Below are 56,521 nucleotides of genomic sequence, written 5' to 3'. Positions count from 1 at the left end.
ATGTCCGCCACGAAATCGTCCACAACCGCTATGTCGTGGAATCGCTGAAGGCCAAGGGCGCGATTTTCGTCGAATCGCTCGATCAGGTTCCCGACGGCGTTCCGGTGGTATTCAGCGCCCACGGCGTGCCCAAGGCAGTACCCGCGAAGGCCGAGGCGCGCGGGCTCGACTATATCGACGCGACCTGCCCGCTCGTCTCGAAGGTTCATCGCCAGGCCGAACGCGCGAACGAGAGCGGCCGCCACATCATCTTCATCGGCCACGCCGGCCATCCCGAGGTCATCGGAACGCTCGGCCAATTGCCCGAGGGTGCGATGACCCTGGTCGAATCGGTCGACGATGTCGCCGCGCTGGCGCCGCCCGATCCCGACATGCTGTCCTTCCTGACCCAGACGACGCTGTCGGTCGACGACACGCGCGACATCGTCGCGGCGCTCCAGCATCGTTTCCCGTCGATCGCCGGGCCGCGCGGCGAGGATATCTGCTATGCGACCTCGAACCGGCAGGACGCGGTGAAGGCGATCGCCCGCCGCTGCGACCGAATGATCGTGATCGGCGCCCCCAACAGCTCGAACAGCCTGCGTCTCGTCGAGGTCGCCGAGCGGCTGGGCACCCCGGCGCATCTCGTCCAACGCGGCAGCGACATCGATCCGGCCTGGCTGACGGACATCGCCACGCTCGGCATCACCGCGGGCGCCAGCGCGCCCGAAACGCTGGTCCGCGAAGTCATCGACGCCGTCGCCGCGCACCGCCCGATTGTGGAGGATGTCGTGGTAACCGCCGAAGAAAACATGGTCTTCAAACTCCCGCGCGGGCTCGAGCCGGTGGCCGACTGATGGCGGTCTATACGCACGTCGATCCCGACGACCTCGCGACCCTTGTTTCCCGCTACGATATCGGCACCGTCCGGTCGTGCAAGGGCATCGCCGAAGGGGTCGAGAACAGCAACTACCTGCTCGAAACCAGCGGCGGCCAGTTCATCCTGACGCTCTATGAAAAGCGGGTGCGGGTGGATGACCTGCCCTTCTTCGTCGATCTGCTCGATCATCTCGCGAGCCGCGATTGCCCGGTTCCGGCGATGATCCACGACCGCGAAGGCATCGCGATCCAGGAAATCGCTGGCCGCGCCGCCTGCATCATCCAGTTTCTGTCGGGCATATCGCCGAGCCACCCGACGCCGGATCAGTGCACGGCGGTCGGCGCGGCGCTCGGCGCGATACACCGCGCCGCCGCCGATTTTCCGGGTGGGCGCGAAAACAGCATGGGCCACCGCCACTGGCGTGCGATCGCCGATGCGACCGGCGATCTCGACGCGGTGATTTCTGGACTGCAGGATATCGTCGAGGCGGAGCTCGCCTTCCTCGACGCGAACTGGCCCGGGGAGCTTCCCGCGCACGTCATCCACGCCGACCTCTTCCCCGACAATGTGCTGATGCTCGGCGAGACGGTGACGGGGCTCATCGACTTCTATTTCGCGGCAAGCGACTTTCGCGCCTATGACCTTGCGGTCACCCATGCATCATGGACCTTTTCCGACGACGGCAGCCATTGCGATCCCGTCCGCGCGCGGGCGCTGATGCGTGGCTATGCACGCGAGGTCGCGCTGAGCGAAGCGGAAATCGCCGCGCTGCCGCTGCTCGCGCGCGGCGCATCTTTGCGCTTCCTGCTCACGCGCGCGCACGACTGGGTACACACCCCGGCCGACGCGCTTGTCACGCGCAAGGATCCGGTGCCCTTTCTCAATCGCTTGCGCCGTTATCAGGCGGGCGATGCCGCCAGCCTGTTCACCGCCGCATGACGACCGGCAAGACGGTGATCGTCGCCACCGACGGCGCGTGCAAGGGCAATCCCGGCCCGGGGGGCTGGGGCGCGGTGCTACGTTGGGGCGATGTGGTCAAGACGCTGGCGGGCGGCGAGCGCGACACGACGAACAACCGCATGGAATTGATGGCCGCGATCGAAGCGCTCGCCGCGCTCAAGCGGCGCTGCCATGTCGAACTGTCGACCGACAGCATCTATGTCCGCGACGGCATCACCAAATGGGTGCACGGCTGGCAGCGCAACGGCTGGAAGACCGCGGCGAAGAAGCCGGTCGCCAACGCCGATCTGTGGCAGCGGCTGGTCGCCGAGGCAGCGCGGCACGACATCGAGTGGCTGTGGGTCAAGGGCCACGCCGGGCATGGCGACAATGAACTGGCCGACAAGCTGGCGAGCGACGCCGCGCTGGAAGTGGCGCGGGCGCGCTAAACGCCCGCGCCCTCGCTATTATTCGGCTTCGCGGACTTCCGCGCCCGGCCCGTTCTTGAGGATCGACTCGATGGCATTTTTCGCCGAAGCCTTGCTGGTGTAGCCTTCGGTCCAGAAGATGGGTTCGCTATTATATTTGAAATAGGCGACAAATTCGCCCTTCTTGTTCTTCTTGATTTCGAAATAATGGGCCATGCCATCCTCCACAGGTCAGGCCGCGACGGGGGTGACGCGGCTAAGCCCATGGTAATCCACCGATCTCACCGCGCAAGCGGCTAGATGCGGCTCAGGCGAGCCGCGATGGGGCATAGGGCGCCGGGTCGACACGCCCTATCGCACCCTCCGGCGCGGGGGCGCCGAGCTCTGCTGCGAGCAGCGCGGAGATCGCCGGCGAGGTCTGGATCCCGAACCCGCCCTGCCCCGCGCACCAGACGAAGCCGGGAACGCACGCATCGGCGCCGAAGACAGGCAGGCGGTCGGGCGCAAAGCTGCGCAGTCCCGCCCATTTCCTCTCGACCGCCGCGACCGGCCAGTCGACGACCTGCCGCAGCCGTTCGATCGCGAGCGCGACGTCCAGTTCCTCGGGCGCCGCGTCGCAGGGCGGCGACGGCGTCTCGTCGTGCGGGCTGAGCCAGATCCGCCCTTCGCTTTCCCCTTTGAAATAGAAATTTCCGCCGATGTCGATCACCAGCGGCAGGCTGGCGGGCACCGGATAATCGAGCCGAAGCTGGATGACGGTTCGCCGATAAGGCTGGATGCCCAGCGGCGCGGCGCCGCAGGCTTCGGCTACCCGGTCGGCCCAGGCTCCGGCGGCATTGACGATCAGGTTCGCACGGACGGTTTCGTCCCCGAGGCGAACCTCCCACCCTGCGCCCGTGCTGCGTGCGCTATCAAGCCGCGCTCGCGTCGCGAGCCCTGCGCCCGCGCGCTTCGCCGCGCGCAGATAGGCGGCGTGAAGCCCGCCGACGTCGATATCGCTGCAAGACGCCTCGAAGGCTGCCTCGCTCCATTCGGGGCGGATTCCGGGAACGAGGCGTGCAATCCCGGTCGCGGACATCCGTTCCATCGGCACGCCGCCGGCCGCAAAGCCCGCAACGAACGCATCGACCGCAGCCGCATCCCCGCGGCGCGCGAGGTTGACGGCAGTCCGCGGCGACAGAAAACCGCGCGCCGAAAATTCGCTTGGGGGATTCTGCAAGTCATCGAACGACGCGATCGACAGCGGCTGGACGCCGGGTCCGCCATAGGTTTCCTGCCAGAAGGCCGCCGAACGGCCGGTCGCATGATAGCCGGGAGCATCCTCCGCCTCGATCATCAATATCCGGCGATAGGGCGCCAGCGCGGCGGCGAGGCTGGCACCGGCGATGCCCGCGCCGACGATCAGCACGTCGGTCGAGGAGGGCAGCGCATCGGTCATCGCCGCCGCATATCGGCTGTGCGCCGGAATGCAACCCGTGCGGGGACATGGTTACTCTTTGGTAAGCCATGATGTGTAGGGGAAAACCGATGCAAAGCGGCTTCGTTTCCCTATGCCTGATGGCGCTTCTCGGCGTGCTGATGATCGCCGCGGCGGTCAGCGACCTACGCTCGCGCACCATCTCGAACGGCCTGAATGCGGCGATGGCCTTGCTCGCCGTCCCCTTCTGGATCGCCGCGGGATGGGCGCTATGGCCCGATATTCCGCTTCAGTTGGCGGCTGCGTTCGGCGTCTTCCTGCTTTTTGCCGGACTGTTCGCTATCGGCGCGATGGGCGGCGGCGACGTGAAGATGATCGGCGCGGTGATGCTGTGGATTCCGCTGCCGCTGTTCGTTCCGATGCTGACCATCATGGCGATCGGCGGGGGCATCCTGTCGGCCGTCATGCTGATCCAGTCGAAAATAAGGCCTTCGGACAAGGTGATAGAGGTTCCTTATGGCGTGGCGATCGCGATCGCCGGTCTTTGGGCGCTTCACCAACAATATCTTAACCACTTTCAGTCTATCGCATCGAGTTGAGGGCAAGCGCCACCATCTCTGGTTCGGCGTAGGAGGCGAAAATCGTGGATACACGAAAGATTATGCTGATCGTCGGCGCGCTGGTCATTGCGATCGGGGCTGCGTTCGGGGTCAATCAGATGATGCGCGGCGCGTCGACGCCGACGGCACGCGCGGCGGCTGCACCGGAAATCAACGGACCCATGATCCTTGTCGCGACCCGGCAGCTGCCGGCCGGCACGATCATCGGCCCCGACAGCTTCCGCTTTCAGCCCTGGCCGAAGGAACTGGTCGAAAAGGCCTATTTCCTGAAGGAAAAGACCGACGTCCAGACTCTGGTCGGCACCGTCGTGCGCTATCCGATCACCGCGGGGCAGCCGCTGACGCAGGGCGCGCTCGTCCATCCCGATGATCGCGGCTTCCTCGCCGCGGCGCTTGGGCCGGGCATGCGCGCGGTGACGGTCAAGGTTTCGCAGGAACAGGGCGTCGCCGGCTTCGTCTTTCCGGGCGACCGCGTCGACGTGGTTCTGGCGCAGGAGCTCAAGATCAAGGAAGGCAGCGCCTATCCCGACGACGAACTCTATACGGCAGAGACGATCGTCCGCAACGTTCGCGTCCTGGCGACCGACCAGCGCTACGATGCCGAGGATGAAACCGGCAAGACGCCGGTCCGCACCTTCGGCTCAGTAACGCTCGAGGCGACGCCCGATATCGCGGAGAAGATCGCCGTCGCGCAGAATATGGGCAAGCTGTCGCTCGCGCTCCGTCCGCTCGCCGAAAACAGCGGCGATCTGGAAGCCGCGATCGCGTCGGGCGAAGTCAATGTTCCGGCCGGCGGCGGCACCGCCGCCGAAAAGAAGATGCTCGCCGAGGCCGCCGCACGGCCGACCGCGAACAAGAGCTCAGCCACCACGGGCGGCGACGTCTCCCGCTTCTGGGTTCCGGTAAGCGGCCGCGTATCGGCCCCGCGCCAGCAGCCGCAGCAGCAATCCTTCAGTGGCGGCGGATCGCCCGTGACCATGGGCGCCCCCGCGGCACCGAGGGGCCCGGTGGTCCGCGTGACGCGCGGCGACAAGATGACCGAAGTTCCGGTTGGGGGTAAGTAAGATGACCAGCAAAACCCGTTTCAAGGCGGCCGCGCTCGCCCGCACTCTGGCGATCGGCCTGGTCGCGGCGACCCTGATCTCCGCCCCGGCGCAGCAGGCTTCGGCCCAGGCAACGCAGAATGCCAGCAGCAGCATCGACCTGTCGGTCGGCCGCGGCCGCCTGGTCAGCCTGTCGGCGCCGATGACCGACGTCTTCGTCGCCGACGACAAGGTCGCCGACGTCCAGGTCCGCTCGGGTCGCCAGCTCTACGTCTTCGGCAAGGCGCCGGGCGAGACGAGCATCTATGCGACCGACGCCAGCGGCCGGGTCGTCTATTCGACCGTCGCCCGTGTCGGCAACAATATCGAGACGATCGACCAGATGCTGACGCTGGCGATGCCCGATGCGAAAATCACCTCGAACACGATGAACGGCTTCGTGCTGCTCACCGGCACGGTCGCGTCGCCCGACGACGCCGCCGAGGCCGAGCGGCTGGTCCAGGCCTTCGTCGGCGACCAGACCAAGGTACTGTCGCGCCTGCGCACCGCGACGCCGCTGCAGGTCAATCTGCAGGTCCGCATCGCCGAAGTGAACCGCTCGCTGGTCAAGGAGATCAGCGGCAACATCCTGACGCGGGACAAGAGCAGCGGTTTCCTGGGCGGGGTGTTCCGCGGCCGCAATCCCGGCACGATCACCTATAACCCCGATGGTACCAAGACCGTTGAGTTCAGCACCCCGGCCGGAACCAGCAGCCTGGCCGGCGCCGGCCGCCTGTTCGGGCTGGACCTGATCGCCTCGCTCGACCTCGGCGAGCGTTCGGGCCTGGTCGCGACGCTGGCGCAGCCGAACCTCACCGCGATGTCGGGTGAGACCGCCGACTTCCTCGCGGGCGGCGAATTTCCGATCCCGATCCCCGGCAATTTCGCCGGCACGACGATCGAATATCGCAAATATGGCGTCAGCCTCGCCTATACGCCGACGGTGCTGTCGAACGGCCGCATCAGCCTGCGTGTTCGCCCCGAAGTGTCGGAACTGTCGACCGAAGGCGCGATCGAGATGCAGGGCTTCCAGATCCCGGCGCTCACCATCCGCCGTACCGAAACGACGGTCGAACTGGGTTCGGGTGAAAGCTTCATGATCGCCGGCCTGATGAACAATCGTTCGATCGGCGCGATCGACAAGATTCCCGGTCTCGGCGACGTGCCGATCCTCGGTACGCTGTTCAAATCGGACAGCTTCAAGCGCGGCGAGACCGAACTCGTTATCGTCGTGACGCCCTATCTGGTTCAGCCGGTGTCGGCGAACGAAATCAAGCTGCCGACCGACGCCTATCAGGATGCCAACGATCTTCAGCGCCTGCTGCTCAATCAGACGAGCGACGGCGTGACCGGCGGCGACCGGCCGAAGCCGTCGCTCGATACGGCGGTCGGCGACGCGGATCGCCCGCGCGGCGGCGGCGATGTCGCGCCCGGTTTCAGCCTGAACAAGAAGTGACGCTGGTTTTGGGGAGCAGAGTGATGAGCAAAATCGCAACTTGGACCGCCGCCCTGGCACTGGCAACGTCGCTGACGGGGTGCACCGGGGCCGCAAACAGCAACCACAGCCTCGAATCGGTCCACCAGCCGGTGGTCCGCAACACCATCCACCAGTTCGACGTCGCCGTCGGTAGCGGCGATCTGGTGCCGAGCGAACAGGGCCGCCTCCAAGGATGGCTCGACGCGATGGGTATCCGCTACGGCGATCGCGTCTCGATCGAGGATCCGTCGGTATATGGCGCGGGCGAAGCGCAGGCGACCATCCGCGCGATGGTCGAACGCCGCGGCCTGTTGCTGAGCCCCGACGTTCCGGTGACGACCGGCGCGGTGCCGCCGGGCTATGTCCGCGTCATCGTGACGCGCGCGTCGGCGCATGTGCCGGGCTGCCCGGACTGGTCGAGCAAATCGTCGATCAATCCGACCAACGCGACCTCGTCCAACTACGGCTGCGCGACGAACAGCAATCTTGCGGCAATGGTCGCCGACCCCAATGATCTGATCAAGGGCAACCGGGCCACGGTCAACGATCCCAACGCGGCGACACGCGCGATCAAGACCTATCGGGAAAAACCCCAGACGGGCGCCGGCGAACTCAAGGCCACGTCAACGAGCAACAGCGGAGGCGCTCAGTGAACGCTCCTTTCAAAGCAGCCGGGCTGCGTGATCCGTTCAACGCCTTCGTCTGCGACGACGATACGCTGGAGCTGATCCGCGTCGCCGCCGCCGACCTCGGCTGGCCGATCGAAAAATGCAACAAGGGCGGGCTGCGCAACGCCGTCCAGTCGCTTTCGGTGTCGGCGAGCCCGAACATCCTGTTCGTCGACATGTCCGAATCGGGTGACCCGATCAACGACATCAACGCGCTCGCCGAAGTCTGCGAGCCGGGCACGGTCGTGATCGCGGCGGGCCAGGTGAACGACGTTCGCCTATACCGCGACCTCCTGTCGAGCGGCATTCAGGATTATCTGCTCAAGCCGCTGTCGCTCGACCAGGTGCGCGAGAGCTTCACCATGGCGCAGGCGATGCTGTCGGCGCCGAAGCACGCCGACATGCACGACGACAAGCCGCACCATATGACGGCGGTGGTCGGCGTGCGCGGCGGGGTCGGCGCGTCGCTGGTGTCGACGTCGCTGGCCTGGGTGATGAGCGAACAGGGCAGCCGGCAGACGGCGCTGCTCGACCTCGACGTGCATTTCGGAACCGGCGCGCTGACGCTCGACCTCGAGCCCGGCCGCGGGCTGATCGACGCCATCGACAACCCCAGCCGCATCGACGGCCTGTTCATCGAACGCGCGATGGTGCGCGCCTCCGACAAGCTCAGCCTGCTGTCGGCCGAGGCGCCGATCCATCAGCCGGTGATGACCGACGGCTCGGCCTTCTTCCAGCTCGAAGAGGAATTGCGCGGCGCGTTCGAAATGACGATCGTCGATATTCCGCGCCACGTCCTGATCCCCTTCCCGCACCTGGTGCAGGAAGCGGGCACAATCCTGCTCGTCAGCGACGTGACGCTCGCCTCGGCGCGCGATACCATCCGCCTGCTTTCCTGGTTCAAGCAGCATGTGCCGGGCGCCCGCGTGGTGCTGGTCGCGAACAAGTTCCAGAATGCCATCGGCGAACTGTCGCGCAAGGAATTCGAATCGTCGATCGAACGTCCGATCGACATCACGATACCGTTCGATCCCAAGCTGGTCAGCCAGGCCGCGAAGCTCGGCAAATCCTATGCCGAAATCTGCAAGGGCACCAAGGGCGCCCAGGCTTGGACCAGCCTGATGCGCGTCATCATCGACGGCGCCGACGAAAGCAGCGAGGAAGCGGCCATCGCCGGCAAGGCGAAACCGGGCGGCGGCTCGCTGCTCGGCAAGCTCGGCGGCCTCGGCACGCTGGTCGCGAAGAAGAGCGCGAAATAAGGACGCCGCGGCGGCCGGGACACCCCGGCCGTGGCGGCCTTCCAAGCAGGAAACGGACAAAAGGCCATTATGAACCTGCCAATGATCCTGACCGTCGCCGCCGCCATGGTGGCGCTTGCCATGCTGGTTCTCGCCTTTGCGGGGCCGTCGGCCGGCAAGGCGAAAAGCCGCCGGCTCGCATCGGTGCGCGATCGTCACGCCGCGTCGACCGAAGCGGTCGTCGCGGCGCAAATGCGCAAGACGATCCAGGCGGTCGGCGGTCGGGGCGGGAGCAGCCTCTCCGACCTGGTGCCGCGCCGCGACCTGATGGAAAAGCGGTTGCGCCGCGCGGGCAAGGGCTGGAACCTCACCCAATATATATTCTGGTGCATGGGCCTGTTCGTCGTCGCGACCGGCGGATTGCTCGTTCTGCGCACGCCCTTTTTGCTCGCCGTGATGGCGGGGCTGCTGGCCGGCATCGGCCTGCCCCACGCCTATGTCGGCAAGGTCATCGCGAAGCGCGTCCAAAAGTTCAACGCCCGCTTTCCCGACGCGATCGATCTGCTCGTTCGCGGCCTGAAATCGGGTCTTCCCGTCACCGAGACCTTTCAGGTCGTCAGCCAGGAACTACCGGGCCCGGTCGGCGAGGAGTTCCGGGGCGTGGTCGAGCGTATCCGCATCGGCAACACGATGGAGGCCGCGCTCCAGGAAACCGCAGAGATGATCGGAACGCCCGAATTCCAGTTTTTCTGCATCACCATCGCGATCCAGCGCGAGACGGGCGGCAACCTGGCCGAAACGCTGGCCAACCTGTCCGAAGTGTTGCGCAAGCGCGCGCAGATGAAGCTGAAAATCCGCGCCATGTCATCGGAAGCCAAGGCATCGGCCTATATCGTCGGCGCCCTGCCCTTCTTCGTGTTCGGCGTCGTCTGGTCGATGAATCCCGACTATCTCGCGGGCTTCTTCTTCGAACAGCGTCTGATCATCGCGGGAATCGGGGGGCTGATCTGGATGACCATCGGTGCCCTCATCATGAAAAAAATGATCAGCTTCGAGATCTGAAGGGCGGCAGATGAACAGCAATTTCCTTCTTGCCGCATTTTCGGGAGCGCAGCCCGGCCCGACGCTGATGGGTGTCGACGTCGTCTGGGCCGCGACGATGCTGGCCGCGGTCGGCGTCGGCGCGGTGCTCTTCGCCATCTATGGCGCGCTGACCGTCCGCAACCCGATGGCAAAGCGCGTCAAGGCGCTCAACGACCGCCGCGAACAGCTCAAGGCCGGGATCACCGCCTCGACCGCCAAGCGTCGCGCGAAGCTGGTCCGCAAGAACCAGACCGCCGACAGGATGCGCACCTTCCTCGGCCGGCTCCAGGTGCTGCAGGAAGGGCAGATTCAGGACGTCCAGCAAAAGCTGGCGCAGGCCGGCATCCGGTCGAAGGATCTGGCGGTCACCGTCATCTTCGGCCGTCTCGTGCTGCCGATCCTGTTCGGCGGGCTTGCCGCCTTTCTGATCTATTGGGTCGACATGTGGCCCGACATGACGCCGTTCAAGCGTTCTGGCTTCACGATGGCCGCGCTAATTCTGGGTTACAAGGCGCCCGATCTGTTCGTGCAGAACAAGCGCCAGAAGCGCACCGACGCGATCCGCAAGGGCCTGCCCGACGCGCTCGATCTGCTCGTCATCTGCGCCGAAGCCGGCCTGACCGTCGACGCCGCCTTCTCGCGCGTCGCGAAGGAACTGGGCCGCGCCTATCCCGAACTCGGCGAAGAATTCGCGCTGACCTCGATCGAACTCGGCTTTCTGACCGAACGTCGGCAGGCGTTCGAGAATCTCGCCTATCGCGTCAATCTGGAATCGGTGAAGGGCGTGGTCACGACCATGATCCAGACCGAAAAATACGGCACGCCGCTGGCGAGCGCGCTGCGCGTGTTGTCGGCCGAATTCCGCAACGAACGCATGATGCGCGCCGAGGAAAAGGCCGCGCGCCTGCCCGCGATCATGACCGTGCCGCTGATCCTGTTCATTCTGCCGGTGCTGTTCATCGTCATCCTCGGCCCGGCGGCCTGTTCGCTGAGCGACGCGATGTCGGGCGGCGGGTTCGGCAAAAGCGCCGGTTAAACCCGGATCCCTGGCGATAATCGAAGGGGCGGGAGCGATCCCGCCCCTTTTCGTTTCTCAGCCGACCTGCTGTTCGATCGCGCCGAAAATGCTGTGATGGCGCTCGTCATCCATCCAGATGCGCACGACGTCGCCCTTTTGCATGAAGGGCGTCTTCGGTTCACCCTGCCGGATGGTCTCGACCGTCCGCACTTCGGCGAGGCAGCAATAGCCGAGCCCGCCCTCGCCGATCGGCTTGCCGGGACCGCCGTCGGCGTCGCGGTTCGACACCGTTCCCGACCCGATGATCGTCCCCGCACCGAGGTTACGCGTCTTCGCCGCGTGCGCGATGAGCTGGCCGAAGTCGAAGGTCATATCGACCCCCGCGTCGGCGCGGCCGAGCGGCTGCCCGTTGAGATCGACACACAGCGCGCCGTGCAGCTTGCCGCCCTGCCAGCGATCGCCCAGCGCTTCGGGCGTGACGAACACCGGCGACATGGCGGACGACGGCTTCGACTGGAAGAAACCGAATCCTTTGGCGAGTTCGGCCGGGATCAGCCCGCGCAGCGACACGTCGTTGGTCAGGCCGACGAGCAGGATATGCTCGCGCGCCGCGACCGGATCGATCCCGGCCGGCACGTCGCCGGTAACGACGACGACCTCCGCCTCCATGTCGCAGCCCCAGGCTGGATCACCGAGCGGGATCGGATCGCGCGGCGCGAGAAAGGCATCGCTGCCGCCCTGATACATCAACGGATCGTGCCAGAAACTGTCGGGCATCTCCGCCCCGCGCGCCTGTCGTACCAGCGCGACATGGTTCACATAGGCGCTGCCGTCGGCCCATTGATAGGCGCGCGGCAGCGGCGAGGCGGCATCGCGCTCGTGGAACCGCTCTTTCGGGATCGCATCGTGATTGAGGTCTTCGGCCAGCGCGGCGAGGCGCGGCGCGGCATAGGCCCAGTTGTCGAGCGCATATTGCATCGTCGGGGCGATCTGGCCGGCGTCGGCGTACCAGGCGAGATCGTCCGACACGACGACCAGCCGCCCGTCGCGGCCGGCTTTGAGCGAAGCTAGTTTCACATATATCCCTTTGTCTGGCGATGCCGTTCATCGCCCGAGACGGGGATGATCAGCGCGGCATCTGGATCGATGCGAAACAGGTAAAGCCGCTCTGCCCCGCCTGCAAGCGCCGGATATATTGGAGATAGGCTTGCGACTGGTTGTAGGTCGCGCCGGGCAGCGTCTGACCGCGAAACGCACGCCGAACCTCTTCGCCCGTAAAGGGACGCGGCGAGCCGGGAAAGGCACCCTTGGTTCCCGCCGGCACCAGCTTGCCGCTTGCGTCGATATATTGACCGGCCGCGGTCGGCCCGGGCACCGGAATCTGGCAGTTCATCACCGATACCGCGGTCTGGGCAAAGGCGGGCCGGATCGTCAGCGCCGCCGACACGCCCACCGCGCCGAGCGCCAGCATCCGGCGCCGCGACGGCACGCCTTCTTCGTCGTGAACGGGATTTTCGGCCGGGATATCACTGTTTTCCATCGCGAAGCGCATAGCTCAATGCGGCGGACAGGAAAAGCGAAACACCGCGCCCATCGCGGCGCTTCCCGCAATGGGACATGTCCCGAACGAGGGTTAACGGCCGCGAACATCCTTGCACGGCCCCTCGCTTCATGCGAGGCGCAGAGGCGATGTTCGATCGCCTTTCGAGCCTTGTCGCCGCCCTGACGTTGATTGCGGTCGCGGCGATCTTTGCCGCGCTGGCCGGCGGTGACGCGCTGACGATCGTGATTCTGGCGCTGGCGGGCATCGTCGGCGCGGCCGCGGTCTATACCGCTCTCCCCGCGCAGCTTCCCGAGCCGCAGGCGCCGTCCCCGGTCGAAGCGCCCCTGTTCTCGCTGCTGCGTCACCCCGATTTCGCGCTTTGGGTCGATCAGGAGCAGGAGCCGCTGATCGGGGTCGACGGCACTATCGTGACGATCGCCAACGATGCCGCGGTGCGCCTGCTTGGTCGGCACATCGTCGGTGCGGACGTCCGCACCGCGATCCGCCACCCTGCCGCGACCGAATGGCTGGCGCGCATCGGCGGCGAAGCGCCGCTCGAAACGCTGAATCTCGTCGACTTTCCGCGCCCGGGACAGCGCTGGACGATGCGTGTCGCGGCGCTGTCGGGGGACGACCGGATCATCTTCCTGTCCGACCGCACGGCGATCGACGCTGCCGATCGCATGCGATCGGACTTCGTCGCCAACGCCAGCCACGAGCTCAGGACGCCGCTGGCGGCGATCCTCGGCTATGTCGAGACGTTACAGGACATGGATGGCGAGGCCGATGGCCCGATGCGTCACCGCTTCCTTTCGATCATCGAGCGCGAGGCGGGCCGCATGCAGCAACTCGTTATCGACCTCCTGTCCATTTCGCGTGTCGAGGCCGACCGCTTTCGCCGCCCGACGGCATCGGTCGATCTCGCCGCGATCGTGCGCAATACGATCGCGCAGCTACAGGACAGCGAAGCCGCACGCCCCAAGGATATCGTCGCGCGGTTCGGAACGGAAAAGCAGCCGATGCTTGGCGACGAGGCACAGCTTGGCCAGCTCGTGCACAACATCGTCTCGAACGCGATGAAATATGGCCGCGCCGGCACGCCGGTGACGGTCGAACTGGCCCGCGAAGGACAGCGCATCCGCCTGTCGGTCAGCGACGAAGGCGACGGCATCGCCCCCGATCACCTCCCGCGCCTGACCGAGCGATTCTACCGCGTCGACGAGGCACGCAGCCGCTCGGTCGGCGGCACCGGCCTTGGTCTCGCGATCGTCAAGCATATCAGCGAGCGCCATCAGGGGCTGCTCGATATCGAAAGCGCGCTTGGGAAGGGCACGCGGGTTTCGGTGGCCTTCCCGCTCGCGGACGGCGCCTAATCCTCGCGCTTCGCGCGCCGCCGCCGCAGATAGATCAGCCCCGCGACGCCCAGGCCGAACAGCCCGACCATGCCGGGTTCGGGTACCGGCACCGGATCGCCGCCCGAGCTGGAGCCGCCGCTCGACGACCCGCCCGAGGAGGAACCTCCCGACGGCGGCGGCGAATAAGTGCCATTATACGTGCCGATGTGCATCTCGCCATTCTGCTTGAGATTGCCGAAGACTGCCGAGCCCTGGATGTAATTGCGCGTTTCTGCATCGGCGAGCGGCGCGAGCACCGAGCCGCCCCAGGCGGTGGTGACGTTCAGTTCCTCGGCGTCGGGGAAATTCCAGATGACATGCTCGCCGAGGTTGTTCGTTCCGCCGAGGAAATTGTCGTTGAGGTTGATCGCCCGGCCGGTGACGTTGACGATCGCGGTGTCGGCTCCGTTCAGGTTGAACTGAATCTCGCCGATCTTGTCGAGGTCGGCGGCGCTGATATTGAATACCGCCATCCCCTTCGCATCGGGCTGGGCATTGAAAATGCCGCGGTTGCCCTGGATGCTGAGCTGGCTGTTCGAGGTCAGCGTTCCCATCGCATAGGACAGGCTGCCCATGCTGTCCTTGAGGTCGCTTTTCTGCTGCTGGAGCTTGACCGTGAAGGCGGGGTCGCTCGTGCCGAGGTTCGAGAGGACGGTGTTCTGGTTGACATTGGTGTTGCTGATCGTCCCGCCGACCTTCACCGTCTGCGGCGCACCGTTGAGGTTGAAACCGCTGCTGACATTCCCCCGACGACCGCGCCCGAACTATTGTTGAGATTCTTGTGCCCGCCGGTGACATCGCCGACGACGGTCAGCCCCGGCTGGCCGTTGGCAGAGGGCGTGCCACCGCGAATGTTGTAGTTCGACGAATTGCCGGTCAGATTGCCGCCGACGAATGTCCGCCCCTCGACCTCTGACGAGGATTCGAGATTGCCGAGGACGACAAGATTCCACTCCTTGAGCGCGTCGATCCCGGTGATCGACGAACCCGACTGCGCCAGCACGGGCAAAGCCGCCAGCGACGCCGCGACGACCGCCGGGGCGAGGTAACGAAAAGCAAAGGACACTGTAAAAACCTGTATCAAGGGGAGATTCGCCGATTCCGGCGTTGCGGGCCTTTACCGCATTTGGTCTTCATAGACCATAGGCTGTTCGTCCCGTTTCGGCACAGCCGGGTCGTTCGCCCTGCGAGGCGTGGCAAATCTGCGGCAGCGTCAGTCGATCGCGTTCAGCAGATCGCCAATCTTGCCGAACATCTCGTCGATCTGGACCTTCTCGACAATCAGCGGCGGCGACAGTGCAAGGATGTCGCCGGTCGCGCGGACGAGCAGGCCGTTGTCGAAGCAGGCATGGAACAATTCCATCGCACGCGCGGTCGGCGCGCCGGGGCGCGGTTCGAGTTCGATGCCCGCGACCAGCCCGACGGTGCGAATGTCGATGACATGGCGCCGGCCCTTCAGGCTGAACGCGGCCTCTTCCCAATAAGCGGCGAGTTCGTTCGTACGGTCGAACAGGCTTTCGCGCGCATAGAGGTCGAGCGTCGCCAGCCCGGCGGCGCTCGCCAGCGGGTGCCCCGAATAGGTGTAGCCGTGGAACAGCTCGATCCCGCCCGGAACGCTGTCGATCACCGCGTCGTGCAACTCGCGCTTCACCGCGACCGCACCCATCGGCACCGCGGCGTTGGTCAGCCCCTTCGCCATCGTGATGATGTCCGGTGTGACGCCCCACGCCTCGGCCGCGGTCGCGGCGCCGACGCGGCCGAAGGCGGTGATCACCTCGTCGAAGATCAGCAGGATGCCGTGGCGGTCGCAGATCTCGCGGAGCCGCTGAAGATAGCCGTCGGGCGGCAACAACACTCCGGTCGAGCCCGCCATCGGCTCGACGATCACCGCCGCGATCGTTTCCGCCCCGTGCAGATCGACGAGGCGCTGGAGGTCGTCGGCGAGTTCGGCGCCATGCCGCGGAAAGCCGCGCGTGAAGGCGTTGCGCGCCAGGTCGTGCGTATGGCGAAGATGGTCGGTGCCAGGAAGCCCGGGCCAGGTCCGGCGATTGCTGACGATGCCGCCGACGCTGATCCCGCCGAAACCGACGCCATGATAGCCGCGCTCGCGCCCGATCAGCCGGGTGCGCGTTCCCTGCCCCCTCGCGCGCTGCACCGCGAGCGCGATCTTGAGCGCGGTATCGACCGACTCCGACCCGCTGTTCGTGAAGAAGATGCGGTCGAGCCCCGCGGGCATCAGCGCGCCAAGCCGCTGCGCCAGCTCGAACGGCGCCGGGTGGCCAAGCTGGAAGGTCGGCGCGAAATCGAGCGTCGCCGCCGCCTTGGCGATCGCCTCGGTGATCTCGGGCCGGCAATGGCCGGCGTTGCTGCACCACAGGCCCGCGGTGCCGTCGAGAATCTCGCGCCCGTCGCCCGATCGGTAATGCATGCCGCTCGCCGCGACGAGCTGGCGCGGATGCGCCTTGAAAGACCGGTTCGCGGTGAAGGGCATCCAGAAGGAGGCCAGAACGTCGTTGTCACCCTGCATTGCGCATCTCCATGACCGTCCGACGCGCCCGCGCTGTTCCGTGTAATTTTATTCCAAAGGTCACGAAAGTCACGCTACGTCCCCCTCTTGTTTCGCCCCTGTCGATGGATACGCCATGCAGGGCGCGATCGCAGGAGACGGGATGCGCGGGCATCGACATGGCGTAACGCTATCGCGCCCGAATAAAGTAGGACAGCGAAAAATCGCCTGACGGAATGGCGGCTTTGGGGTGGGGAGCTGCCCCTCCCCACCTTCGTCATTCCCGCGAAAGCGGGAACCCAGTATGGGGTTAGCCGACGCATGCTCTGGGTCCCCGCTTTCGCGGGGATGACAAAGTTAGGAGATGCCGGGCGGCCGCTTCCGGTCGAAACCAGACATTCGCTCCCTAAAGATCCACGGAAAAATGGCCGATACCGGCCCCTCTGGCGCTTCGTCCGGGGTTGCGATAGGCTGGCCTTCCACAAGCGGGCCGGTTCCTCGGCCCAATCGGGGGCGCATGGCGGTCAATCTGGAACAATGGATCAGCGAGCACGCGGTCGACGAAGTCGAATGCATCGTCCCCGACATCAACGGGGTCCAGCGCGGCAAGGTGCTGCCCGCCAAGAAGTTCCTCTCGTCGGTGAAGGACAAGTCGCTGCGCATTCCCGGCAGCGTTTTCATCTGCACCATCGACGGCCATTACCCGGAGGATATCGACGATATCTGGGACAAGGATCCCGACAAGATATTGCTCGCCGACCCCGATACCATCTGCGTCGCGCCGGGCTTTACCTCACCGACCGCCTTCGTGATCGCCGACGCCTATAATGGCGACGGGACCGAGGTCGACATCGCGCCGCGGACGATCCTGAAAAAGGTGCTCGCGCTCTATGCCGACAAGGGATGGAAGCCGATCATCGCGCCCGAGGTCGAATTCTATCTCGTCTCGCAGAACGCCGACCCCGACTTTCCACTGACGCCCCCCGTAGGCCAGTCGGGCCGCAGCGAGACCGCAAGCCAGCCCTATGGGCTGGAAGCGATGAACGAATATGAGGATATCATCGATCATATCTATGACGATTGCGAGTTGATGGGACTCGATATCGACACGATGATCCACGAAATGGGCGCGGCGCAGCTCGAGGTGAATTTCATCCACGGCGACCCGCTGCGCCTCGCCGACGAGGTCTTCCTGTTCAAGCGCGTCGTCCGCAATGTCGCGAAGCAGCACAATGTCTATGCGACTTTCATGGCGAACCCGATGGCGGGCCAGCCGGGCAGCGCGATGCATATCCACCAGTCGGTCGTCGACGCAGAGACCGGGCGCAACCTGTTCGCGACCGCCAATGGGCGCGACAGCGCGGCGTTCCGTTCCTATGTCGCGGGGCTCATCCGCTTCATGCCGCAAATCTCGCCGATGTGGGCGCCGAACGTGAACAGCTTTCGCCGCATGCGCCCAGACAGCGCGGCGCCGATCAATGTGCAATGGGGCGTCGACAATCGTTCGTGCGGATTCCGCGTGCCGGTCTCCGACCGCAACAACCGCCGCGTCGAGAACCGTCTGCCCGGCGCCGACAGCAATCCCTATCTGGCGATCGCGGCATCGCTCGTCTGCGGCTATATCGGCATGGTCGACCGCATGGTGCCCCCGAAGCCGATCACCGGCAGCGCCTACAACCGCGCACGCACCCTGCCCCGCACGTTGGAAGCAGCGCTCGACCGCTTTGCTTCGTGCAAGAAGGTCCGCAACCTGCTCGGCGACGATTTCTTCGAAATCTTCTTCGCGGTGAAGGATTATGAGCTGTTCAACTATCAGTCGGTAGTGTCGAGCTGGGAGCGCGAACATCTGCTGATGCGGGTGTGATGATCGACCGGCTCGCCGACAGCTATTACGCCGCGAACGCGCAGGATTGGCGGCCACGCCCCTTCGATGGGGAGCTGGCGTGCGACGTCGCGGTGATCGGCGGCGGCTTCACGGGTCTCAGCGCCGCACTGGCCTGTGCCGAGCGCGGCTTTTCGGTGATCCTGTTCGAGGCCGAGCATATCGGCTTCGGCGCCTCGGGACGCAACGGCGGGCAATTGATTCCCGGCCTCCGCTGGACGGCGTCGGAACTGGAAGCAGAATTGGGCCGCGACCGCGCCGATGCGCTGTTCGACCTCTGCTGGCGCGACAATCGGGTGAAAGCGCGGATCGCCCGGCACGGCATCGCGTGCGATCTCAAAACCGGCCATTTGGAGGCGGCGTGGACGCCGAAGGATATGGGCGCAATGCAGCGCGAGGCCGATTACCTCGCCGCGCGCTTCGGCTATGCAAGCGATAGTGTCGCGAAGGCCGACATGGGCGCGCATATCGCGAGCCCGCTCTATCATGGCGGCATCCACGATCCGCAGGGCGGGCATTTCCACCCGTTGAACTATGCGATCGGGCTAGCGAAAGCGGCGGAAGCCGCCGGGGTTCGCATCGTCGAAAAAGAGCGCGTCACGGGGCTCTTCGATTTCAACCCCGGCGAATTGCTCACCCGCGACGCATCGGTCGAAGCGCGTTATTTCATCGACGCGACCGATAGCTGGATCGGCGAGGTCGAGCCCGATCTCGGCCGCTACACCGTGCCGATCATGAACTATAATATCGCGACCGCGCCGCTCGCGAACGCCGATGAGTTGCTCCCCAGCGACGCCGCGATCGCCGACAGCCGGTTCGTGCTCAACTATTTCCGCCTCTCGGCCGACAAGCGCCTGATCTTCGGCGGCGGCGAGCGCTATTCGCAGACCCCGCCGCGCGACATCGCCGCCTTCGTGCGGCCATTCATGGCCGAGGTGTTCCCGCAGATCGCAGAGGCGAAGATCGATTATGGCTGGGGCGGCGCGGTCGCGGTGACACGCAGCCGGCTGCCGCATATCGGGCGGCGCGGGAATATCTTCTTCGCGCACGGCTTTTCGGGGCACGGCGCGCTGGTGACGACGCTCGCGGGCGAGTTGATCGCCGAAGCGATGGCGGGAACGGCCGAGCGGTTCGACGTGCTGGCGAGCCTGCCGTCGCGGCCGTTTCCCGGCGGCACATGGCTCCGCCGACCGCTCGCCACGCTCGGCCTGCTCTGGTATGCGCTGCGCGACCGATTGGGGTGAAGGAGCGTAATCCATGTCGAAGTCATCGGGCGTGATCGCCCCGAGGTCGGAGGCCGAGGCCTTTTTCGCGGCCAATCCCGACGTCGATTCGATCGAGCTCATCTATACCGACATGGGCGGCGTTCCGCGCGGCAAGCGGCTGCGCCGGCACGAAGTGCTCGCGGTCTATGACAGCGGCCGGATGATGCCGGGATCGATCACCGTCGTCGATATCACCGGGCAGGACACGGTCGAGACCGGCCTCGTGTGGGAAGATGGCGATGCCGATCGCTCGATGAAGCCGGTTCCCGGAACGCTCGTCCGCACGCCGTGGGGCGGCGACCAGGCCGCGCAATTCCTGACCAGCTTCTACGAACTCGACGGCACGCCGCACGACCTCGACCCCCGCCACGTCCTCGGCCGCGTGCTCGATCGTTTCGCCGCCGACGGGCTGACGCCGGTGCTCGCAATCGAGCTCGAATTCTACCTCGTCGATCCGCGCCGCGCGCGCGATGGGACGATCCGCCCCGCCCACCCCGGTTACAGCCGCGATACGCCGCGCAATGTCGAGGTCTATGGCCTGCGCGAGCTCGACGATTTCCGGCCCTTCTTCGACGCGCTTTATGCAGCGGCCGATGGACAGGGCCTGCCGCTCGAAAGCACGATCTCCGAATTCGCGCCGGGCCAGTTCGAGCTGACCCTGCGCCACAAGCCCGACGGCTTACGCGCCTGCAACGATGCGATCATGTACAAGCGGCTGGTCAAGGCGGTCGCGCAGCAGCACGGCCTCGAGGCAACCTTCATGGCGAAGCCCTTCGCCGAACAGGCGGGCAGCGGGATGCATATCCATGTCTCGGTCGATGACGCGAGCGGCGCGAACATCTTCGCGAGCGACGATCCCGAGGGCACGCCCGCGCTGCGCCATGCGATCGGCGGGATGATCGCCAGCGTCGGCGACGGCTTCGCGCTTTTCGCGCCGCACGCGAACAGCTATCGTCGCTTCAAGGCGAACAGCTATGCCCCGGTCGCGCCGACCTGGGGGGTCAACAACCGCACCGTCTCCTTCCGCATCCCGGCAGGGCCGCCCGCGAGCCGCCATGTCGAGCATCGCGCCTGCGGCGCCGACGCCAACCCCTATCTCGCGGCCGCGGCGGTGCTGGCGGGGATGCATCACGGGATGATGAACAAGACCGATCCCGGCGCGGCGGTCGTCGGTAACGGCTATGACCGGGAGAACAGCGGCGGCGAGAAGCCGCCGTCGAACTGGTTCGCCGCGGTCGATCGTTTCCACGCCTCGGCGTTGATGCGCGACTATCTCGGCGACCGCTTCGTCGACATGTTCAGCATCGTGAAGCGCGTCGAGCAGGACCATTATTTCAGCGTCGTTCCGACGCTCGATTACGACTGGTATCTTCGCAACGCATGATCCATTCAAAAATTTGCGCGACGCCGCAAAATAGCCTCTTTCCAACCCGCCATTATTGAGTCAGCTTCACCCATTGAAACAGGGAGGCCGGCCATGGATCTGAAGGAACTCTTGGGGCAAAGCCGCGGTCGCCGTTCGTTGCTTCAGGCGCTGGGGGTCGCGGCGGTCGGGATCAGCTTTGGCGGGCTCGCGGCGTGCGGCAAGGGCGAAGGCAAGAAGCTCGCGAACGGCGAGGAAGCCAAGCTCAACTTCTATAATTGGGACACCTATATCGGCGAGACGACGCTCGACGATTTCAAGGCGGCGACCGGCGTCGACGTCACGATGGACCTGTTCGACAGCAACGATACCCTGTTCGCGAAGTTCAAGGCGGGCAATCCCGGCTATGACGTGATCGTGCCGTCGAACGACTTCGTCGAGCGCATGATCCGCGCCGACATGCTGCAACCGCTCGACCATGCGCAGATTCCGAACATCAAGAATATCGACCCGAGCTTCATGAACGTCGATTACGACCCGGGCCGCAAATTCTCGATGCCCTATACCTGGCTGGTGCTCGGCATCGGCTATCGCAAGTCGAAGGTGAAGGCGAAGCCGGATAGTTGGAAAGTGCTGTTCGACAGCGACGAATATAAGGACCGCATCGCCTGGCTGTCCGAAGCCGGCGACATGTACCGCCTCTACGGCAAATATCTCGGCAAGTCGGTCAATGCCCTCACCCCCGCCGATATCGAGACGATCTCGGCGATGATGATCAAGCAGAAGCCCTATGTGAAGAAATTCCACGAGGACGACGGGCAGGACCTGCTGATGAAGGGCGATTGCGACGTCGTGCTCGAATATAATGGCGACATCGCGCAGGTGATGACCGAGGACGACGACCTCGATTTCATCGTGCCGAAGGAAGGCAGCCAGTTCAATTCGGACACGCTCGCCATCCCGAAGGGCGCGCCGCATCCGAAAAACGCCCACGCCTTCATCAACTATATGCTCGATGCCGAGGTCGACAAGAAGATCACCGAAACGATCCTCTTCCCGACTCCGAACGCGGCGGCCAAGGCGCTGATGCCCGACAGCTACAGGAACAACCCCGTCATCTATCCGCCCGCCGACGTCCTCGCGCGGTGCGAATATGCGAAGTTCAACGAAAAGCTCCAGCCGCTCTACGAGGAAGCCTTCACCAAGGTGCGGGCGGCGTAAGCCGTGGGCGCGTTCACCAGCCTCGTCATTGCGAGGGCCGAAGGCCCGCGGCAATCCAGAGCGGGCGCAAACCGCCCTGGATTGCTTCGCTCCGCTCGCAATGACGGAGTGTAATATCGCAAGCGCATCATAGTCTGGAGGCATCGGGGGGATGGCCGAGCAGGACTGGAAAGCCAACAAGAGGGGCTTCGCGGCGGTATCGCTGCCGACGCTGCTATGGACGCTCGTCTTCTTCGTCGTCCCGATGGCGATCGTCTGGTTCTACAGTTTCGGCGAGAATGCCGGGCTCAACGAAATCCACGTCTCGGGCACGCTCGACAATTACAAGCGTGCGACCGAGTGGCTCTATCTCGGCATCTTCGGCAAGAGTTTCGCGGTCGCCGCGCTCGTCACCCTGATCTGCCTGATCGTCGGCTTTCCCGTCGCGATGGCGATCACCTTCGCGAGCGAGAAATGGCGGCCGTGGCTGCTGCTCGGCATCATGCTGCCCTTCTGGACCAACCTGCTCGTCCGCACCTATGCGCTGATGATCCTGCTCGGGCAGCAGGGCTATGCCAATAAGGGGCTCGGCGCGCTGTGGGGCGGCGCGAGCTGGGTGAAGACGCTGATCGGGCTCCAGCCGCTGCCAACGTGGGAGCCGGTGCAGCTTCTCTTCAATAATTTCGCGGTCGTCTTCGGGCTCGTCTATGTCCATTTGCCCTTCATGGTCCTGCCGCTCTATGCCGCGCTCGACCGGCTCGATCGCAGCCTGATCGAGGCGAGCCTCGATCTCGGCGCGGGGCATTTCCGCACGATCCTGCGCATCGTCGTTCCGCTCGCCGCGCCGGGGATCGTCGCCGGCGTGATGATCACACTGATCCCCGCGCTCGGTGCCTACCTCACCCCCGACCTGATGGGCGGCACCGACAGCCAGATGATCGCGAACGTGATCGAGCGCCAGTTCAAGAAAGCGAACGACTGGCCCTTCGGCTCGGCGCTGTCCTTCATCCTCATCTATGCGATGTTCATCCTGATCGCGCTGCAATCGATGCGCCGGAAAGGGCCGGAGACCCTCTGATGGCGCTCTTCTCCCGAACCGCGATCGCCCCGCTCGAATATAGCCGCACCCTGTGGATGCGGCTCTGGGTCGGCGCGGTGATGGTCTTTCTCTATGCGCCGCTGATCGTGCTGATGATCTTCAGCTTCAATGACAGCAAGCGCAACGTCGTCTGGCGCGGCTTCACGCTCAAATATTACGACAAGGCGCTGAACAACGACGCGCTGATCGAGGCGCTGGTCAATTCGCTGACCATCGCGGCGCTCGCGACGGTGTTCAGCCTGATCCTCGGCGCGGTCGCGGCGGTGATGCTGTGGCGCTTCCGCTTTCCCTTCAAGGGCGCGGTCGACGGGACGATCTCGCTGCCGATCATCGTCCCCGAAATCTGCATGGGCGTCGCCTTCCTGATGTTCTTCGCCAAAGGGCTCCACTGGCCGACCGATCTCGTCTGGCCGCTCAACTTGGGCGCGATCACCATCGCGCACATCACTTTCTGCTTCCCCTTCGTGACGATGGTCGTGCGCTCGCGCCTCGCAAGCTTCAACCGCGAGCAGGAGGAGGCCGCGAAGGACCTCGGCGCGGGCGAATGGCAGATGTTCCGCGACGTGCTGATCCCGCACATGAAGCCGGCGCTGGTCGCGGGCGCGCTGCTGTCCTTCACGCTCAGCCTCGACGATTTCGTCATCACCTATTTCACCAGCGGGCCGGAGACGATCACCTTTCCGGTGAAAGTCTATTCGATGCTCCGCTTTTCGGTGACGCCTGAGGTCAACGCGGCCTCGACCATCCTCATCATCCTGACCGTCGCCCTGACCGCCATCGCGCTCAAGCTGCAGGGCGTGAAAGCCATTGCGGAAACCCACTGACCATGACCGACGCCCCACCGATCATCCAGATCCAGAACATCTCCAAACGCTTCGGCAAGGTGACCGCGGTCGACAATGTCAGCCTCGATATTCAGGCGGGTGAGTTTTTCGTGCTGCTCGGCCCCTCGGGCTGCGGCAAGACGACCTTGCTGCGCATGATCGCGGGGTTCGAGCTGCCGACCGAGGGCCGCATCCTGATCGACGGGCAGGATATGGCGGGCATCCCGCCGAACAAGCGGCCGGTGAATATGGTGTTCCAGAGCTATGCCGTCTTCCCGCATATGAGCGTCGCCGACAATGTCGCCTATGGCCTGAAGATCGCTGGCCTGAAAGGCGGCGAGGTGCGCGACCGAGTCGCGGAAGCGCTCGAACTCGTCAAGCTCGGCGGGTATGAGAGCCGGATGCCCGACCAGATGTCGGGCGGCCAACGCCAGCGCGTCGCGCTCGCGCGTAGTCTGGTGATGCGACCCAAGGTGCTGCTGCTCGACGAGCCGCTGTCGGCACTCGACGCCAAGCTACGCGCACAGATGCAGTTCGAGCTTTCGGAATTGCAGGAAAAGGTCGGCATCACTTTCGTCACCGTGACCCATGATCAGGACGAGGCGCTGTCGATGGCGTGCCGGATCGCGGTGATCAACAAGGGCGAGGTGTCGCAGCTCGCGACCCCGTCTGATCTCTACGAATATCCCGCCAACCGCTTCGTCGCCGATTTCGTCGGCTCGGTGAACATCTTCGAGGGCAAGTTGATCCTCGACGAGCCCGACAAGGCGGCGGTCGATTGTCCGGGGCTGGGCAAGGTCTATCTGAACCACGGCGTCACCGGCCCGCACGGCGCCGACGTCTGGATCGCGCTGCGGCCCGAGAAAATCTATCTCCACGTTCCCGGCGCGGGCAAGGCGGTGAAGGCGGCCGCGCAGGACGCGCCCGACGGGCATAATTTCGCGCGCGGAACGATCAAGGGGATGAGCTACCTCGGCGACATCACGCTGTTCGAGATCGAACTCGAATCGGGGGCGCGCCTCCGCGTCTCGCGCCCGAACCTGTCGCGCCACGATCAGGAGGATTTCACCTGGGACGACAAGGTGAGCATGCACTGGCGCGCCGATAGTCCGGTCGTGTTGCTGGGATAGATTACCCAAAGACGCAACCCGCCACCGTCACCCCGGACTTGATTCGGGGTCCCGCTTTTCGGGCGTCGCTCAGCCGGGCCCGGATCAAGTCCGGGGTGACGAGGTTAGTGGGCCTTCTTGCCCGGCAGGAAATGCAGCACACCGACGATCAGCCCGCCGAGCACCAGCCCGAACACGCCCGCGCCCGCGGCGCCGATCAGCCATTCCCACACGCCCGCCAGCGGCAGACCGCCGCCGATCGTCTGCGCGAAGTCGTGCAGCGCATGACCCAGCCCGCCGATATGATATTCGTCGAGCCCGTGCAGGACGATCTGTCCGCCGACCCACAGCATCGCCGCGGTGCCGATCGTCGCGAGCGCGGCGAGCAGTTTCGGCATGAAGGCGACAAGCCCGCGGCCGATCCCGCGGCGCGCGGCATTGCCTTCCTTCGCCATATGCAGGCCGATGTCGTCCATCTTCACGATCAGCCCGACGACGCCATAGACCGCGATAGTGATCAGCACCGCGACCACCGCGAGCGTCGCGCCGCGCATGGCGAGATGCTGGTCGAGCACCTCGTTGAGGGCGATCACCATGATCTCCGACGAGAGGATGAAGTCGGTACGCACCGCGCCCTTCACCATCGTCTCCTCATGATTCTTGTCGGCGACGATCTCGGCATCTTCCGCCAGGCTGGTCTTGTCCTCCTGCACAGCGTGCAGCACCTTCTCGGCGCCCTCGAAACAGAGATAGGCGCCGCCGAGCATCAGCAGCGGCGTGATCGCCCACGGCAGGAAGGTCGAGAGCAGCAGCAGCGCCGGCAGGATCAGCACCAGCTTGTTGAACAGCGACCCCTTGGTGATCCGCCAGATGATCGGCAGTTCGCGGTCGGGGGTAAAGCCGGTGACGTAGCGCGGCGTGACCGCGGTATCGTCGACTACCACCCCCGCCGCCTTCACCCCGGCCTTCGACGCCGCGGCGCCGACATCGTCGATGCTCGCGGCGGCGACCTTGGCGATGGTGGCAACGTCGTCGAGCAGGGCAAAAAGGCCGGATGGCATGGGAGAGTTTTCTTTCCTTCTAAATTTACGCTCCATTCCCCTAACCGTTCGCCCTGAGCTTGTCGAAGGTCGTTTGCTTCCCTCCGTCATCCCGGCGAAGGCCGGGATCTCGCCGGTGCGTCAGGCCGAGACGGCGAGATCCCGGCCTTCGCCGGGATGACGAATGAAGGGTTTAGAGCGCCCGCAATTTCGGCATCACCTCATCCAGCGACTGGCGGATGATGGCAACCATCTCGTCGATCTGTTCGGTCGTGATGATCAGCGGCGGGCACATGACGAGACTGTCGCGGATGCCGCGCACCATCAGCCCGTTTGCGATGCAGGCGTCGCGCGCCATCGGACCCGCCGTGCCTTCGGCGCCGCCAAAGCGCGCGCGCGTGTCCTTGTCGGCGACGATCTCGACCGCGCCGAGCAGCCCGATCGCGCGCGTCTCGCCGACGAGCGGATGATCGTTCAGCGTCGCGAGCGCCTTGGCGAGATGCGGGCCGGTGACGCTGCCGGTGCGCTCGACCAGCCCTTCGCGTTCGATGATCTCGATATTCTTGAGCGCCACCGCCGCGCAGACCGGGTGGCCCGAGTAAGTGAAACCATGGACGAAATCGCCGCCGGTCTTGAGCACGTCAACGACGTGGGCGGCGACCGCGGTCGCCGAAATCGGCAGATAGCCCGATGACAGCCCCTTCGCCATCGGCATCAGGTCGGGGGTGAAGCCCATCGTCTCATGCCCCCACATCCGCCCGGTGCGTCCGAAACCGCAGATCACCTCGTCGGACACGAGCAGCAGGCCATATTTGCGCACCACCGCCTCGACCTTCGGCCAATAGCCCTTGGGGGGAATGATCACGCCACCCGCGCCCTGCACCGGCTCGCCGATAAAGGCGGCGCAGTTTTCGGGGCCGACCTCCAGGATCTTGTCCTCGATCGCCTGGACGCAAGCGTCGCAGAACGCTTCCTCGCTCATCCCCTGCCCTTCGCCATAGAAATAGGGCTGGCGGACATGTTCGACGCCGGGGATCGGCAGGTCGCCCTGCGCGTGCATCGCCTTCATCCCACCGAGCGAGACGCCCGCGACGGTCGAGCCGTGATAGGCGTTCCAGCGGCTGATGAAGACGGTACGCTTCGGCTCGCCCTTGAGCTTCCAATAGTGGCGCACCATGCGGAAGACGGTGTCGTTCGCCTCACTGCCCGAGGCGTTGAAGAAGATATGCGGCAGGCGCTGGCCGGTGAGTTCGGCGATCTTCGCCGCGAGGGTCACCGTCGGCGGCGTCGCGGTCTTGAAGAAGGTGTTGTAGAAGGGCAGTTCACGCATCTGCGCCGCCGCCGCCTCGGCCAGTTCCTCGCGGCCATAGCCGACGTTGACGCACCAGAGGCCCGCCATGCCGTCGAGAATGCGGTGGCCGTCGCCATCGGTGATATAGGCACCCTCAGCATGGGTGATGATGCGGCTGCCGCCGAGCGCTTCGATCTCGGCCCAGTCGGCCTGCGCGGGAAGATGATGCGCGATGTCGAGGCGGCGCAGTTCGGCGATGTTATGATTGCGGGGCATGGGCTTTTCCTGCTCTCCCCTCCCTGAAAGGGAGGGGTCGGGGGTGGGTGAGGACGTGACAGGGAAGAGCGCTCGCTTGCGGCGAGCCACCCACCCCTAGCCCCTCCCTTTCAGGGAGGGGGACCCGGATCAGGGCGAGAAGCCCAGCCGCGCGAGGTAGCGGTTATAGCGGGTGACACAGCGGTTCATAACGCGCCCCGCAAGGCCCGGCCGAGCAGGTGGAAATAGGTCTGGCTCTGCCCATTGTCATCGGTCGCCCATTCGGGGTGCCATTGCACCGCCAGCAAGGGCACGCCGTTCGGGCGCGCGCTGTAAGCCTCGACGAGCCCATCGGGCGCCCGCGCCTCGACCTGCAATCCGTCCGCTAGTTCTCCGACCCCCTGATAATGGACCGAATTCACGTCGAGCGACAGCGCGTCATACGCCGACGCCAGCAGACCGCCTTCGACCAGATCGACCTTGTGACGGTGATCGAACATCGCATCGAACGCCACGCCGTCAGGGGCATGATGGTGCAGCAGATGCTCGTTTGCCGACGTATCGCGCCGCAGCGTCCCGCCGAGCGCGACATTGATCTCCTGAAAACCGCGGCAGATGCCGAACAAGGGCCGCTGCGCCGCGATCACCGCCTCGACGAGCTCCAGCATCATGCGGTCGCGGGCGGGATCGAACGGCCCGTCCCCCGCCGCCGGGTCACCATAAAGCGCCGGTTCGACGTTGGACGGCGTGCCGGTCAGTAGTACGCCGTCGAGCCGCCCGACGATCTCCTCCGCCCGCATGAAATCAGGCAGCGACGGGATGATCAGCGCGGCGCAATCGGCGTGGCGCATCGCCGCGGTCGCATAGCGGTTGATCACGACCTGCGCGACCTCGCTCCCGACGGTGCGGTTGCAGGCGATGATGCCGAGGACGGGGCGCGCGGACATGCCCCTTGCTGCCGCGTTTCGGCGCGCGGCGCCAGCGGAATTTCAGGCGTAGCGGCGCGCGAACGCCGCTGCCGCGCCGAACAGGCCGGGCTGCGGGTGGGTGATCAGCTTGACCGGCAGCGCCGCCATGAAATTCTCGAACCGCCCCTTGGCGACGAAGCGTTCGGGGAAACCCGAGCGCACGAGCTGGTCGCGGATGCGGAGGCCAAGACCGCCCGCGATCACGACCCCGCTCGCTCCCTGCGCGAGCGCGAGGTCGCCCGCGACGCTGCCGAGCGACAGGCAGAAGCGGTCGGCGGCAGCGGCGGCGAGCGCATCCTCGCCGCTCATCGCGCGCGTCCAGATGGTGCGGTCGTCGAGCGGGGTGATCGCGCGTCCCTCCATGCTCGCCAGCGTTTCGTAAATGTCGACGATGCCCGGCCCCGAAACGACACGTTCGACCGACACGCGGCGATGGCGCGTCCGCAGCCGCGCGAGGATCGCATCCTCGATGCTGTCGAGCGGCGCGAAGTCGATATGCCCGCCCTCGGTCGCCTGGACGCGATAGTCGGCGCCGTCGCGCCACACATGCGCGACGCCGAGCCCGGTGCCGGGGCCGATGATGCTGATCGTGCCCGCGGCGGGCAACGGTTCGTCGGGGCCGGTCAATCGCTCGAAATAGGCTTCGCCGGCCTGCGCGACCGCGTGCCCCACCGCCTCGAAATCATTCACCAGCGCATAGCGATCGACGTTGAGTTTTTCGCCGATCAGCGCCGGGCGGATGATCCACGGGTTGTTGGTGAAGCGGATGATCTCGCCGCGCGTCGGCCCGGCGATAGCGATCGCGACCGCGCGCGGCAGCGCGCCACCCTGCCGGCGCTCGAAATCCTGCCACGCGGTCTGAAAGCTCGCATGATCCTTCGTATGCAGCGTCGCTTCCGGCCCGAGGGCGATAACCCGGCCGCCTCCGACCTCGGCGATCGCGAAGCGCGCATGGGTACCGCCGATATCGACCGTGACGATGGCTTCGCTCATGACTCTCCCTTGCTCTTGCTCGAGAGGGCATGTCGCATCGCATCGGCCGATGCAATCGCCATAGCTATGCGCGGGGCGATCGGCGACGAGACCTCGATGCAGGGGGTGGATCGAGGCTCGCCGCCCGGACCGGCCACGATGTCGCCGGCAGATCTTCGTCCGCCCGCAGCGACGGCCAGCCCTTATCCACCGCCGCCTATCGACTCTGCTGCCGCAGATAGGCGATCACGTCGGCACGGCGGGCGGGATCGGGCACACGAAAGCCCATTCGCGTGCCCGGCACCATCGCTTGCGGATTCTGCAGGAAGCGATCGAGCGTCGCCTCGTTCCAGACGATCCGCGCGCCGCGCATCGCGGGCGAATAGGCGTAGCCGCGCGCCGTTCCCGCCTTGCGGCCGTAAACGCCGCGGTGCGCCGGGCCGACGCGGTTGGCGTCGAGCGAGTGACAACTTCCGCAATTGGCGGCATAGGCCTTGGCGCCGCGCGCGGGGTCACCGCTCGGCGCCAGCGCGACCGCCGCGGTCATCGCACCGGCGGCCAACAGCCAGACGCCCGCGGCTATCTCCAGTCCCCACCGCATGGCTCAACCGAACATGAAGGCGGACTGCGGCAGCGCTTCGCCGAGCGCCGACGTCAGCAGCGACCAATGCGCGGCCTCGTCGGCGGCGATCCTGGCGCAGACCTGCGCGAGGTCCTTGCCGCCGAGCGACGGCATGACGCCGATATAGGCGTTGGCCGCCCCCAGTTCGTGTGCCTGCGCGAGGCGCAGGATATCGGCCTGGGTCTTGATCGCGGCGATGTTGAGGCTGGTCATATAGTCGGCGCGCGACTTGGGCTGGACCGGCTTGCCGCCGAGTTGGCCAATCGCGCCGGCGAGCGCATCGCGGTGCCCCTTGTGCTGGCCCTGGAAGACCAGCGCAAGGTCGAGCACGGGCTTTTGCAGCAGGCCGCTTTCGGCACCGATCTGATACGCCTCGATCGCTTCATGTTCGAGCCCGAGCGCGACGTTCAATATGTCGATGTCGCCGGCATTGGCGGCGCCTCCCGGTTCCTTTCCCGCCGCGCGGGCCAGCGCCGGCGCGTCGCCCAATATCCCGATAGCGACAGCGGAGAGGGCCACAGTGCCGGTCGCGCGCAGCAATCCGCGGCGCGAGCTATAATGTTCGATCATCGAAAGCCTCCTTTGCAGTCGGCGCGGCGGGAATACGCCGCGCGATGGCGGTCATTCGATGCGGATGCGGGCGCGGCGTTCCCGAAAAAGATTCCGGAACATTCCCCGCGCCGCGCCATCCAATGCGCTCCGAAACGCCAAGGATATGTCATGGATTTATTGCAGCCCCCCGCCTCCGCCGACCGCCACGACTGCGAAACCCTCGATCCGGCAGCCGCACCGCGCCCCGGACGCGCGGCGGTCGAGGCCGCCGTCCGCACCCTGATCGCGGCCGCGGGCGACGATCCCGCGCGCGAGGGGCTGCGCGACACGCCCGCCCGCGTTGCGCGCGCCTATGCCGAATGGTTCGCGGGTTATGCCGTCGATCCCGCCGCCTATCTGGCGCGCGTCTTCGACGAGGCGAACGGATATGAAGACACCGTCCTGCTTCGCGACATCCCGCTCGTTTCGACCTGCGAGCATCATCTCGCGCCGATCACCGGGCGCGTCCATGTCGCCTATCGCCCGCGCGGCCGGGTCGTCGGCATATCGAAGCTGTCACGGCTGGTCGACGCCTTTGGCCGCCGGTTGCAATTGCAGGAACGATTGACCCAGCAAATCGCCGACACGCTGTTTTCCGTCCTAAAGCCGCACGGCGTCGCGGTGATCGTCGAGGCGCGGCACGGCTGCATGACGACGCGCGGCGTCAACCAACCGGGCGTTGCAATGGTGACCAAGGCGTGGCTCGGCGATTTTCGCGAAGATCCCGACCTGCGCCGTGATCTGCTCGCCGCAATCCCGTTCGGACTCGATCGCTAGAGCGGATCGGGCCAGCCGCGCTCTGCCCGCAGCCGCCGCATTACAGCGTCGACCAGCCGGTCGCACCGGGCGCCAAGGAAGGGAAAACTGCCGCGCAGCGCGTCGGCAAGCGTCGCGTCGAGCGCCGCGCGAAGCTGGCGGCGCGCACGGTGCAGCCGGGTGCGGACGGTCTCGGCCCGGATATCGAGCAGACCCGCGACCTCCTCGACCGAGCGGCCCTCGATATCGCGCAGGATGAAGACGAGGCGGAAGGGCTCGGGCAGGTCATCGACCGCGCGTTCGAGCAGCCGCCGCACCTCGGCGCGCGCCGCGTCGGCCTCGGGATCGTCGACGACCTTGCCGCCCGGAAAGCCGAGGATCAACGCGCCCGCCGCCTGGCTCCGCTCGACCTGATCGAGATCGACCAGCGGCCGCCGGCGGCGCAGGCGGCCGCGGCTTTCGTTGATCACGATCCGCGTCAGCCAGGTCCCCAGCCCCGCCTCGCCGCGAAAGCCGTCGATCGCGGCAAAAGCGCGCGCATAGCTTTCCTGCACGACATCCTCGGCCTCCGCATCGTCGGCCATGATCGCGCGCGCGACGCGGAACAGCGGCTGATTGTAACGCCGCATCACCGCACAAAAGGCCAGCGGCTCGCCGCGCCGCACCTGCTCGACGAGCCCGGCGTCGGCCATGGCCTCGAACCCGCCTGCCGCCGTCACCCCTGCCGCCATCACCGATGAATCAGCCATCGACACCTCCCGCCAAAGGCGATTGGATGCGGCACGCGCAAAAATGTTCCCACGAAATCGCTGGCCGCGGCTCCGTTTAGGCGGGAATATCGATCGATGGAAGGGAATGGCGCACCCGGAACGATTCGAACGTCCGACCCCCAGATTCGTAGTCTGGTGCTCTATCCAGCTGAGCTACGGGTGCGTGGAGCGGTGCCTTTAGGGGGCAGCGCGGAGTCGCGCAACCCCCTTTCAGCGATTATTTTTGCAAGGCCGCCTGCGCCGCTGCAAGCCGCGCGATCGGCACGCGATAGGGCGAGGCGCTGACGTAATCGAGCCCGGTCTTTTCGCAGAAATGGATGCTCGGCGCGTCGCCGCCATGCTCGCCGCAGATGCCGAGTTTGATGCCCGGGCGGGCGCCCCGGCCGCGTTCGGCGGCAAGCTCGATGAGCTGGCCGACGCCCTCGACATCGAGGCTGACGAAGGGGTCGGTGACGAAGATGCCCTTGTCGACATATTGGGTCAGGAAACGGCCCGCATCGTCGCGGCTGATCCCGATCGTCGTCTGGGTGAGGTCGTTAGTGCCGAAGCTGAAGAATTCGGCCGACTGGGCGATCTCGCCCGCCATCAGCGCGGCGCGCGGCAGTTCGATCATCGTGCCGACGAGATAGGCGATCTCGCGCCCCTTTTCGGCGAACACCGCCTTCGCCGCCGTGTCGACGACCGCCTTCATCAGGTCGAACTCGCGGCGCGTCGCAACCAGCGGGATCATCACCTCGGGGATCGGCGCCGCGCCGGTTTCGGCGGCGACGTCGCACGCCGCCTCGAAGATCGCGCGCGCCTGCATCTCGTAGATTTCGGGATAGGTCACGCCGAGGCGGCAACCGCGGTGGCCGAGCATCGGGTTGAATTCATGAAGCTCGTTGGCGCGCGCCTTGAGCGCCTCGATCCCGACGCCTGCGGCAGCGGCGACCTCGGCGAAATCCTCCTCGCGCGTCGGCAGGAATTCGTGCAGCGGCGGGTCGAGCAGGCGGATCGTCACGGGCAGCCCCGCCATCACGCCGAAGATCGCGGCAAAATCGCCGCGCTGTTCGGGGAGCAGCTTGGCGAGCGCGGCGCGGCGGCCGTCCTCGCTCTCCGCCAGGATCATTTCGCGCACCGCGGTGATCCGCGCGGCGTCGAAGAACATATGCTCGGTGCGGCAAAGCCCGATGCCCTCGGCACCGAAATCGCGCGCGACCTGCGCGTCGGCGGGGGTTTCGGCGTTGGTGCGCACCTTCATCCGGCGCACCTTGTCGGCCCAGCCCATCAGCGTGCCGAAATCGCCGACCAATTCGGGGAGCAAGGTCGGAACCTCGCCCGCCATCACCTCGCCCGTCGAGCCGTCGAGGGTGAGGATATCGCCTTCGCGCAGCTCACGGCCCGCGACGCGCAGCACGCGCGCATTTCCGTCGATCGCCAGCCCGCCCGCGCCCGAGACGCAGGGGCGCCCCATACCGCGCGCGACGACCGCCGCGTGGCTGGTCATCCCGCCGCGCGCGGTCAGGATACCCTTTGCCGCGTGCATCCCGTGGATGTCCTCCGGCGATGTCTCGACGCGGACGAGAATTACCGCCTCGCCCATGCCCGCAGCCTTTTCGGCGCTGTCGGCGTCGAACATGATCTTGCCCGATGCGGCGCCGGGGCTTGCAGGAAGACCCTTGGTGAGCACGTCGCGCGGCGCCTTGGGATCGAGCGTCGGGTGGAGAAGCTGGTCGAGCGCGCCGGGGTCGACGCGGCCGACGGCCTCTTCCTCGGTAATCAGCCCCTCGGCCGCCATTTCGACCGCGATGCGCAGCGCTGCCTTGGCGGTGCGCTTGCCCGAGCGGGTTTGCAGCATCCACAGCGTCCCGCGTTCGACGGTGAACTCGATGTCCTGCATGTCGCGATAATGATTTTCGAGCGTGTCGAAGACGCGGCCGAGTTCGCCGAAAGTCTCCGGCATCGCCTCTTCCATGCTGAGCGGCTTGGCGCCTGCCTTTTCGCGCGCGATCTTGGTCAGATACTGCGGGGTGCGGATGCCCGCGACGACGTCCTCGCCCTGCGCGTTGATCAGCCATTCGCCGTACCAGGCGCGCTCGCCGGTCGCCGGGTCGCGGGTGAAGGCGACGCCGGTCGCCGAGGTGTCGCCCATATTGCCGAACACCATCGCCTGCACATTGACCGCGGTGCCCCATTCGCCGGGGATCGAGTTCAGGCGGCGATAGACTTTCGCGCGATCGCTTTCCCAGCTCGCGAAGACGGCGCCGATCGCGCCCCAGAGCTGATCCTTGGGCTCCTGCGGGAAAGGCGCGCCGGTCTCGCGCGCGACGATCGCCTGATATTCCTTGACCAGCGCCTGCCAGTCCTCGGCGGTCATTTCGGTGTCGAGATAGAAGCCCTTGTCTTCCTTCGCGATTTCCAGCGCCTCTTCGAACGCCGCATGGTCGAGGCCCATGACGACGTCGGCGTACATCTGGATGAAGCGGCGATAGCTGTCCCACGCGAAGCGCGGGTCGCCCGACGCCTGTGACAGGCCGACGACGGTGCTGTCGTTGAGCCCCAGGTTGAGGACGGTGTCCATCATCCCCGGCATCGACACGCGCGCGCCCGAACGGACCGAGACGAGCAAAGGATCGGCGGCGTCGCCGAATGTCTTGCCGGTGATGCCCTCGATATGCGCGATCCCCGCGGCGACATCCTCGACCAATCCGGCGGGGAATTGCTCACCATTGGCATAATAAGCGGTGCAGACGTCGGTGGTGATCGTAAAGCCCGGCGGAACCGGCAGGCCGATCGAGGCCATTTCGGCAAGGTTCGATCCCTTGCCGCCCAGCAATTCCTTCGAGCGCTCGGCCGTGGTGGCCGCGCCGCCGAACAAATGCACCATCTTCGTCATCATATGCTCCTGCTGCCCCGGGGAGGAGGTTGCGGCTGGATAGGTATGCAATCCGGGTTGGTCGATTCAGTTTTACTTCGTTCGTTATAAGCTGCGGCGCATAGCCGTAGCGTCAGCCTTCGATTTTCGAGAAATCTGCGACGCCATGCACCGCGCCGGTAAATCGCGCGAGCAGGCCGAGGCGATAAGCGCGGACCGCTTCATCGGAGTCATTGACCATCACGCCGTCGAAAAAGGCGTCGATCGGTGCGCGCAGGCTCGCGAGCGCGGCCATGGCGTCGGTGAAGCGTTCTTCGGCGACCGCGGCAGAGGCTGCGGGCTCGGCGGCGTCGAGTGCGGCGAGCAGCGCCGCGTCGGCCTCGGTCGGCGGCGTCGCAGCGGCTGTGCCGCTGACCTCGCCCGCCTGCTTCAGGATATTCGCCGTGCGCTTGTAGCCCGCGAGCAGGTTGGTGCCATCGTCGGTCGCCATGAACGCCTGCAGCGCCTTCACGCGCGCGAGCAGACGCACGAGATCATCCTCGCCGCCGAGTGCGAACACCGCGTCGATCAGGTCGTGACGGACGCCGGCTTCGCGTTGCTGAACCTTGAGGCGGTCGGCAAAAAAGTCGAGGAACGGCTTATCAGATGCAGCGAAGCCGTTGACGAACTCTTTGATAATCGGTCGTTCATTCAAAGCACGCTGATATTCGCCCTCGGTTACACGAGAGGGATCCAGTCCAAATTTCACCAAGCTCTGCGCATCTACGTCAGCGAGCGGCTTTGTATGAGCATAAACATGTCGATATACGTGGTCATGCACAGCAAACGCTTGGAACGGCTGCAACTTTAGCCGAACGCCATTCGCTTCCAGCAGCCTCAGGACTCCCAGAGCGGCACGGCGCAACGCAAACGGATCCTTCGATCCCGTAGGCCCCTGCCCAATCCCAAAAAAGCCAACCAACGTATCCAGCTTGTCCGCCAACGCCACGGCCACCGTAACGGGCGCAGTCGGCACGTCGTCGCCCTGCCCGACCGGCTTATAATGATCGCGAATCGCGTCGGCGACGGCATCGGGCAAGCCTTCGGCGCGGGCATAGTAGCCGCCCATCAGGCCTTGCAGTTCGGGGAATTCGCCGACCATTTCGGTGACGAGGTCGGCCTTCGCCAGCTCGGCTGCCTGCCGCGCAAGCGCGGGGGTGCAGCCCGGGACGATGCCTTCGCTCGCCAGCCATTCGGCGAGCTTGGCGACGCGCTCGACCTTGTCGGCGACGGTGCCGAGCTTTTCGTGGAAGGTGATGTTCGCGAGCTTTTCGGCGTGCTGCGCGAGCGTCTTCTTCTGGTCCTGTTCCCAGAAGAAACGCGCGTCGGAGAGGCGCGCGGCGAGAACCTTGCGGTTGCCCGCGACGATCTCCGCGCCGCCGTCGATCGCATCGATGTTCGCGGTGCAGACGAAGCCGTTGGCGAGCTTGCCGTCGGTGCCGTTCACGACGAAATATTTCTGGTTCACCCGCGCGGTCAGCTGGATGACCTCAGGCGGCACCTCCAGAAACGCCTCGTCGAAGCGGCCCAGCAGCGGCACCGGCCATTCGGTAAGGCCGGCATTCTCGATCACCAGCCCTTCGTCCTCGACGAGCGTCAGCCCGGCATCGGCCGCAGCCTTCGCAGCGCCGTCGCGGATGATGCACGCACGCTCCTCATGGTCGACGATGACATGGCAGGCGCGCAGTTTGTCGGCATAGTCGGCGGCCGAGCCGATCGTGATCTCGCCGGGGCAGTGGAAGCGATGGCCGCGCGTTGCGAAACCGGCGGAAATCCCGCCAACTTCACACGCAATCAGCGCTTCGCCGAAGATCGCGACGATGCCCGACAGCGGGCGCACCCAGCGTAGGCTTTCGCTGCTCGCGCTTTGCTTGCCCCAGCGCATCGACTTGGGCCACGCGAAGCCGCGGACGATCGCTGGGATCGCTTCGGCGAGGACGTCGGCGGTCGCGCGTCCGGGCTTGTCGATCACGGCGAACCAGACGCCGTCGCGGTCTTCGAGCTGATCCTGCGTCAGGCCGGTCTTGCGGAGAAAACCTTCGAGCGCCTGCGGCGGCGCGCTGGTGCGCGGACCCTTGAGTTCCTCGCTTACCGCGGCGGTCGCATCGGGAAGGCCTTTCGCAATCAGCGCAAGGCGGCGCGGGGTCGACAAGATGGTGAGGTCGCCGGCTTCGAGGCCCGCGGCGCGCATCTGCGCGCGGAACAGCTTTTCGAGCTCGGCGCGCGCGCCGGCCTGCATCCGCGCCGGGATTTCCTCGCTGCGCAGTTCGAGAAGGAAATCGGTCACAGCGTCCACCCCGGATAGTTGGCGGTCCAGCGTTCGGACTGACTGTCGATCCACGCCTTGCAGCTTCCCTTCGCGAGGTCGCGGACGCGCGCCATATAATTGGCCCGTTCCTGCACGCTGATCACGCCGCGTGCCTGCAAGAGGTTGAAGAGGTGGCTTGCCTCGATCGCCTGATCATAGGCCGCGAGCGGAACCCCTGCCTCGATCGCGCGCTGGCATTCGGCCTCGGCGGCCTTGAAGCCCGCGAAGAGCGTGTCGGTGTCGGCGACCTCGAAATTCCATTTCGAGAATTGCCGCTCATTTTCCAGAAACACATCGCCATAGCTGACCGCCGCGACGTCGCCGACGGCGTCGGAGAAACGCAGGTCGTACACATTGTCGACATTCTGGATATACATGGCGAGACGTTCGAGCCCGTAGGTGAGTTCGCCCGCGACGGGCTTGCAGTCATAGCCGCCCATCTGCTGGAAGTAAGTGAACTGGGTCACCTCCATCCCGTCGCACCAGACCTCCCAGCCTAGCCCCCAGGCGCCGAGCGTCGGCGATTCCCAATCATCCTCGACGAAGCGGATGTCGTGGAGCAGCGGGTCGATGCCGATCGCGGCGAGCGAGCCCAGATATTGTTCCTGCAGGTCGGCGGGCGACGGCTTCAGGACCACCTGATACTGGTAATAATGCTGGAGGCGGTTCGGATTCTCGCCATAGCGGCCGTCGGTGGGCCGACGGCTCGGCTGGACATAGGCGACGTTCCACGGTTCCGGCCCGAGGCTGCGCAGCGTCGTCGCGGGGTGAAAGGTCCCCGCCCCGACGCGCATGTCGTAGGGCTGGAGAATCGCGCAGCCGCGCGCCGCCCAATAGGCATGGAGCGTCAGGATCATGTCCTGAAAGCTGAGGACTTTCTTTTCCGCCGCGTCGGCCACCCGATTTTCCGCCTTTCGCAGGTGCAACAATCCCCGCCGCCCTTGGCGCAGCGGCGGCGCAGGGTCAAGGGAGGGCGGTGGAAGTTGGCGAAAGTGCCGCGGAGCGCATGGTTCCCGACCGCCGATGTCAGGTCTTGTTGACATGGTCAGCGAATCATGTCATTTAGTCAATAACACCTGACATTCAGTCAGGGACGCATGACGGATACGGCGTGTGAACAACAAGTTGAAGGTACTGCGCGCGATGCGCAACTGGAGCCAGGCGGAACTTGCCGACCGGCTCGACGTGTCGCGGCAGGCGGTGAACGCGATCGAAACGGGCAAATACGACCCGTCGCTGCCGCTCGCCTTCAAGCTGGCCCGTTTGTTCGCCATGCCGATCGAGGAGATTTTCGATGACGGCCATGAAGGATAGGATGATGGTCACGGAGCCTCAGGAACCGCGCGCGCCGGGATTCATCTGGCCGACGCTGATCTGCTTTGGCGCGATCTTCCTAGCCGGCATCTTCGCGGGCTATAGCAAGGCCGCCGCGGAAGCGGGCAATGCGACGCTCGCGCCTTGGGTCGGGCCGCTGATCGCGGCTGCGCTCGGCATGGCGGGGCTCTTCTTCTATTTCCGCCGACACGCGGACTGGTTCCGTGCCCTGTCGCGCCGCCGCCGCCGCTATTGGACGGCGCTGGGCCTTGCCGCGGTGATCGGCGGAATCGTCGGCGTCTGGGCCTCGTTCGATCAGCCCGCAAATCGCGGCGCGATCGAGATGGCGTTCACCGGGGCGCTCAGCGCGAAGTTCGCGATCGGCGCGTCGATCCTGTGGGTGATCGGGCTGCTCGTGTCGATGGTCATCTATCATCGCTCGATCGACGATCATGAGGAGCGTGCCTGGCTGTGGGCCGGGCTTGCCGGCTGGTATGCCTTCATCTTTCCGGCCCCCGTCTGGTGGGTGCTCCACCGCGCCGGCCTTGCTCCGCCAGCTGATGCGATGCTGTTGTTCCTGCTGTCGATGGTCGCGAACGCCATCGTCTATCTCTGGCTCAAATTCCGCTGACTTTCGCTTTCCCCTCCCCTATTTCCATCCGGCCATAAGGCCATGACTGAAAGGTGTTTTTGATGAAAAGCTGGTTCAAGACGTTCGTTGCAAGCTGCGCGGTGGTTCCCTTTGCCGCCTGCGCGCTGACTCCCGGCAACGTCGCCTTTGCCCAAGAAGCCGCGGTCGCCCCGGCCCCGGCAACCGCGACGGTCGCCGCCAAGCCGGGCCTGTGGGCGGTCAAGGACGCCGACACGACCATCTATCTGTTCGGCACCGTCCATGTGCTGAAGCCCGGCCTCGGCTGGTTCGACGGCGCCGTGAAGCAGGCGTTCGACAAATCGGACGAACTCGTCCTCGAAATGGTACTGCCCGAGGATCAGGCCGAGGCGGCGAAAGTCACCATGCCGCTGGCGATGGACCAGAGCGGCACGACCCTGTCGGCCAAGCTCGACCCCGACGCGCTCAAGGCCTATCAGGCCGCGCTGACAGGCCTCGGCGTGCCGGTCGCCGCCTTCGACGCGTTCAAGCCGTGGTTCGCAGCCGTTACGTTGTCGGTCCTGCCGCTGACCAAGCTCGGCTATGATCCGACGCAGGGTGCCGAAATGCAGCTCACCGCAGCCGCCAAGACGGCGACCAAGCCGATTTCCGGCTTCGAAACGCTCGAGGAACAGCTCGGTTTCTTCGATTCGATCCCCGAGGACGGGCAGATCGCTTTCCTCAACGCGACGGTGAAGGATATCGACAAGCTCGCTCCCACGCTCGACACGATGGTCGGACAGTGGAGCAAGGGCGACACCGACAATCTGGCCGCGACGATGAACGAAAGCATGGCCGCGACCCCCGAACTGACCAAGATCCTGCTGTGGGACCGCAATGCCCGCTGGGCCGACCAGATCAAGGCGCGGATGGACAAGCCCGGCACGGTCTTCGTCGCGGTCGGCGCGGGCCACCTTGCGGGACAGAAGAGCGTTCAGGACTATCTGAAGGAACGCGGACTGAAGGCGACGCGCGTTCAGTGACGCAGATCGGGACCGATATCCCGACAAGAAGGGGTCGCCGCCTTGCGGCGGCCCTTTTGCCGCTACTTCTGATCGCGTGCCAGGCGGAGCCGGCGGTCGAGGCGCGGCCGGCGATGTGGCTGGTCGCCGATGACGACACGCGCATCTATATGCTCGGCACGATGCACGCGCTGCCCGCCGGGACCGATTGGGACGAGGGCCAGGTCGCCGCAGCGATCGGCAAGGCCGACGAGTTGATGCTCGAACTGTCGCCGGAGCAACTCGCGGACGCCGGCATGGTCTTTCAGGAGCTTGCACCGCGCGTCGCGCCGCTGGCGATGCGCGCGCGCCTGCCCGCCAAGGCGTTCGCGGGCTATCGCGCGATTGAGGGAGACGAACCGCTCGGCGGCGACGGCCTCGACGATTGGGCGGTGCTGGTGCTGATGGGACAGCGCGTCGCGGCGCGCGCCGAGCTGTCGTCCGCCGACGGGGTCGAGGCGGGGCTGACTACTGCCTTTCGGCACGCGGGCAAGCCGGTTCGCGGGCTCGAAAGCGCGAAAGCGCAACTGATGCTGTTCGAGACGCTCGACCCCGCCACCCAGCGCGCGCTGCTTGTCCGTGCGGCCGCGAACGCCGATCGCGCCGAACGGGACGTGATCGCGATGGCGGCTGCCTGGTCACGCGGCGACGTCGATGCGCTGGCGAAGATCGTCAACGAGGACGTCGACCGCGTTCCCGCCGCGCGCAAGGCGCTCCTCACCGACCGCAACCGGCGCTGGACCGCGTGGGTCGAGCAGCGCCTGAACCGGCCGGGCACGGTGCTGATGGCGGTCGGCGCGGGGCATCTGGTGGGCGATGACGGCGTGCCGGCCATGCTGGCGGCCGAGGGGTATCAGGTGGTGCGGGTGCAGTGAGTGAACGGGAGATGGCGGCTTTGGGGTGGAGAGCGGCCTTTTCCCCACTTTCGTCATTCCCGCGAAAGCGGGAACCCAGAGTGGGGTCAGCCGATGCACGCTCTGGGTTCCCGCTTTCGCGGGAATGACGAAGATAAGAGATGCTAAGCGACTTTCAGACTCTCGTCATCCCGGACTTGGTCCGGGATCCATTCATCCGGCGCCGAGAGAATGGATCCCGGATCAAGTCCGGGATGACGATGCAAGATAGGTCCGCTCCCGGTCGAGAAGCGGCCATCCCCCTCCCCGCTTGCATTTCCGCCGCTTCCCCGCTATGCGCCCGCGCTTCCGTCATGGTCATCCCTGGAGGCGTGGCGGAACTGTGTAACCGAACTCGGAGAATAACTATGAGCGATCAGCTGACGCTGACGGCCGAGACGCGCGAACGCGGAGGCAAGGGAGCCTCGCGCGAGCTGCGTCGTAATGGCCGCGTCCCCGCCGTCGTCTATGGCGGCAAGGAAGAACCCCTGATGATCCACGTCGAGGAAAAGCTGCTGATGAAGCAGCTGATGACGGGTCACTTCATGAACTCGGTCGTGATGATCGACGTTGACGGCAAGAGCATTCGCACGCTGCCGAAGGACGTCGCTTTCCATCCGGTCAAGGACCGTCCGATCCACGCCGACTTCCTGCGCATTTCGAAGGACGCCAAGGTCCATGTCGAAGTGCCGGTCGTGTTCGCGAACGAAGAAGCCTCGCCCGGCCTGAAGCGCGGCGGCGTGCTGAACATCGTTCGCCACGAGCTGGAACTGGTCTGCGAAGCGGACAAGATCCCCGACGAGATCACGATCGACGTCACCGGTTTCGATGTCGGCGATTCGATCCACATCAGCAATGTGACGCTGCCCAAGGGCAGCGAAAGCGCGATCACCGACCGCGACTTCACCATCGCGACCATCGTCGCTCCGTCGGCGCTCAAGTCGAGCGACGGCGACACGACGAAGGACGAGGGCGAAGCCGCCGAAGAGGCCTGATCGCCTGAATAGGAATAAAGAGCAGCATGCACCCGCGAAGGCGGGTGCCCATCACCGGACGGCTCAAGATAGCACCGGCCGGTGATGGGTCCCCGCTTTTGCGGGGACACGGCTGCTTTATTCGACAATGCTATCGTCATCGCTCTCGCGGCGGGGAAAGGCACTGTCATGCAGCTCTGGGTCGGCCTCGGCAATCCCGGGCCCCAATATGCGATGCACCGTCACAATGTCGGCTTCATGGCCGCCGACGTCATCGCCGACACGCACGGCTTTTCCACCCCGGTGAAGAAATTCCAGGGCTGGATTCAGGACGGCCGTATCGGCCGCGAGCGTGTCCTGCTCCTCAAACCCGGCACCTTCATGAACGAAAGCGGCCGCAGCGTGCGCGCCGCGATGGATTTCTACAAGCTGACGCCGCAGGACGTCACCGCCTTTTACGACGAGCTCGACCTTGCACCGATGAAGGTCAAGGTGAAGCGGGGCGGCGGGGCGGCGGGGCATAACGGCATCCGCAGCATGATCGCCCATATCGGCGACGATTTCCGTCGCGTGCGCATCGGCATCGGCCACCCGGGGCACAAGGACCGCGTCACCGGCCACGTCCTCGGCAATTATCACAAGAGCGAGATCGAGCCGCTGACCGACCTGCTCGGCGCGATCGCCGCCGAAGCGGGCTGGCTCGCCGACGGCGACGACGTGCGCTTTCAGAACGATCTCGCGCTACGCCTGCAGCCGTGACGGCGATCCGCGCCGCGACGCCCGCCGATCGCGACGCCGCGGTCGCCCTTTGGGAAAGCTGCGACCTCACCCGGCCGTGGAACGACCCCGGCGCCGATTTCGATCGCGTGCTGGGCCACGACGCATCGACGATCCTGCTCGCCGAAGCAGAAAGCGCGATCGTCGGGACGATCATGGTGGGCTTCGACGGGCATCGCGGCTGGGTCTATTATCTGGGTGTGCGGCCCGACCGGCGCGGGACGGGCATCGCGCGCAGACTGCTCGACGAGGGCTGCGACTGGCTTCGCGCGCGCGGCTGTCCGAAGGTCGAATTGATGGTTCGGGATGGCAATCCCGCCACGGGGCTCTATGAGCGCCTCGATTGGGAATATCAGCCGGTGCGCGTCTTTGCGCGATGGCTTGGTCAAAAGGGTTAGAAAATGGGTTTCAAATGCGGGATCGTCGGGCTGCCCAACGTGGGCAAGTCCACTCTGTTCAACGCGCTGACCGAGACGCAGGCGGCGCAGGCGGCGAATTATCCCTTCTGCACGATCGAGCCGAACATCGGCAACGTCGCGGTGCCCGACGCGCGGCTCGACAAGCTCGCCGCGATCGCGGGCAGCCAGAAGACCATCCCGACCCAACTCGCCTTCGTCGACATCGCGGGGCTGGTGCGCGGCGCGTCGAAGGGCGAAGGGCTCGGCAACCAGTTCCTCGGCAACATCCGCGAGGTCGATGCGATCGTCCACGTCCTGCGCTGTTTCGAGGATGACGACATCCAGCATGTCGAGAACAAGGTCGATCCGGTCGCCGATGCCGAGACGGTCGAGACCGAACTGCTGCTCTCCGACCTCGAAAGCCTCGAGAAGCGCGTTCCTGCGTTCGCCAAGAAGGCGACGGGAGGCGACAAGGAAGCCAAGGCGGCGGCGTCGGTGCTGGGGCAGGCGCTTGACCTGCTGCGCGCCGGCAAGCCCGCGCGGCTGACCGAGCCGAAGGACGTCGAGGAGGAGCGCATCCTCCGCCAAGCGCAGCTTCTGACCACCAAGCCCGTCCTCTATGTCTGCAATGTCGAAGAGGGTAACGCCGCGACCGGCAACGCGCACAGCGAAGCCGTCTTCGCGCGCGCGAAGGCCGAAGGCGCGCAGGCGGTGATCGTCTCGGCGGCGATCGAGAGCGAATTGGTCGGCATGGACGCCGACGAGCGCATGATGTTCCTCGAAGAAATGGGGCTACACGAAACCGGGCTCGCGCGCGTGATCCGCGCGGGCTACGAGCTGCTCCACCTGCTGACATTCTTCACCGTCGGGCCGAAGGAAGCGCGCGCGTGGACCGTCCACGAGGGCGCGAGCGCGCCCGAGGCGGCGGGCGAGATTCACAGCGATTTCCAGAAGGGCTTCATCCGCGCCGAGACGATCGCTTTCGACGACTATGTTACGCTGGGCGGCGAAGCCAGGGCGCGCGAAGCGGGCAAGCTGCGCGCCGAGGGCAAGGGCTATGTCGTGCAGGACGGCGACGTGATGCACTTTTTGCATAGCTGACACCGACTTCGCCCCAAAAGGGCGCAGGGCGGTTTTGGGGTGGGAATCTGCCCCTCCCCACCTTCGTCATTCCCGCGAAAGCGGGAACCCAGTGTGGGGTTAGCCGACGCACGCTCTGGGTCCCCGCTTTCGCGGGGATGACGAAGTTAGGAGAAGCCGGGCGGCCGTAATCGGTCGTTAGCGGCGAATCCGTTTCAGCCTCCAAGCCTTACGGCTCGAACGCCGTCAGTATCGGGCATGGCCCCACATCGCTCGCCGCGCATTGGTCGGCGAGCCTGGCGAGCGCCGCGCGGGTTTCGGTCATCTGCGCGATCTTTTCGTCGAGCGCCTCGATCCGCTGGCGCGCCAGCGCCCGCACGCGGATGCGGTCGTCGCTTTCCTCCAGCGCGAGCAGTTCCGAAATCTCCTCGAGCGTAAACCCCGATGCCTGTGCCGCGCGGATGAATTTCAGCCGCCGCACATCGTCCTTGCCATAGCGGCGGACGCCGCCGCCCCAGCCGTCGCCGCCGCTGCGGACCGGCGTGCCCATCAAGCCGCGGCGCTGATAATAGCGCACCGTTTCGACCCCGACCCCGCCCGCGGCGGCCAATTTTCCGATCGTGAGTTGCATCGCTTGACTCCGTACCATGGTACGGATCCTATATGGGGCGCATGACGAAACAGGCAATCCTCCATCGCATGGTCATGCCGGGGCATATCTGCCCCTATGGCCTCAAGGCAAAACATCTTCTGAAAAGCCGCGGCTTCGCGGTCGACGACCGCTGGCTGACGACGCGCGAGGAGACCGACGCGTTCAAGGCCGCGCAGGACGTCAAGACGACCCCGCAGACCTTCATCGATGGCGTCCGCATCGGCGGCTACGACGATCTGCGCCGGCATTTCGGGTTGAAGGTCGCCGACCCCGACGCCACGAGCTACACGCCGGTGATCGCGCTGTTCGCGATGACCGCGCTGATGGCGCTCGCGGCGGGCTTTGCCGTCGACGGCACCCCTTTCACGCTGCGAGCGGCCGAATGGTTCATCTCGTTCAGCATGATCGTGCTCGCGCTGCTGAAATTGCAGGACGTCGACAAGTTCGCGACGATGTTCCTGAATTACGATCTGCTCGCGCGGCGCTGGGTGCCCTATGCGAGCATCTACCCTTTCGCCGAGGGACTGGCGGGGGTGCTGATGACCGCGCACGCCCTGCCCTGGCTGTCGATCCCGGTCGCGCTCTTCATCGGCGGCATCGGCGCGGTGTCGGTGTTCAAGGCGGTCTATATCGACAAGCGCGACATCAAATGCGCCTGCGTCGGGGGCAGCAGCAAGGTGCCGCTCGGCTTCGTCTCGCTGACCGAAAATGTCATGATGATCGCGATGGCGCTGTGGATGGCGCGCATGTGGTTCTGATCGGATAGCTGGGCTATGCCGCTGGCATTGAGTCGCCCTTGCCCGTGGAGTGCCCATGCTGAACCGCCGCCATTTCCTAGCCACCGCAACGCTCGCGGGCCTGTCCGCCCCCGCGATCCTGCGCGCGGAAGCAGGTTTCTTTCGCGATTTTCCGTTCAGCCTGGGCGTCGCGGCGGGCGATCCGGCGAGCGACGGCTTCGTCATCTGGACGCGGCTCGCGCCCGACCCGATGGAGCGGCACGGCGGGATGCCGCTGGTCAATGTGCCGGTCGAGTGGGAAGTCGCCGAAGACAGCGGCTTTCGCACCATTGCGGCCAAGGGCACCGAGCTCGCGCGCCCCGAACTCGGCCACAGCGTCCATGTCGAGGTCGCGGGACTGAAACCCGACCGCCCCTATTATTACCGCTTCACCGCGGGCGGCGAGCGCAGCTTGCGCGGGCGCGCACGCACGCTTCCTGCTGTCGGCGCGCGCACCGACGCGCTGAAATTCGGTGTGTGTGGCTGCCAGCATTATGAATCGGGCTTTTACGGCGCTTATCGCCACCTCGCGCGCGAAGACCTCGCCTTCGTCTATCATTATGGCGACTTCATCTATGAATATCAGCAGGACTATATCTTCCCCGACGGCCTGCCGGTGCGGCCGGTGCGCAAATATGCGCTGCGCGGATTGCAGGATCTGAACGATTTCCGCACCTCCTACACCCAGACGCTGCTCGACATCGACATGCAGGCGGCGCGATCGGTCCACGCCTTCATCTCCTCCTTCGACGATCACGAGATCCGCAACGACTGGGTCTCGGTTTACGACGACTGGAAGATGGGTCTCGACGGCAACGATCCCGACGCGCCGCCGCCCGAGGTTTTCATGCTGCGCCGGCAGGCAGCGTTTCAGGCGTGGTACGAGCATATGCCGGTGCGCAAGGCGCTGCTCCCCAAGGGCGGCTTCATCGCCGCGAACCGCGAGCTGCGCTATGGCGACCTTTTGTCGATGCAGATCCTCGACACGCGCCAATATCGCGACAATCAGCCGTGCGGCGACGGCTTCAAGCCCGCCTGCCCCGACGTCTTCGCCAAGAATGCCGAGGTATTGGGCAAGGCGCAGGACGATTGGCTCGCGAAGAATCTGGCAAGGGGCGGCGCGACCTGGAACGGCATCGCGCAGCAGGTGACGATGATGTCGCTCGATCGCCGCCGTGACGAAAGCGAGCCGAAGAAGATTCTGAACCTCGATAGCTGGGCGGGCTATGAAGCGCCGCGCGAGCGGATGCTGTCGCGCCTCGCGGGTCTCAAGAATGCCGTCGTCATCACCGGCGACGAGCATCAGAATTTCTGCGGCGACCTGATCCTCAAGGACAAGGTCGTCGGCGCGGAGTTCGTCGGCACCTCGATCACCAGCGGCGGCGACGGCAGCGACCTGCGCAAGGGCACCGACGTCTTCCTGAAGCTCAACCCCGAGCTCAAATTCGCCAACGATCTGCGCGGCTATATGGTCTGCGAGGTCAGGCGCGAGGCGTGGCAGACGCATTTCATGACCGTCGACAAGGTGACGACGCCGGTGAACACACTGTCGAAGCGCGCGACGGGCGTCGTCGAAAATGGCGTCGCCGGGATCAAGATGTCGGCCTGATCGGGGAATTATCTTGCTTTACTACGAAGATATCGAGGTCGGCGTCGTCCGGCGTTTCGGCAGCAAAGAGGTGGTGCGTGAGGAAGTGATCGACTTCGCGTCCAAATATGACCCGCAGCCCTTTCATCTCGACGACGAAGCGGCGGCGCAGACCTATTTCGGGCGGCTGTCGGCGAGCGGCTGGCATACCGGCGCGATGATGATGCGGATGATGGTCGACGACATGAAGCAGCACGAACAGGCCGGGCTCGGTTCGCCGGGGATCGAGGATCTGCGCTGGCTGAAGCCCGTCTATCCGGGCGACACGTTGCGCTGCGAAAGCGAAATATTCGAAAAGCGGCGGTCGGGGAGCCGCCCCGAAATGGGGATCATCCAGTCGCGGATGACCGTGTTCAACCAGCATGACGAGCCGGTGATGACGATGCGCTCGGCGGGGCTGATCCGGGTGCGGGACGTGGGCGGCACGGACTGACCCTCTTCATCCGTCATCCCCGCGAACCCGAGGCCACCGATGTTATAACTCGGCTGGCGTCGGGTGCGGGATTGTCGTTAGCGAAGTCGAGTATCCCCATCAACGACCCGTGAAGGGTAGCATGAATTTCGCCGCGATTCGCGCCGGGATGCAGGACGATCTTGCCAACGAGCGAGCGAATGTCGCTCGAAGCATCGAGCCGCGTTTCAGGGTCCGTAAGTGTTGCGGTCAGCCGTTCCACCTTGCGCTTGTAGATCTCGGCGATGCCGGGATGGATGTCTGGAACGTCCTGCGGCGCCTTCGCAAGACGCGCGGTGATTTCGGCTTTTTCCTGTTCCAGCTCGGCTATGCGCGCCTTCATGGCGGGCTGGTATAACCCGTCCTCGATGGCAGCCATGATGCCCGCGACGGCTTTGTCGATCTTCGCGAGCGCGCGCTTGTCGCCATCAGCCTCGATCCGCCGCTCGCGGTTCTCGCCGTTGATTTGCGCCGTATAGGCCGCAACAGCGGCGTCGATCTTGTCCGCCGACACAAGACGGTCGGTTATGCCTGCCAGCGCCCGGCGCTCCAATATCTCGCGCCGGATCGTCCGACCGTTGGCGCAGGCACGACCGCGATGATGACCGGCGCAGCCGTAGCGGTCTCCCACGACGATCGCATAAACACCGCCGCAGACGCCGCACTCGAGGAGCCCCGAGAGTAGATAGGCGGGCCGACGAGCGCCATGCAGGGCGCGCGCCTGTGCCGCTTCCTTGATCCCCGCATGGCGTTCGGCAAGCGTCGCCTGCTGGCGCTTAACCGCTGCCCACAGGTCATCGCCGATGATGCGAAGCTCCGGAACCGCGTTCCTGACCCATTCGGCTTCGGGGTTGAGGCGCGTAACCCTCTTTCCGGTGCTGGGGTCTTTGACCGAATGTTTATGGTTCCAGACACGGACACCGACATAAAGTTCATTGTTGAGAATGCCGGTCCCTCGGCGAATATCACCGCGGATGCTGGTATCGCGCCAGGCCTTGCCCGCTGGCCCCGATATGCCATCGGCGTTGAGGTCGCGCGCAATCGCGAGCGGGCTCTTGCCCGCTGCGAACTCGCGGAAGATGCGTTCGACGATCAGCGCTTCGGCGGGATCGATCTCGCGCTCGCCGCGCACCAGCTCGCCTTCGCTCGAAAGGCGGCGGATCATCCGATAGCCATAGCCCACCGCGCCAGACGAGAAGCCCTTCTCGACACGCCCGCGCAAACCGCGATGGGTTTTCTTGGCAAGGTCTTTGAGGAACAGCGCGTTCATCGTCCCCTTGAGCCCGACATGAAGCTCTGAAATCTCGCCTTCGGCGAGCGTGATGAGCGGCACCCGCGCAAACTGGAGGTGCTTGAAGAGCGTCGCTACATCGGCTTGATCACGCGACACGCGGTCGAGCGCCTCGGCGAGGACAATATCGAACTTGCCCGCCTGCGCGTCGGCAAGCAGCCGCTGGATGCCGGGACGCAAGATCATGCTCGCACCCGAGATCGCTGCATCCTCATATGCGGCACGACAATAAGGGCAAAATTGCAGGATGCGAAAAGGCTGCGCTCAACGCAAAGAAGCGGGTGCGCTGCACGATCATGGTTGGACACCCAGAGATTTGATTGGCTCGCGCCTTCACCATCGTACCGTCGAAACGGCAACAAGTTGTTAGATGCCATCACATGGCTGCAATCCGGCGGCAAATGCGCTTTGCTGGCCACCGGAGGATTGAGTGGCGGCATTGTGGTCCGACATTAGCCTAGACCAAAGCCTTCAATTAATATATACCAATCCAATACCAATCTTGGATGGGCATATGGCGATAAAATTTGTTGTAGGACTTATGTCGGGAACCTCGCGCGACGGGGTTGACGCTGCGCTGATCAAAACCGACGGTCTCAATTCGGTCGATGCGGTGGCGTTTCAGTTTGAGCCCTACCCCGATGATCTGAAAGCCGTCATTGCGGATGCCTGCGATTTGGCCATGGCACATCCGCAGCGTGTACCCAGCCAGTCCATAGACGATTGCGAAAATTTGCTGGATCAGCGCCATCTTGCTGCCGTCGAAACTTTGCTTGAAACAGCCGGTGTACCAGCCAATGAGGTCGCGGTGATCGGGCTTCACGGCCATACGATCGCGCACCGCGCTGATCTGGGCTGGACCTGGCAGATCGGTCAGCCGGAGTTTTTGGCGAACCGGCTGAACATCCCGGTAATGTCGAACATGCGCCACTTCGATGTCATGTTCGGCGGCCAAGGCGCGCCTCTCATTCCCGTCTTTCACCGCGCGCTGTTTTCAGATGCGTCGCAGCCCGTGGCGGTGCTCAATCTTGGCGGCGTAGCAAACCTCACCTTCATCGGCACCGACGGCGCGCTGGTTGCGTTTGATTGTGGAATGGCGAACGCGTTGATCGATGACTGGATGGGTCAAAAAACAAACTATCCGTTCGACGTAGGTGGTGAATTCGCAGCCAATGGCACGATCGACGAAAGTGCATTGCTCGCGATGCTGGACCATCCGTTCTTTACTGCGCCAGCGCCCAAGTCACTGGACCGTAAAGACTTCAACCTAAACCCGGTAGCAGACCTGTCGGCGCCGGACGGCGCTGCCACCTTGACCGCATTTTCTGCCAAAGCCGTCGCCTTGGGCTTCCAGCAATTTCCTGCCAGACCACAACGCTTGATTGTCTGTGGCGGAGGACGCAAGAACGATACGATGCTCAAGATGATCGAGAAATATTCCGGAATCCCGACGGTGCTTACGGACGATCTGGGCTGGGACGGCGACGCGATCGAAGCGCAGGGATTTGCCTATCTGGCGTATCGCTGTCTCCACGGCCTGCCGATAACATATCCCGGCACCACAGGCGTTGCTGAACCCATGTCCGGGGGCGTTTTGACAAGGCCCGACCGGATGGCTGCTGGAAAAATCCCGGCATGACGTTATTTCTTGGAGTCGATGCCGGCGGCACCTCGAGCAAATCCAGGTTGACCGATGAGCACGGCAAAATTCTGGGATCGGGTCATGCAGGACCAGCCAATACCCGCATTGGCCTCGATGCGCTCCACGCCACGCTGCTCGATGTATCGATGCAGGCCATCCAGGCGGCTGGACTAAGCGCGGACGATACCGGCAAAATTCGCTGCGGAATGGGCATCGCCGGCATCACCCGCATGGGCATGAAACCGAAGATTCAGGCGCTGACCTTTCCATTCGCCAACGTCCAGTTCACCAGCGACGCCATGATTGCCAATTTTGGCGCGCATATGGGAGGTGATGGCGCGATTTTGATTATCGGAACCGGCAGCGTCGGCTTGGTCAAACGGGGCGAAGACAGCTTCAGCATCGGCGGCTATGGCTTTCCGATATCCGACGAAGGGAGCGGCGCGGCACTTGGCCTTAGTGCCATCCGGCACGCGTTGCGGGCGCTCGACGGACGGACCAGGCCGTCGCCGTTGAGCCAGGCCGTCACCAAGCAATTCGACCATGCGATTCCGCGAGTGATCGCCTGGATGGACGATGCGGCACCAGGCGATTACGCCAGCTTTGCGCCGCTGGTCATGGACTATGCGGACCTTGGCGATGAAATCGCCTTGTCGATCGTCCGCGATGCCGCGCTGCACGTCGAACGGTTTATCGAAACCATCATATCGCGCGGCGCGCCGCGATGCGTTCTGATGGGCGGACTTGCCGAGCGGATGAAGCCCTGGTTGCGCGTACGGATCGTCGCGCAATTGCATGAGGCCTTGGGCGATGCGCTCGATGGAGCCCTGATCCTGGCGGGCCGTCCTATTGGGTCCGGAGCATCTCGCCCGTGATGGCATAACCGCCGCTTAGCCAGTCGACGATCTCGCGCGCGGCCGGGTTGTCGATGGCCCCATATGTCCGGCAAAATTGCGCAGCCTCGTCGGCGATCCCCAACCGCCCGCGATCCTCCAGTGCATGGAGATCGCGCTGCAGCATCACGGCGAATTCGGCGCCGCCGATGCGGGTCGCTGCGTCCAGGAATTCGGAGGCGTAGCAATAAGCGTCGCCCTTGGCATAGCAGGACGGCAAGGTCAGCGCCGGGATGCAGTTCAGGATCGGCTGCGACGCGGGATTGATGGTATGATGCGCCAAATATGGCCCAATTGCTGCTGGACGACCCGTGAATGACCGCAAATGCAGATGGTTCGACATGCGCGGTCCGTCATTAACGGGATAATTGTCCCAAAGGGACGGTTTGCGGCCGAGGCGTTCGGCGACGCTGACCAAATGACCGATGCTTAATTCGCGCGAGCATACTTCCTCGCCGGTCCAGTAGACCGAAATCGAAGGGTCCAGCAGCTTGCCGAGCTTTTCCAGATAGGATTCGGGTCGTTGTCCGAACACGCGGTCGAGCAGCGGATCGTCGGAATAATAGCTCGGACACATGAAAACGCGCGATGCTTTGCTGCACCCTATCGCGCAATCGATTATTTCGGCCTGTCGCTCGGCAAGGTCGGAAAAATCGCCGCGCATGTCATCAAACAATATCACCAGATCGTCGATGCCGATCGTATCGAGATGGGCGATCTTCGCTTTTAACTCTTGCCGGGTCTTCCGGTCAAAATCGACATGCGCGCCATAAGGCGTCAGTCCGATACCCGACCGCATCTGGCGGCTTGCACAATGCCGGGCGAATTGCCGCAGATTTTGCGTCTCCGCGTCATCATGCAATTGGCGCCAGTCGCGGCGCAATTTGCCGTCAATCTTGGGTGCATAATGGAAGAAAGCATAGCCGACCGGTGCAAGTCGGTCGATCACTTGGCTGCGGTCTGCCCAGCTCCACGCCCGACCAAAATAGCCTTCGATAATGCCCAGTTCCGGCATCATGCTATGTCGCCGGCGATCCAGACATTCTGGATGTTCAGCGCGTCGTCCAGATGGACCAGGTCGGCCCGATAGCCTGCCGCTATCCGGCCATATGCGTTTCCGATGCCGATGAATTCCGCAGGGGTTGTACTCGCCATGTGCGAAGCCGACCCCAGGTCGGCGCGCATCAACTGCACGCAGTTTCGCAGCGCCTGGGCCATATCGAGATCTGAGCCCGCGAGCGTGCCGTCATTCGATCGCAGCATTCCTTTACTCGCCGTCACGTCGGTGCCCCCAACCGTGAAGTGCATAATGTCGGAACCGACCGTCGGCATGGCGTCGGTGACGAGCATCAGTCCCTCGCTGCCCTTGGCGCGATACGCCGCGCGCAGCGATGCCGGATGGACATGATGTCCGTCGGCAATGATACCGCAGACCAGATCGCTGTCCAAGCTCGCCCCCACGACCCCCGGCGCCCGGCTTTCCATCTGCGTCATCGCGTTGAACAAATGGGTGACGCCCGACAGCCCCTCGCCGATCGCCCGCTGCATGTCGTCATAGGACGCCAATGTATGCCCGGCAGCGACAACGACGCCGCCTTTTACAAGCGCAGCGATGGCACCTTCGGGCGCGAGTTCGGGCGCCAGCGTGACCAGCGTTCGGCCATATTTAAGCGAAGACAAAAGCACGACGGTGTCGGCATTCAGGGACCGGAATTTTCCGGCATCGTGAATGCCATGCTTGCGGGGATTAAGAAACGGGCCTTCGATATGAATTCCCACGATACCCGGAACGCCCGCCTGAATAGCGTCATCGACGGCACATATCGCCTTGGCGATGACGTCAAGATCATCGCTGATCAGCGTCGGAAGCATCGCGGTCGTTCCAAATTTTCGATGCGCCTTGGCGATCGAGATTATGCCGTCCACGGTCGGCGCGTCGTTGAACAGGACACCGCCGCCGCCATTCACCTGCGTATCGACAAAGCCGGGCAGAAGAACGCCGCCCTCCAGCGTCTGCACCGGCATAGTGTGCGGCAAGGCATCGGCGGCCTGCAGCATTTCAATCCGGCCGTCGCTCATGACCAGCGCGTGCTCGTCATACCATGTGTCGCCCGCAAATATGCGCGCGCCCACCAATGCGGTCTTGGTCATATTGTCTCGGTCACCTTTTGCAGCAGCGGCGGGCGATCGGGATCATAGCCTCGCTGCACGGATATGGTATTCACCATGGCGTAAAAGCTCTGCACCATCGCGATCGGAGCGGTGACGCTGTCGTGTTGCTCGGGAAGCCCGAGCGATACAGCCCGATCAAATTGCCGGCCCGCCACCGCTATTCGGGCGTCGCGGCCGAGGAACTGCTGGACAATGGGCTCCAATCCCACGGCGGCTTTGTCGGCCGGCGGAAATATCAGCAGCGGAAAGCCCGCCTTTACCAGTGCCATCGGGCCATGCATGACCTCGGCCATGCTGAACGCTTCGGCATGAATTCCGCTGGTTTCCTTGAACTTGAGCGCAGCCTCCTGCGCAATGCCGAGCGTCAGGCCACGGCCGAGGACGAACATGCTCTGGGCTGAGCTGAACATCTCGACCCCGGCCGTCCAGTCGGCCGCCCACGCCGCGCTCAACAGGTTGGGAAGCATTTTTACGGCGTCCTGTGTTTCTCTGGCCGCGGCCCATTCGCCAACGAGGTGCGCCAATGCACACAGGGTCGCGATGTAACTTTTGGTCGCAGCGACGCTTGTCTCGGGTCCGGCATGCAAGGGCACGACGATTTCGGCGAGATCGGCGAGCGGCGATTCAATATCGTTCACCAAAGCGATGACCAGCGCCCCGGCTTTTCGCGCCGCCTCTGCCGACAACAGGAGATCGGGGCTTTTGCCCGATTGCGAAATGACGATGAACGGCTGATTTTTCATATGAAGCAGCGGCGCGCCATGAATGGAGCTGATCGATGGAGCCTGCGACACGACGGGAATCCGAAGCCGCGTCTCGATCAGATATTTGGCATAAGTCGCCGCGTGATCGGAACTGCCGCGCGCGCATGTGAAGATGATCTGCGGGTTGAGAGCGCGCAGCCTTTGCGCGAGGTCGCAGATCATCGACGCGTTCAAGGCATATTGCAGGGCCGCAACTTCGCTGGCTTGCGATGCTTCGCGGTACATCAATGTTTGGGACGGATCCTTCATATAATACCTATATAATACCAATTTACGCGCGGGCGCAAGACTGCTATCAGGTCCACGGAGACAATATGGACAGCCTTGCAAACTCGCTTGCCGACCGGTTCGGTTCACGCCTTGTCACCGCGCCATCGGCGCGGGCGCAATATGCGCAGAGCGAAGGGTATCACGCCCATCAACCGCCGTCCCTGGTCGTTCAGCCAGAGACGGTTGAAGACGTCCAGCTGCTCGTGAATAGAGCTGCCGAAGAACAATGGTCAATCGTCGCCTATGGCGCCGGAACATCGCTCGAGGGCAATGCCGCGACTACCCATGCCAACAGTCTTTGTGTCGATTTCAGCCGCATGAACCGCATCCTGGAGGTCAGTGCCGCCGATCTTTTAAGCGTCGTCGAGCCGGGCGTGACGCGCGAACAGTTGAACGAAGATATCCGGGCCACCGGGCTGTTTTTTCCCGTCGATCCCGGTGCCAATGCCTCGCTCGGCGGAATGATTTCGACGCGCGCCTCGGGAACGACCACCGTCCGCTATGGCAGCATGCGCGAGAATATTCTTGGGCTGAAGGTGGTGACAGCCGACGGCAGCCTTGTTTCGACGGGAACACGTGCGCGCAAGTCCGCCTCGGGATATGACCTGACGCATCTGTTCACAGGTTCCGAGGGGACGCTTGGCCTGATTGTCGAAGCCAGTTTGCGGCTGCACGGCCAGCCAGACAGAATCCTCGCCGCAACATGGGACTTTGGCACGGTCGAGGGGGCGGTCGACACCGTCATCGCGACCATCCAGTCGGGCGTGCCGATCGCGCGGATGGAGTTGCTCGACGAGGCAGCAATCCGGGCCTGCAACCGGCAAAGCGCTTTGGGGCTGCCGGAAAAGCCGATGCTGTTCCTCGAATTTCATGGCTCGGAAGCCGGGGTGGCCGATCAGTTGTCGCTGGTCCGGCTATTGGGCGAGGGCAATGGCGGCGGCCAGCTTCGGTTTGCAACCGCGACCGAAGACCGCAATGCCCTATGGAAAGCGCGTCATCAGGCGCTTTGGGCTGCCAAAAATATGGTACCTGGAGCCGTCGCTTGGATTACCGATGTCTGCGTTCCGATCAGCCAGTTGAGCGATGCCATCACCCGCGCCAAAACCGCGATCGAAGCGTCGGGCCTCTTTGCGCCGATCCTGGGTCATGTCGGCGACGGCAATTTCCATATCTTCTTCATATTGCGGGCCGACGATGCCGCCAGCTGGGACAAGGCGCGCATCATCAATGACGCCATGATCGACCACGCCCTGTCGGTGGGCGGCACCTGCACCGGCGAGCATGGCATCGGGCTGGGCAAACGGCAGGCGATGCAACGCGAGCACGGCGCCGAGAGCGTTGCTACGATGCGGCGGATCAAGGATACGTTGGACCCGACGGGCTTGTTCAACCCGGG

At 64.8% G+C, this 56,521-nt stretch carries 55 protein-coding genes and 1 tRNA gene (2 of these 56 running past the window's edge); 33 read left to right on the top strand and 23 right to left on the bottom strand.

The genetic code is table 11. The features are described 5' to 3' along the window. The 3 genes in view from ispH to rnhA are tightly spaced (each overlapping or abutting the next) and all read left to right on the top strand, a layout consistent with a single transcriptional unit that may run on beyond the window. On the top strand, positions 1 to 836 hold the 3' portion of the coding sequence (gene ispH, locus NP825_RS06690) for a 4-hydroxy-3-methylbut-2-enyl diphosphate reductase (RefSeq protein ID WP_257549661.1). 139 nt of this gene lie to the left of the window's left edge; only the last 836 of its 975 coding nucleotides appear in the window; the start codon falls outside the window, past its left edge; its stop codon occupies positions 834 to 836. Next, the gene (thrB, locus tag NP825_RS06685; protein ID WP_257549659.1) at positions 836 to 1,798 is read left to right on the top strand and encodes a homoserine kinase; all 963 of its coding nucleotides are present in this window, start codon (positions 836 to 838) and stop codon (positions 1,796 to 1,798) included. Before ispH ends, thrB begins: the two co-directional genes overlap by 1 nt. Next, positions 1,795 to 2,247, top strand: coding sequence for a ribonuclease HI (gene rnhA / locus NP825_RS06680; RefSeq protein ID WP_257549657.1), 453 nt, complete (start codon positions 1,795 to 1,797; stop codon positions 2,245 to 2,247). Before thrB ends, rnhA begins: the two co-directional genes overlap by 4 nt. A gap of 18 nt (positions 2,248 to 2,265) precedes the next feature. Here the strand turns inward: rnhA and NP825_RS06675 are convergent, their stop codons facing one another. Then, positions 2,266 to 2,442: a DUF1508 domain-containing protein gene (locus tag NP825_RS06675; protein ID WP_076074922.1), complete on the bottom strand. Its 177-nt coding sequence runs from the start codon at positions 2,440 to 2,442 to the stop codon at positions 2,266 to 2,268. 91 nt (positions 2,443 to 2,533) lie between these two features. Further along, positions 2,534 to 3,664 carry an FAD-binding oxidoreductase gene (locus tag NP825_RS06670; protein WP_257549649.1) on the bottom strand — a complete coding sequence of 377 codons (1,131 nt, stop codon included), beginning with the start codon at positions 3,662 to 3,664 and terminating at the stop codon, positions 2,534 to 2,536. Between the two features lie 89 nt (positions 3,665 to 3,753). Between NP825_RS06670 and NP825_RS06665 the strand changes: the two genes are divergently transcribed. From NP825_RS06665 to NP825_RS06635, 7 genes are all read left to right on the top strand, one after another. Further along, a complete protein-coding gene (locus NP825_RS06665) occupies positions 3,754 to 4,242 on the top strand; it encodes a prepilin peptidase (protein WP_257549647.1) in 489 nt (162 codons plus the stop codon). Positions 4,243 to 4,286: 44 nt separating this feature from the next. Further along, positions 4,287 to 5,327, top strand: coding sequence for a Flp pilus assembly protein CpaB (gene cpaB / locus NP825_RS06660; RefSeq protein ID WP_257549644.1), 1,041 nt, complete (start codon positions 4,287 to 4,289; stop codon positions 5,325 to 5,327). Between the two features lies 1 nt (position 5,328). Then, positions 5,329 to 6,801 carry a type II and III secretion system protein family protein gene (locus NP825_RS06655; protein WP_257549642.1) on the top strand — a complete coding sequence of 491 codons (1,473 nt, stop codon included), beginning with the start codon at positions 5,329 to 5,331 and terminating at the stop codon, positions 6,799 to 6,801. Positions 6,802 to 6,824: 23 nt separating this feature from the next. Further along, positions 6,825 to 7,475 carry a CpaD family pilus assembly protein gene (locus NP825_RS06650; RefSeq protein WP_257549641.1) on the top strand — a complete coding sequence of 217 codons (651 nt, stop codon included), beginning with the start codon at positions 6,825 to 6,827 and terminating at the stop codon, positions 7,473 to 7,475. Further along, the gene (locus tag NP825_RS06645; protein ID WP_257549638.1) at positions 7,472 to 8,749 is read left to right on the top strand and encodes a pilus assembly protein CpaE; all 1,278 of its coding nucleotides are present in this window, start codon (positions 7,472 to 7,474) and stop codon (positions 8,747 to 8,749) included. The genes NP825_RS06650 and NP825_RS06645 overlap by 4 nt, the downstream gene beginning before the upstream one ends. An 81-nt stretch (positions 8,750 to 8,830) precedes the next feature. Continuing rightward, positions 8,831 to 9,790: a type II secretion system F family protein gene (locus NP825_RS06640; RefSeq protein WP_374046539.1), complete on the top strand. Its 960-nt coding sequence runs from the start codon at positions 8,831 to 8,833 to the stop codon at positions 9,788 to 9,790. 10 nt (positions 9,791 to 9,800) lie between these two features. Further along, a complete protein-coding gene (locus NP825_RS06635; protein WP_374046538.1) occupies positions 9,801 to 10,847 on the top strand; it encodes a type II secretion system F family protein in 1,047 nt (348 codons plus the stop codon). A gap of 57 nt (positions 10,848 to 10,904) precedes the next feature. On the opposite strand, the gene NP825_RS06630 is transcribed toward NP825_RS06635, so the two are convergent. After that, positions 10,905 to 11,906 carry a fumarylacetoacetate hydrolase family protein gene (locus NP825_RS06630; protein ID WP_257549634.1) on the bottom strand — a complete coding sequence of 334 codons (1,002 nt, stop codon included), beginning with the start codon at positions 11,904 to 11,906 and terminating at the stop codon, positions 10,905 to 10,907. A 49-nt stretch (positions 11,907 to 11,955) separates the two neighbouring features. Continuing rightward, a complete protein-coding gene (locus NP825_RS06625) occupies positions 11,956 to 12,369 on the bottom strand; it encodes a hypothetical protein (protein ID WP_257549632.1) in 414 nt (137 codons plus the stop codon). 149 nt (positions 12,370 to 12,518) lie between these two features. Here NP825_RS06625 and NP825_RS06620 point away from each other — a divergent pair, with 149 nt between their 5' ends. Next, complete coding sequence (locus tag NP825_RS06620; RefSeq protein WP_257549630.1) at positions 12,519 to 13,745, top strand: ATP-binding protein; 1,227 nt, start codon at positions 12,519 to 12,521, stop codon at positions 13,743 to 13,745. On the opposite strand, the gene NP825_RS06615 is transcribed toward NP825_RS06620, so the two are convergent. The 3 genes from NP825_RS06615 to NP825_RS06610 form a co-directional block, all read right to left on the bottom strand. Beyond that, positions 13,742 to 14,467, bottom strand: a complete 726-nt coding sequence (locus NP825_RS06615) for a choice-of-anchor A family protein (RefSeq protein WP_374046537.1) — start codon at positions 14,465 to 14,467, stop codon at positions 13,742 to 13,744. The genes NP825_RS06620 and NP825_RS06615 overlap by 4 nt on opposite strands. Beyond that, positions 14,464 to 14,832, bottom strand: a complete 369-nt coding sequence (locus tag NP825_RS23630) for a collagen-binding domain-containing protein (RefSeq protein ID WP_374046536.1) — start codon at positions 14,830 to 14,832, stop codon at positions 14,464 to 14,466. The genes NP825_RS06615 and NP825_RS23630 overlap by 4 nt, the downstream gene beginning before the upstream one ends. A 147-nt stretch (positions 14,833 to 14,979) precedes the next feature. Continuing rightward, positions 14,980 to 16,293 (bottom strand): aspartate aminotransferase family protein, encoded by a 1,314-nt coding sequence (locus NP825_RS06610; RefSeq protein ID WP_257549628.1) that lies wholly within the window; start codon positions 16,291 to 16,293, stop codon positions 14,980 to 14,982. Between the two features lie 496 nt (positions 16,294 to 16,789). On the opposite strand from NP825_RS06610, the gene NP825_RS06605 reads away from it, so the two are divergent. The 7 genes from NP825_RS06605 to NP825_RS06575 all read left to right on the top strand — a co-directional run bounded on the left by NP825_RS06605 (position 16,790) and on the right by NP825_RS06575 (position 25,035). Further along, the gene (locus tag NP825_RS06605) at positions 16,790 to 18,136 is read left to right on the top strand and encodes a glutamine synthetase family protein (RefSeq protein ID WP_257549626.1); all 1,347 of its coding nucleotides are present in this window, start codon (positions 16,790 to 16,792) and stop codon (positions 18,134 to 18,136) included. After that, complete coding sequence (locus tag NP825_RS06600; RefSeq protein ID WP_257549624.1) at positions 18,136 to 19,398, top strand: FAD-binding oxidoreductase; 1,263 nt, start codon at positions 18,136 to 18,138, stop codon at positions 19,396 to 19,398. Before NP825_RS06605 ends, NP825_RS06600 begins: the two co-directional genes overlap by 1 nt. 13 nt (positions 19,399 to 19,411) lie before the next feature. After that, positions 19,412 to 20,803, top strand: coding sequence for a glutamine synthetase family protein (locus NP825_RS06595; protein WP_257549621.1), 1,392 nt, complete (start codon positions 19,412 to 19,414; stop codon positions 20,801 to 20,803). A gap of 93 nt (positions 20,804 to 20,896) precedes the next feature. Next, entirely contained in the window at positions 20,897 to 22,003 is a 1,107-nt protein-coding gene (locus NP825_RS06590; protein ID WP_257549619.1) for a PotD/PotF family extracellular solute-binding protein, read from the top strand. 151 nt (positions 22,004 to 22,154) lie between these two features. Continuing rightward, positions 22,155 to 23,060, top strand: a complete 906-nt coding sequence (locus NP825_RS06585; RefSeq protein ID WP_257549617.1) for an ABC transporter permease — start codon at positions 22,155 to 22,157, stop codon at positions 23,058 to 23,060. Further along, entirely contained in the window at positions 23,060 to 23,905 is an 846-nt protein-coding gene (locus NP825_RS06580) for an ABC transporter permease (RefSeq protein ID WP_257549615.1), read from the top strand. Before NP825_RS06585 ends, NP825_RS06580 begins: the two co-directional genes overlap by 1 nt. Positions 23,906 to 23,907: 2 nt before the next feature. Further along, positions 23,908 to 25,035: an ABC transporter ATP-binding protein gene (locus NP825_RS06575; RefSeq protein ID WP_257549613.1), complete on the top strand. Its 1,128-nt coding sequence runs from the start codon at positions 23,908 to 23,910 to the stop codon at positions 25,033 to 25,035. Between the two features lie 104 nt (positions 25,036 to 25,139). Here the strand turns inward: NP825_RS06575 and NP825_RS06570 are convergent, their stop codons facing one another. From NP825_RS06570 to NP825_RS06545, 6 genes are all read right to left on the bottom strand, one after another. Next, positions 25,140 to 26,075: a DUF808 domain-containing protein gene (locus NP825_RS06570; protein ID WP_257549611.1), complete on the bottom strand. Its 936-nt coding sequence runs from the start codon at positions 26,073 to 26,075 to the stop codon at positions 25,140 to 25,142. 172 nt (positions 26,076 to 26,247) lie between these two features. After that, positions 26,248 to 27,621: an aspartate aminotransferase family protein gene (locus NP825_RS06565; protein WP_257549609.1), complete on the bottom strand. Its 1,374-nt coding sequence runs from the start codon at positions 27,619 to 27,621 to the stop codon at positions 26,248 to 26,250. Positions 27,622 to 27,806: 185 nt separating this feature from the next. Further along, positions 27,807 to 28,547 (bottom strand): gamma-glutamyl-gamma-aminobutyrate hydrolase family protein, encoded by a 741-nt coding sequence (locus NP825_RS06560; protein WP_257549607.1) that lies wholly within the window; start codon positions 28,545 to 28,547, stop codon positions 27,807 to 27,809. Positions 28,548 to 28,589: 42 nt separating this feature from the next. Further along, positions 28,590 to 29,561, bottom strand: coding sequence for a glucokinase (locus NP825_RS06555; RefSeq protein WP_257549605.1), 972 nt, complete (start codon positions 29,559 to 29,561; stop codon positions 28,590 to 28,592). A 196-nt stretch (positions 29,562 to 29,757) separates the two neighbouring features. Further along, positions 29,758 to 30,141, bottom strand: a complete 384-nt coding sequence (locus NP825_RS06550; protein WP_257549603.1) for a cytochrome c family protein — start codon at positions 30,139 to 30,141, stop codon at positions 29,758 to 29,760. Between the two features lie 3 nt (positions 30,142 to 30,144). Next, entirely contained in the window at positions 30,145 to 30,732 is a 588-nt protein-coding gene (locus NP825_RS06545) for a ferritin-like domain-containing protein (RefSeq protein ID WP_257549601.1), read from the bottom strand. A gap of 150 nt (positions 30,733 to 30,882) precedes the next feature. Between NP825_RS06545 and folE the strand changes: the two genes are divergently transcribed. Further along, entirely contained in the window at positions 30,883 to 31,530 is a 648-nt protein-coding gene (gene folE / locus NP825_RS06540; RefSeq protein WP_257549598.1) for a GTP cyclohydrolase I FolE, read from the top strand. Here the strand turns inward: folE and NP825_RS06535 are convergent. The 5 genes from NP825_RS06535 to NP825_RS06515 form a co-directional block, all read right to left on the bottom strand. After that, positions 31,527 to 32,258, bottom strand: coding sequence for an RNA polymerase sigma factor (locus tag NP825_RS06535; protein ID WP_257549596.1), 732 nt, complete (start codon positions 32,256 to 32,258; stop codon positions 31,527 to 31,529). The genes folE and NP825_RS06535 overlap by 4 nt on opposite strands. Positions 32,259 to 32,365: 107 nt before the next feature. Beyond that, positions 32,366 to 32,442, bottom strand: a tRNA-Arg gene (locus tag NP825_RS06530). Between the two features lie 54 nt (positions 32,443 to 32,496). After that, positions 32,497 to 35,154 carry a pyruvate, phosphate dikinase gene (ppdK, locus tag NP825_RS06525; protein ID WP_257549594.1) on the bottom strand — a complete coding sequence of 886 codons (2,658 nt, stop codon included), beginning with the start codon at positions 35,152 to 35,154 and terminating at the stop codon, positions 32,497 to 32,499. A 112-nt stretch (positions 35,155 to 35,266) separates the two neighbouring features. Then, entirely contained in the window at positions 35,267 to 37,459 is a 2,193-nt protein-coding gene (gene glyS, locus NP825_RS06520; protein WP_257549592.1) for a glycine--tRNA ligase subunit beta, read from the bottom strand. Beyond that, the gene (locus NP825_RS06515) at positions 37,456 to 38,337 is read right to left on the bottom strand and encodes a glycine--tRNA ligase subunit alpha (RefSeq protein WP_257551321.1); all 882 of its coding nucleotides are present in this window, start codon (positions 38,335 to 38,337) and stop codon (positions 37,456 to 37,458) included. Before NP825_RS06515 ends, glyS begins: the two co-directional genes overlap by 4 nt. A 256-nt stretch (positions 38,338 to 38,593) precedes the next feature. On the opposite strand from NP825_RS06515, the gene NP825_RS06510 reads away from it, so the two are divergent. The 8 genes from NP825_RS06510 (at position 38,594) to ychF (ending at position 44,587) form a co-directional block, all read left to right on the top strand. Next, the gene (locus NP825_RS06510; protein WP_257549590.1) at positions 38,594 to 38,794 is read left to right on the top strand and encodes a helix-turn-helix transcriptional regulator; all 201 of its coding nucleotides are present in this window, start codon (positions 38,594 to 38,596) and stop codon (positions 38,792 to 38,794) included. Between the two features lie 4 nt (positions 38,795 to 38,798). Further along, positions 38,799 to 39,425: a hypothetical protein gene (locus NP825_RS06505; RefSeq protein WP_257549588.1), complete on the top strand. Its 627-nt coding sequence runs from the start codon at positions 38,799 to 38,801 to the stop codon at positions 39,423 to 39,425. 62 nt (positions 39,426 to 39,487) lie between these two features. Next, positions 39,488 to 40,426: a TraB/GumN family protein gene (locus tag NP825_RS06500; protein WP_257549586.1), complete on the top strand. Its 939-nt coding sequence runs from the start codon at positions 39,488 to 39,490 to the stop codon at positions 40,424 to 40,426. Further along, positions 40,423 to 41,319: a TraB/GumN family protein gene (locus NP825_RS06495; RefSeq protein ID WP_257549584.1), complete on the top strand. Its 897-nt coding sequence runs from the start codon at positions 40,423 to 40,425 to the stop codon at positions 41,317 to 41,319. The genes NP825_RS06500 and NP825_RS06495 overlap by 4 nt, the downstream gene beginning before the upstream one ends. 386 nt (positions 41,320 to 41,705) lie before the next feature. After that, entirely contained in the window at positions 41,706 to 42,332 is a 627-nt protein-coding gene (locus NP825_RS06490) for a 50S ribosomal protein L25/general stress protein Ctc (protein ID WP_257549582.1), read from the top strand. 168 nt (positions 42,333 to 42,500) lie between these two features. Continuing rightward, positions 42,501 to 43,070, top strand: a complete 570-nt coding sequence (pth, locus tag NP825_RS06485) for an aminoacyl-tRNA hydrolase (RefSeq protein ID WP_257549580.1) — start codon at positions 42,501 to 42,503, stop codon at positions 43,068 to 43,070. Continuing rightward, entirely contained in the window at positions 43,067 to 43,486 is a 420-nt protein-coding gene (locus NP825_RS06480; protein ID WP_257549577.1) for a GNAT family acetyltransferase, read from the top strand. The genes pth and NP825_RS06480 overlap by 4 nt, the downstream gene beginning before the upstream one ends. A gap of 3 nt (positions 43,487 to 43,489) precedes the next feature. Next, on the top strand, positions 43,490 to 44,587 hold the full coding sequence (gene ychF / locus NP825_RS06475; RefSeq protein ID WP_257549575.1) for a redox-regulated ATPase YchF: 1,098 nt from the start codon (positions 43,490 to 43,492) through the stop codon (positions 44,585 to 44,587). A gap of 208 nt (positions 44,588 to 44,795) precedes the next feature. Here ychF and NP825_RS06470 read toward each other — a convergent pair whose 3' ends face one another. After that, a complete protein-coding gene (locus tag NP825_RS06470) occupies positions 44,796 to 45,197 on the bottom strand; it encodes a MerR family DNA-binding protein (RefSeq protein WP_257551319.1) in 402 nt (133 codons plus the stop codon). Positions 45,198 to 45,229: 32 nt separating this feature from the next. On the opposite strand from NP825_RS06470, the gene NP825_RS06465 reads away from it, so the two are divergent. The 3 genes from NP825_RS06465 to NP825_RS06455 are packed head-to-tail and all read left to right on the top strand — an operon-like array spanning position 45,230 to position 48,075. Beyond that, positions 45,230 to 45,976, top strand: coding sequence for a MauE/DoxX family redox-associated membrane protein (locus NP825_RS06465; RefSeq protein WP_374046535.1), 747 nt, complete (start codon positions 45,230 to 45,232; stop codon positions 45,974 to 45,976). Positions 45,977 to 46,031: 55 nt separating this feature from the next. Then, positions 46,032 to 47,603 carry an alkaline phosphatase gene (locus tag NP825_RS06460; protein WP_257549562.1) on the top strand — a complete coding sequence of 524 codons (1,572 nt, stop codon included), beginning with the start codon at positions 46,032 to 46,034 and terminating at the stop codon, positions 47,601 to 47,603. 13 nt (positions 47,604 to 47,616) lie between these two features. Next, the gene (locus tag NP825_RS06455) at positions 47,617 to 48,075 is read left to right on the top strand and encodes a MaoC family dehydratase (RefSeq protein ID WP_257549560.1); all 459 of its coding nucleotides are present in this window, start codon (positions 47,617 to 47,619) and stop codon (positions 48,073 to 48,075) included. A gap of 13 nt (positions 48,076 to 48,088) precedes the next feature. On the opposite strand, the gene NP825_RS06450 is transcribed toward NP825_RS06455, so the two are convergent. Further along, positions 48,089 to 49,630 carry a recombinase family protein gene (locus tag NP825_RS06450; protein ID WP_257551317.1) on the bottom strand — a complete coding sequence of 514 codons (1,542 nt, stop codon included), beginning with the start codon at positions 49,628 to 49,630 and terminating at the stop codon, positions 48,089 to 48,091. A 268-nt stretch (positions 49,631 to 49,898) separates the two neighbouring features. Between NP825_RS06450 and NP825_RS06445 the strand changes: the two genes are divergently transcribed. After that, complete coding sequence (locus NP825_RS06445) at positions 49,899 to 51,023, top strand: anhydro-N-acetylmuramic acid kinase (RefSeq protein ID WP_257549558.1); 1,125 nt, start codon at positions 49,899 to 49,901, stop codon at positions 51,021 to 51,023. Beyond that, positions 51,020 to 51,901 carry a BadF/BadG/BcrA/BcrD ATPase family protein gene (locus tag NP825_RS06440; RefSeq protein WP_257549556.1) on the top strand — a complete coding sequence of 294 codons (882 nt, stop codon included), beginning with the start codon at positions 51,020 to 51,022 and terminating at the stop codon, positions 51,899 to 51,901. The genes NP825_RS06445 and NP825_RS06440 overlap by 4 nt, the downstream gene beginning before the upstream one ends. On the opposite strand, the gene NP825_RS06435 is transcribed toward NP825_RS06440, so the two are convergent. The 3 genes from NP825_RS06435 to NP825_RS06425 are packed head-to-tail and all read right to left on the bottom strand — an operon-like array spanning position 51,873 to position 55,104. After that, positions 51,873 to 52,937, bottom strand: coding sequence for a protein O-GlcNAcase (locus NP825_RS06435; protein WP_257549554.1), 1,065 nt, complete (start codon positions 52,935 to 52,937; stop codon positions 51,873 to 51,875). The genes NP825_RS06440 and NP825_RS06435 overlap by 29 nt on opposite strands. After that, on the bottom strand, positions 52,934 to 54,070 hold the full coding sequence (nagA, locus tag NP825_RS06430) for an N-acetylglucosamine-6-phosphate deacetylase (protein WP_257549552.1): 1,137 nt from the start codon (positions 54,068 to 54,070) through the stop codon (positions 52,934 to 52,936). Before nagA ends, NP825_RS06435 begins: the two co-directional genes overlap by 4 nt. Next, on the bottom strand, positions 54,067 to 55,104 hold the full coding sequence (locus tag NP825_RS06425; protein WP_257549550.1) for an SIS domain-containing protein: 1,038 nt from the start codon (positions 55,102 to 55,104) through the stop codon (positions 54,067 to 54,069). Before NP825_RS06425 ends, nagA begins: the two co-directional genes overlap by 4 nt. 65 nt (positions 55,105 to 55,169) lie before the next feature. Between NP825_RS06425 and NP825_RS06420 the strand changes: the two genes are divergently transcribed. Beyond that, positions 55,170 to 56,521: the 5' portion of an FAD-binding oxidoreductase gene (locus tag NP825_RS06420; protein WP_257549547.1), read on the top strand. The gene runs 25 nt beyond the window's last position; the window shows 1,352 of its 1,377 coding nt (coding positions 1-1,352); the start codon lies at positions 55,170 to 55,172; its stop codon lies off the right edge, out of view.

The sequence above is a fragment of the Sphingopyxis sp. DBS4 genome, assembly GCF_024628865.1.
In the GTDB taxonomy this organism is placed as follows: Bacteria; Pseudomonadota; Alphaproteobacteria; order Sphingomonadales; family Sphingomonadaceae; genus Sphingopyxis.
This window is presented reverse-complemented; position numbering and strand designations above follow the sequence as displayed.

Excerpts from the sequence above, each read along its gene's own strand:
- ychF (WP_257549575.1), top strand. The coding sequence starts at position 43,490 with ATGGGTTTCAAATGCGGGATCGTCGGGCTGCCCAACGTGGGCAAGTCC.
- NP825_RS06640 (WP_374046539.1), top strand. The coding sequence starts at position 8,831 with ATGATCCTGACCGTCGCCGCCGCCATGGTGGCGCTTGCCATGCTGGTT.
- NP825_RS06650 (WP_257549641.1), top strand. The coding sequence starts at position 6,825 with ATGAGCAAAATCGCAACTTGGACCGCCGCCCTGGCACTGGCAACGTCG.
- NP825_RS06545 (WP_257549601.1), bottom strand. The coding sequence starts at position 30,732 with ATGATCGAACATTATAGCTCGCGCCGCGGATTGCTGCGCGCGACCGGC.
- NP825_RS06425 (WP_257549550.1), bottom strand. The coding sequence starts at position 55,104 with ATGAAGGATCCGTCCCAAACATTGATGTACCGCGAAGCATCGCAAGCC.
- NP825_RS06620 (WP_257549630.1), top strand. The coding sequence starts at position 12,519 with ATGTTCGATCGCCTTTCGAGCCTTGTCGCCGCCCTGACGTTGATTGCG.
- NP825_RS06580 (WP_257549615.1), top strand. The coding sequence starts at position 23,060 with ATGGCGCTCTTCTCCCGAACCGCGATCGCCCCGCTCGAATATAGCCGC.
- NP825_RS06460 (WP_257549562.1), top strand. The coding sequence starts at position 46,032 with ATGCTGAACCGCCGCCATTTCCTAGCCACCGCAACGCTCGCGGGCCTG.
- NP825_RS06575 (WP_257549613.1), top strand. The coding sequence starts at position 23,908 with ATGACCGACGCCCCACCGATCATCCAGATCCAGAACATCTCCAAACGC.
- NP825_RS06465 (WP_374046535.1), top strand. The coding sequence starts at position 45,230 with ATGGGGCGCATGACGAAACAGGCAATCCTCCATCGCATGGTCATGCCG.
- NP825_RS06440 (WP_257549556.1), top strand. The coding sequence starts at position 51,020 with ATGACGTTATTTCTTGGAGTCGATGCCGGCGGCACCTCGAGCAAATCC.
- NP825_RS06500 (WP_257549586.1), top strand. The coding sequence starts at position 39,488 with ATGAAAAGCTGGTTCAAGACGTTCGTTGCAAGCTGCGCGGTGGTTCCC.
- NP825_RS06505 (WP_257549588.1), top strand. The coding sequence starts at position 38,799 with ATGGTCACGGAGCCTCAGGAACCGCGCGCGCCGGGATTCATCTGGCCG.
- NP825_RS06600 (WP_257549624.1), top strand. The coding sequence starts at position 18,136 with ATGATCGACCGGCTCGCCGACAGCTATTACGCCGCGAACGCGCAGGAT.
- NP825_RS06555 (WP_257549605.1), bottom strand. The coding sequence starts at position 29,561 with ATGAGCGAAGCCATCGTCACGGTCGATATCGGCGGTACCCATGCGCGC.
- NP825_RS06625 (WP_257549632.1), bottom strand. The coding sequence starts at position 12,369 with ATGGAAAACAGTGATATCCCGGCCGAAAATCCCGTTCACGACGAAGAA.
- NP825_RS06435 (WP_257549554.1), bottom strand. The coding sequence starts at position 52,937 with ATGATGCCGGAACTGGGCATTATCGAAGGCTATTTTGGTCGGGCGTGG.
- NP825_RS06670 (WP_257549649.1), bottom strand. The coding sequence starts at position 3,664 with ATGACCGATGCGCTGCCCTCCTCGACCGACGTGCTGATCGTCGGCGCG.
- NP825_RS06490 (WP_257549582.1), top strand. The coding sequence starts at position 41,706 with ATGAGCGATCAGCTGACGCTGACGGCCGAGACGCGCGAACGCGGAGGC.
- NP825_RS06550 (WP_257549603.1), bottom strand. The coding sequence starts at position 30,141 with ATGCGGTGGGGACTGGAGATAGCCGCGGGCGTCTGGCTGTTGGCCGCC.
- NP825_RS06610 (WP_257549628.1), bottom strand. The coding sequence starts at position 16,293 with ATGCAGGGTGACAACGACGTTCTGGCCTCCTTCTGGATGCCCTTCACC.
- NP825_RS06470 (WP_257551319.1), bottom strand. The coding sequence starts at position 45,197 with ATGCAACTCACGATCGGAAAATTGGCCGCCGCGGGCGGGGTCGGGGTC.
- NP825_RS06595 (WP_257549621.1), top strand. The coding sequence starts at position 19,412 with ATGTCGAAGTCATCGGGCGTGATCGCCCCGAGGTCGGAGGCCGAGGCC.
- nagA (WP_257549552.1), bottom strand. The coding sequence starts at position 54,070 with ATGACCAAGACCGCATTGGTGGGCGCGCGCATATTTGCGGGCGACACA.
- NP825_RS06515 (WP_257551321.1), bottom strand. The coding sequence starts at position 38,337 with ATGATCCTGACGCTCCATGCCTATTGGGCGGCGCGCGGCTGCGCGATT.
- NP825_RS06445 (WP_257549558.1), top strand. The coding sequence starts at position 49,899 with ATGGCGATAAAATTTGTTGTAGGACTTATGTCGGGAACCTCGCGCGAC.
- NP825_RS06585 (WP_257549617.1), top strand. The coding sequence starts at position 22,155 with ATGGCCGAGCAGGACTGGAAAGCCAACAAGAGGGGCTTCGCGGCGGTA.
- NP825_RS06675 (WP_076074922.1), bottom strand. The coding sequence starts at position 2,442 with ATGGCCCATTATTTCGAAATCAAGAAGAACAAGAAGGGCGAATTTGTC.
- folE (WP_257549598.1), top strand. The coding sequence starts at position 30,883 with ATGGATTTATTGCAGCCCCCCGCCTCCGCCGACCGCCACGACTGCGAA.
- NP825_RS06605 (WP_257549626.1), top strand. The coding sequence starts at position 16,790 with ATGGCGGTCAATCTGGAACAATGGATCAGCGAGCACGCGGTCGACGAA.
- NP825_RS06560 (WP_257549607.1), bottom strand. The coding sequence starts at position 28,547 with ATGTCCGCGCGCCCCGTCCTCGGCATCATCGCCTGCAACCGCACCGTC.
- pth (WP_257549580.1), top strand. The coding sequence starts at position 42,501 with ATGCAGCTCTGGGTCGGCCTCGGCAATCCCGGGCCCCAATATGCGATG.
- NP825_RS06565 (WP_257549609.1), bottom strand. The coding sequence starts at position 27,621 with ATGCCCCGCAATCATAACATCGCCGAACTGCGCCGCCTCGACATCGCG.
- thrB (WP_257549659.1), top strand. The coding sequence starts at position 836 with ATGGCGGTCTATACGCACGTCGATCCCGACGACCTCGCGACCCTTGTT.
- NP825_RS06635 (WP_374046538.1), top strand. The coding sequence starts at position 9,801 with ATGAACAGCAATTTCCTTCTTGCCGCATTTTCGGGAGCGCAGCCCGGC.
- NP825_RS06535 (WP_257549596.1), bottom strand. The coding sequence starts at position 32,258 with ATGGCTGATTCATCGGTGATGGCGGCAGGGGTGACGGCGGCAGGCGGG.
- NP825_RS06590 (WP_257549619.1), top strand. The coding sequence starts at position 20,897 with ATGGATCTGAAGGAACTCTTGGGGCAAAGCCGCGGTCGCCGTTCGTTG.
- NP825_RS06665 (WP_257549647.1), top strand. The coding sequence starts at position 3,754 with ATGCAAAGCGGCTTCGTTTCCCTATGCCTGATGGCGCTTCTCGGCGTG.
- ppdK (WP_257549594.1), bottom strand. The coding sequence starts at position 35,154 with ATGACGAAGATGGTGCATTTGTTCGGCGGCGCGGCCACCACGGCCGAG.
- rnhA (WP_257549657.1), top strand. The coding sequence starts at position 1,795 with ATGACGACCGGCAAGACGGTGATCGTCGCCACCGACGGCGCGTGCAAG.
- NP825_RS06655 (WP_257549642.1), top strand. The coding sequence starts at position 5,329 with ATGACCAGCAAAACCCGTTTCAAGGCGGCCGCGCTCGCCCGCACTCTG.
- NP825_RS06570 (WP_257549611.1), bottom strand. The coding sequence starts at position 26,075 with ATGCCATCCGGCCTTTTTGCCCTGCTCGACGACGTTGCCACCATCGCC.